A 57671-nucleotide genomic window follows, 5' to 3' on the forward strand; every position below is an offset into this window, starting at 1 on the left:
TCGCTTCGTTGTTCGGCGTGGTGTTGGGGGCGTGCGGGCTTGCAACCTGCCGGATGATCATCGCGATCCGCGTGCGCGGTACGTGCAACGCAGTTGCCGAACGAATCCTGCTGATCGAGGACGGCTCGCGCTGCGCGGACGTGAAATGGGCGTGCCGGGCAGAAGTACGGGCCATGGGGCTGGAGCCTGATGCCGACGATCCGGTCATGCTGACCCGCATCGGTGACCTGATGCACCGGATGGACAGGGTCGTCGTCTGCTGCCCCGAAGATCGCCGCGAACGCTGGGCCGCGGTGCTGACAAGCTTCGACGCGCGCGGAGAGATCATCGATGCGCAAGTCGATAGGCTGGGCGTGATCGGCGCGGGGCGCGTGGGCAATCGCGGAACGCTGGTCGTAGCTGCGCACCCGCTGGCGCCGCACCACCGCATCGTGAAACGCGGGTTCGATATCGTCGCCTCTGTCCTTGGCCTTGTTGCCCTCTCGCCGGTGTTTGCCGTCGTCGCGCTTGCCATCCTGCGCGAAGATCGTGGGCCGGTATTTTTCTGGCAGGACCGGCTGGGGCAGGGGAACCGCACGTTCCGGATGCTGAAGTTCCGGTCGATGCGGGCGGACCAGTGCGATGCGGCGGCAAACCGCCTGACCAGCCGCGACGATCCGCGCGTGACGCGGGTGGGCCAGTTCATCCGCGCGACCTCGATCGATGAACTGCCGCAGTTGATCAACGTGCTCACCGGACAGATGAGCATCGTCGGCCCGCGCCCCCATGCGCCGATGGCGAAGGCGGGGACCAAGCTCTACTGGCAGGTCGATCGCCGGTACTGGGAACGCCACGCGCTGAAACCGGGGCTGACCGGCCTTGCCCAGGTGCGCGGGCATCGCGGTGCCACCGATCACGAAGATCACTTGCGCGCGCGGCTTCAGGCAGACCTTGAATATCGCAACGGCTGGTCGATCTGGCGCGATTTTCGCATCGTGCTGGCGACAATTCGCGTGTTGATCCACCCCAAGGCCTATTGATCGCCCACCTGCTCTCGCCATCCCGCGATGGTGTAGTTAGACCTCGTTGCGATGGCAGATGAGGCAATAGGAGCGATGCAAGCGGCGGCCGATCTGGTGCAGGCGATCCTGCGCGCCAGTGGCTCGGACGCCGAATGGTCCGCGCCCGCTGCCGACCATCCTGCAATCGCGTGGCGGCGTAGCGGATTGCAGGCAATCACCGGAATGGCGGATGGTCCGGCGCTCGTCTGCCCGGTCGCCGTGACGACTTTCGCCGACTATGCGCTCGACGCCTTGCGCGTGACCTCGGATGCAACGTCCCTGCCGCATTCCGGCGCGGTCTTGATGGGGGAGCGTGCCCGATTGCTCGACCTGCCAAGACGAGGCGAAACTTCGCCCAACGGCAGCTGCCACCTGATCGAAGCGCGCGATGGCCGGATAGCGATCAACCTACCGAGAGAGGACGACCTGGACCTTGCCGGGGCCATGGTCGGAGAAGAGATTTCCGACATTGCCGGTCTGGCCGATCAGGTGCGGCAAATGTCTTGCGCGGATCTGGTGGAACGGGGCCGCACGCTCGGCCTTGCCATCGCCGTCGACACCATGCCGAAGGCTGCGCAAGATCCCATATTCATCCGACGTGATGGATCGCCTTTGCCGGCAATACCAAGGCCACTGGTCGTAGATTTTTCATCGCTCTGGGCCGGTCCGCTCGCCGGTTCGCTGCTCGCCGCATGCGGAGCGGACGTGATCAAGGTCGAAAGCCGGTCCCGCCCCGATGGTGCGCGGTTTGGCGACGCGCGGTTCTTCGATCTGCTCAACGCGGGCAAGCGGTGCGCTGCGTTCGATTTCGCATCGGAGCCGGATCGCGCCCTGCTGCGCCGCCTCGTATCGCGGGCCGACATCGTGATCGAAGCGTCCCGACCGCGTGCCCTGCGCGCGCTGGGCCTTGATGCCGAGGCAGAAGTGGCGCGCGGGGCCACGTGGCTTTCGATTACCGGCCATGGCCGAGATGGCGCAGCGGGCGACGCTATCGCTTTCGGCGACGATGCCGGGATCGCAGGCGGCCTCGGATCGGCGATGCGGGAAGTCTTTGGCCAAAGCCTGTTCGCAGGCGATGCGATCGCCGACCCGCTTTCCGGCATTGCCGGTGCGCTCGCGGCGTGGAGTGCGCACAGGGCAGGCGGGGGCGCACTGATCGACCTTTCGATGTCGGGTCTCGTCGCTGCACTCACCGCTCGCTGCCGGGTGGGGCAGGCAGAGGGACAGGCCTGGCAGCAGATGGCGCTGGCCGATACCTCTCCCCTATACCCCATGCGGCAGGCAAGCGGCCGCGCTGCGGCGTTGGGGGCGGACCACGAAGCGATTATCGCCGAACTCGCAGACTCCTGAATACCCGCGCTGGACAGAATCGCGGTTGCTTCCTATCGCGCGCCCATGGCCAACGCAGACACTGAAGCGCCTCACGGCGACACCATCCTCATCGTCGATTTCGGCAGCCAGGTTACCCAGCTGATCGCACGCCGCGTGCGCGAGGCCGGGGTCTATTCCGAGATCGCGCCATTCACGATGGCGGAAGAGGCGTTTGCCCGCCTGAAGCCGACCGGCATCATCCTGTCGGGTTCGCCCGCCAGCGTGCCCGAAGACGGAAGCCCGCGCGCGCCGCAGTGCCTTTTCGACAGCGGCCTGCCGATCCTTGGCATCTGCTATGGCCAGCAGGTCATGACGCACCAGCTTGGCGGCGAAGTGCGCCCGGGGCACGAAACGGGCGAAGGCGGTGAATTCGGCCGCGCGTTCCTGACCGTGACGAAGGATTGCGCGCTGTTCGACGGCCTCTGGGCCGAGGGTGAGCGTCACCAGGTCTGGATGAGCCACGGTGACAAGGTCACGCAGTTCGCACCCGGTTTCGAGATTGTTGCCACCAGTGACGGCGCGCCTTTCGCGGTGATCGCGGACGAGAGCCGCAAGTACTACGGCACGCAGTTCCACCCCGAAGTGGTCCACACGCCCGACGGCGGCAAGCTGATCGCCAACTTCGTGCGCCACGTCTGCGGCTGTGCGGGCGACTGGACGATGGCCCAGTTCCGCGACACAAAGATCGCCGAAATCCGTGAGCAGGTGGGTGACGGCAAGGTGATTTGCGGCCTGTCCGGCGGCGTCGACAGTGCGGTGGCCGCCGTCCTCATCCACGAGGCGATCGGCGACCAGCTGACCTGCGTTTTCGTCGACCACGGTCTTATGCGCATGAACGAGGCGCAGCAGGTCGTGACCCTGTTCCGCGACCACTACAACATCCCGCTCGTCCACGTTGACGCGGAAGAGATGTTCCTTGGCGGGCTTGCGGGTCAGACCGACCCTGAAAAGAAGCGCAAGTTCATCGGCGGGGCCTTCATCGACCTGTTCGAGGCAGAGGCGAAGAAGATCGGCGGCGCGGATTTCCTTGCCCAGGGCACGCTCTATCCCGACGTGATCGAGAGCGTCTCGTTCACCGGCGGGCCTTCGGTCACGATCAAGAGCCACCACAACGTCGGCGGCCTGCCCGAACGCATGAACATGAAGCTGGTCGAACCGCTTCGCGAACTGTTCAAGGACGAAGTCCGCGAACTGGGCCGCGAACTGGGTCTGCCCGACATCTTCGTCGGTCGTCATCCCTTCCCGGGGCCGGGCCTTGCGATCCGCATGCCGGGCGAAGTCACCAAGGAAAAGTGCGACATCCTGCGCAAGGCCGACGCGATCTACCTTGAGGAAATTCGCAATGCGGGCCTCTACGATGCGATCTGGCAGGCTTTTGCCGTCCTGCTGCCGGTCCGCACCGTCGGCGTGATGGGCGATGCGCGCACTTACGACAGCGTCTGCGGCCTGCGCGCCGTGACCAGCACCGACGGGATGACGGCGGACGTCTATCCCTTCGACGGGGCCTTCCTGTCGAACGTTGCGACGCGCATCGTCAACGAAGTGCAGGGCATCAACCGCGTGGTCTACGACTATACGTCGAAGCCGCCGGGGACGATTGAGTGGGAGTAACCGAGACCCAATTCCGTCCGGGGGACGGAATTGGCCGGTTGCTCGCGAGCGCAAGCGAAGCGTGGGCACCGTACCCACCTCACGCGACCTTTTGACAATGGCCATCGAGCTTTCCTCCGCTAGTCTCGGCGGCGGATAGAGGAGAGCCGATGCCAGAACCCGAACGCGCGATGCGGCCTTCCGTGCTGCTCTTGCTGGCAGTGCTGGCCATCGCCGCTTTTGCAGGCAATTCGCTGCTGGCGCGCGCGGCGATCGGGGACGGTTCGATCGATGCGGGCAGCTATACGCTGGTCCGGCTGGCGAGCGGGGCGGCGATCCTGCTGCCGGTCTTCGTGAAGCGGGGTTTGCCGCGCATTTCGGACTTGCCCGGTGCCTTTTCGCTCTTCGTTTACGCTGCCGGATTTTCCTTTGCCTATATCGCGCTTCCAGCAGGGACGGGGGCGCTGGTGCTGTTCGCCTGCGTGCAGGCCACGATCATGATCATCGGCATGGCGCGCGGCGAAAGACCGGGCTTGGCGGGCATCGCGGGTCTGGTCCTCGCGCTTGCCGGTGTCGCCTGGCTGATCGCGCCGGCAGCATCGGTGCCCGAGGATGCCTTTGCGGCCGTGCTGATGGCGGTCGCGGGCGTGGCTTGGGGTATCTACACGCTGCTGGGCCGCGGGGCAGGGGATCCGGCGCGGCGGACGGCGGCGAACTTCCTGATTGCGACGCCGATGGCCGTGGCGCTTGTCGCCGTGCTTGGCCCGCACGACCTGTCCGGCGCGACGACAGGCGGTATCTGGCTCGCCATCGCGGCAGGCGCGATCACATCGGGGCTGGGCTATGTCGCATGGTACGCGGTCGCCCCGCGCATGGGCCTTGCCACCGTCGCCACGGTGCAGCTTGCCACTCCTGTCGCTGCCGCGCTGATCGCGGCGGTCACGCTGGCTGAACCGCTCACGCTGCGGCTTGCCATTGCGGGCGCGATGATCATCGGCGGGATCGTGCTTACCCTGCGCAAGTGATGCGCGCTTGCAGCATCGCCGCATTGCGATAGGCTGCGGCTTTCGTCGCACCAGTGAAGGGTCGTCATGAAAGCCATCACCGTAAAGCTCGCGCTGGCGCTGTCCTGCGCCGCGATTGTCGGAGCCTGCACCGACACCACCGGGACAGAGGCGGTGGAGAGCCAGCAGATCGCCTGGCGCGAAGGCGACGTGAACGACGCGCTGGTCGAGGCGCAGGAAAGCGGCAAGCCGGTCCTGCTCTACTGGGGCGCGGAATGGTGCCCGCCCTGCGCGGAGATGAAGCAGACCCTGTTCAAGGACCCCGCCTTCATCGCCAAGACGCGCGATTTCGTGCCGGTCTATCTCGACGGCGATACGCAAGGCGCGCAGAAATGGGGCGACCGCTTTAGCATCAGCGGATACCCGACCGTCATCGCGCTGAGCCCCGACGGCAACGAGATCACCCGCATTTCAAGCGCCACGATGGCGTCCGAACTGCCCGACCTGCTGACGCTGGCGGCGGGCCGTACGCGCACGATCGATGCGGTTCTGGCTGATGCGAAATCCGATCCCAAGTCGCTGTCGGACGAGGACTGGACTATCCTTGGCGGCTTTGCCTGGGGCAATGATCCCGCTCGCTTCAAGGAGCGCGGGTCCGAGGCTGACCTATTGGAAACGCTGGCCGCGAACGCGCCCGATGACGTGCTGAAGCGCCGTTTTGGCCTGCTGGCGCTGACCCGCAAGGCGGATAAGGACGGCGATGGCTACAAGCTGACCGCGGCGCAGGAAAAGACGCTTGAGGCGGTGCTGCCCGGCATCCTCGCCAGCCGGGACGAGACGATCGAGAACCGGTATGAACTTGCCTACATGGGCGGGCCGCTGGTCTCTGCCTTGCCTGAAGGCGACACGCGCGATGCCATGGCGGGCAATCTGGAGAAGGCGCTGGAGGCGACCTATGCCGACAAGTCGCTGACCCTGCTCGACCGCACATACGCGACTTATGGCGAAGTCCTGCTTGCCAAGGGCACGACGGGCCTGACCGACGAATTGAAGGCCAAGGTCCGCAAACGCATGGCCGCCATCGACAAGGCAGCAGGCGATCCGATCGCGCGCAAGTCGGTGATCAGCTACACCGCCATGGTGCTGGACGAAATCGGCGACCGCGATGCAGCGACCAAGGTGCTGCTGGCCGAGATCGAGAAATCCGCATCCCCCTATTACTACATGTCGATCATGGCAGGCCGCGCGGCAGAGGACGAGCACCCCGAAAAGGCGGTCGAATGGGCGCGCAAGGCTTACGAAGCTGCCGAAGGCCCCGCCACCCGCGTGCAGTGGGCGGTGTCCTACGCGATGGCAGTGATGAGCCAGACGCCCGAGGACGAAGCCGCGGTCGAGGCGAGCGCCGATGCGGTGCTCGCCGAACTCGCCGCAAGTCCCGACGGGTATTACCAGCGCACGCAAAGCGCGGCAGATCGCTGGGGCAAGGCCTTGATTAGATGGAGCGAGGAATACGACGGCAGCGCGGTGCTCGACGATGTCGAGGCGCAGATGGCCGACGTCTGTTCTAGGCAGGGCGACAAGTCCGAGGCTTGTGGCGGATGGCTGAAAAGCGCCTGACCCCTAAGGCCCGCCTGATCTGAAAACTAAATGGCCGGACGGCGTCGTCCGCACTAACGACACCGCCCGGCCGGATACGCGCGCCACGCACCTCGAAGGCGCAAGGGCCAGTGAGGCGGGCGCGCGTCCCGAGGTCTTAACCCGTCAGTTGGTGCGGCAAAGGAGCATGCCGCGACCGCCGGGCGAAACCTGCATGATGGATTCGTTGGTCGGCACACCCGACACGGTGCAGGTGAAGCCTTCCTTCACGCGCATCGACGCGGGCTTTTGTTCGGCCGGAACATTGAAGTGGCACATCGAGAAAGCGCCGTTCTTGTTGTGAACCCGCTGAACCTTGCTGGCCGACTTGAGGTACGGCGTCGTGATCTCGCCATTCGGTCCCGGCACGAAACCGGTGCAGTCGCCGTTGGCGACGTTTGCCGAATTCACGGCCTTGCCGCTGACTTCCGGCTTGTCGGCCATGGCAGCGGTCGGAAGTGCGAGCGTCGCGGCAGCGGCGGCTGCGACGATCTTGAGAGTGGCTTTCATGTCCCTTGTCTCCTTGTATTCGGTCCCTTGAATACCGGGCAGTCGCCAGGGTGCGGTCAAAGCGTTCCACTTCCGGTCGGAAGGACGGACGGGCCCGTTGATGGCTTTGGCGCGCCGAGCACGTCCGGCCTTCCGCTTTCGAGTCTACGCGTCCAAGCCTATGCAGGCGTGTCCGTTTGCGGTTGAGACGGGGTTACCGAAGATGGTTGATATTCCCCTTCCCATGGGGTGATTCCCGTCCGGGAACACAACCTTCTTCTGCGCTTTCATAGGGTTGAGAGCGCGTTGTTTATTTTTGCCGCCAAATGGGCGACAATCGCCACGTCGGCCTTGTCGCAGCTATCGATACGGGAATCGGTAAACGCGGCATCAGGGACAATTCCTGGCCGACGCGCGCAGTTCCGAATTCGGGAGAGCCGGACGAATGCCGAAGAAAGACGACATTACCGCAACGCCGTTCAGCGACGCTGGCCTGCCCCTGCTCGCCAGCTGGATCGAGTTCTGGATGATGCCGGTGACGATGGGTGCCCGCATGCTCGGCATGTCCGCGCCCGTGGCCGAGGACGAACCGGAGATCGATCGCAAGTGCGAACATAACCAGCTTCCGGTGCCCAATGCGCACCAGAAGGACATGGACCACGACCTCTTCGCCTGATCCTTAAGACCGGTCAGCGCCAACGAGAAAGGGCGGCCCCGCGAAGGGCCGCCCTTTCTGTTTCAAACTATGCAGTTTGCGATCAGCCGAGGTTTTCCCAGATCGTCGCAATGCCCTGGCCGCCGCCGATGCACATCGTGGCAAGGCCGTACTTGCCGCCCGTGCGCTGCAGTTCGTAGGCCAGCTTGGTAACCAGGATCGCGCCGGTGCCGCCGATCGGGTGGCCAAGCGAGATGCCCGATCCGTTCGGGTTCACCTTGGCGGGGTCGAGGCCGAGCTGCTTCGAAACGGCGCAGGCCTGTGCGGCGAAAGCTTCGTTCGATTCGATGACGTCCAGCGCGTCCTTCGACAGGCCCGACTTCTCGATCGCGATCTGGCTGGCCGGAACCGGGCCGATTCCCATGTAGGCCGGATCGACGCCCGCGTGGCCGTAGGAGACGAGACGCGCCATCGGCGTCCAGCCGTTCTTCTTCACGGCTTCCTCGCTGGCGAGGATGACCGCGCCCGCGCCGTCGTTGATGCCCGATGCGTTACCGGCGGTAACCGTGCCGCCGTCCTTCTTGAAGGCGGGGCGCAGACCGGCGAGCTTTTCGGCGGTGGTGCCGGCCTTCACGTGTTCGTCGGTGTCGAACATCACCATTTCGCGCTTCACCTTCACTTCGACCGGTTCGATCTGGTCCTTGAAGTAACCGGCTTCGATTGCGGCAGAGGCGCGGCGCTGCGATTCAGCGGCGAATTCGTCCTGCTGTTCGCGAGTGATCTGGTACTTCTCGGCCACGTTCTCGGCCGTGATACCCATGTGATAGCGGTGGAACGGATCGTGCAGCGCGCCGAGCATGCCGTCCATCATCGGGCTGTCGCCCATCTTCAGGCCCCAGCGGACGCCCATCGCGAAGTAAGGCGCGCGGGTCATGACTTCGGCGCCGCCACCGACGGTGACGTCATGATCGCCCAGCATGATGTGCTGGGCTGCCGAAACGATCGCCTGCATGCCCGAACCGCACAGGCGGTTGACGGTCAGCGCCGGGGCGCCGTGCGGGATGCCGGCTTCGACCGCTGCGATGCGGCTGACATAGGCGTCGCGCGGTTCACAGGGGACGACGTTGCCGATGATCGTGTGCTGGACCAGTTCCGGGTCGACGCCGCCGCGGGCAAGCGCGCCCTTGATGGCAACCGCGCCAAGCGAGCCGGGGGTCGCGTCCTTGAGCGCGCCGCCGAACGTGCCGATCGCGGTACGAGCCGCCGAGACGAGATAGACTGCATTCATCGGATCAGGTCCTTTCCGTCGTGGGACGCAGGCTCTGGTTTCAACCCTCTTGAAAACGGCCTGCTGCCCCGGTGCCGGAGAGTCCCGGCGTTTGGTGTGCAGGTGCGAAATAGGCACGAATCCGCCACGCGTCCAGCCCGTCGAAAGTCTAGGGTGCCCGACCATCGCCGGAACGCATGTGCGCCTGCAACGCTTGTGACATGGCGATGACGATGGCAATGCGGCTGCGAGGGGTAGCCAGCGCCCGGCCACCCGCCTTTGGAGAGAGCATGACCGACGCAGCTGCCGACCTTGATTACGACGTTGTCATCGTGGGTTCGGGCGCGGCGGGACTTTCCGCAGCGCTGGTGCTGGCCGAAAAGTGCCGCGTGCTCGTGCTGGCCAAGGGCGCGCTTGATTCAGGGTCTACCGCATGGGCGCAAGGCGGCATCGCCGCAGTGCTGGATGCTGGCGACACGTTCGATGATCACATCCGCGACACGATGATCGCGGGCGCGGGTCTGAACCGGCGCGAGACGGTGGAATACGTGATCGAACACGCGCCGGAAGCGATCCAGCGGCTGGTCGATCTGGGCGTGCCCTTCAATACCGAGGAAGGCAGCCTTCACCTGACGCGCGAAGGCGGCCATTCGCACCGCCGCATCGTCCACGTAAACGACGCGACCGGCTGGGCGGTGCAGGAAGCGCTGCTGCGCGCAGCCGATGCCAATCCCAATATCACGATGCGTCCGAACATGGTCGCCATCGACCTCATCCGCGACCGCAACCTCGTCGACCCGCAGGGCGGGCAGCAGGTCTGGGGCGTCTATGCGCTCGACACTGGCATCGGCAAGGTCGAGGCGCTGACGGGCAGGGCGACGATCCTTGCCACCGGCGGGGCAGGGCGCACCTATCTGTTCTCAACCGCACCGCGCGGCGCGACAGGCGACGGCATCGCCATGGCCTGGCGCGCGGGTTGCCGCGTGTCGAACATGGAATTCATGCAGTTCCACCCGACCTGTCTCTACAACCTCGAGGTCAAGAACTTCCTCATCACAGAGGCCGTGCGCGGCGAAGGCGGCATCCTGAAGCTTCCGCCCGAAGCAGGGGCAGAGGCGGGCAAGCGTTTCATGCCTGAATTCGACGAAAGGCTGGAACTCGCGCCCCGCGACATCGTCGCCCGCGCGATCGACCACGAGATCAAGCGCCTCGGCCTCGATTACGTGCACCTCGACATCAGCCACCGCGAGCCCGAGTTCGTGCGCGAGCATTTCCCCAATATCTACGAACGCCTGCTCGGCCTCGGCATCGACATGACGAAAGAGCCGATCCCCGTCGTGCCTGCGCAGCACTATACCTGCGGCGGCGTGCGCGTGGACCTCAAGGGCCGGACCGATCTGCCAGCGCTCTACGCCATCGGCGAATGCAGCGAGAGCGGGCTGCACGGGGCGAACCGTCTTGCGTCCAACTCCCTGCTCGAATGCTTCGTGTTCGGCGAAGCGTCGGCGCGCGACATCTGCGAACGCTTCGACGAACTCGCCCCGCCGCCCGCAGTGCGCCAGTGGGACGAAAGCCGCGTGACGACGGCGGACGAGGAAGTCGTCATCAAGCAGAACTGGACCGAGATCCGCCGCTTCATGTGGAACTATGTCGGTATCGTTCGCACCGACAAGCGCATGGAACGCGCCGCTAACCGCATCCGCCTGCTGAACGAGGAAGTGGACGAATATTACGGCAACTTCCGCGTTTCGAAGGACCTGATCGAACTGCGCAACCTTTTGAAGACGGCGGACCTGATCGTGCGCAGCGCGCGCCGCCGCAAGGAAAGCCGCGGCCTGCATTACAACGTCGATTACCCGCAGACGGACGAAGTTGCGCGCGACACGATCCTCGTTCCCTGATCCTTTGGATAGGGCTGGGTTTGTGTAATTTGCATAATTGGCGCGATGACCGTGCGGGCGTCGAAAGCTGCTGGTGCAGGCTAAACCCTTGCGTTCAAGGAACTCTTGGCCGTTTTTAACAGACCCTTAGTCATTGGCTTCCTGCACTTAACCAAGTGAACTCTGCAAACCATTAAGCCGTTCTTCGTAACTTTTGCTGCGTCGCACCAGCAAAGGGTCCGAATAGGCATGCGCTTCTACAACGCCACACGTTTCATATTCCCGCACAGTTTTTCGCTTCGCGTCTTCACCGTCTGCTTCGCATCGGTCCACGTGCCGATCCTCGTCTTCGCAGGGGTCGAGGCCGCGCTGGGCGAGTGGCAATGGTCGATCTTTCTCCCGCTTCTGGTCGCGACGGTGGCAGGTTCAGCCCTCGGCATCTTCGCGCTTGCCGGCCTGATGGCGCCCTTGCAGCGCGCGACGCGCGATCTGGAACGGCTAGAGCGCGGCCAGCTGGTCGAAAACGTGCCAGTCGGCGGTCCCGACCTTGCGGGCAAGCTGCTCCACGCCGTCACCCGCGCATCGCGCGAAACGGTATCGCGCATGGACGAACTGCGCACAGAGGCGGGCACCGACATGCTGACGGGCCTGCTCAACCGGCGCGGCTTTGAAGAAACGGTTGCCGCGGTCATGCGTGCAGGCGGCGGCGGTACGGTGGCCGTGCTGGACGGCGACAGGTTCAAACGCGTCAACGACGAGCTTGGCCATGCCGAGGGCGACCGCGTGCTGTGCGGGCTTGCCCGGCGCATGGTCGGCAACATGCGTGCCGGTGATGTCGCGGGCCGCTGGGGCGGGGACGAATTCGTGATGTTCTTCCCCGGCCTTGGCGAACGCGCAGCGGGCGAGATCATCACCCGCATCTCGCGCGCGGTGGACGAGGCACCCGATGCTGTCGTCGACGGTCAGCCGGTGGGCTTTTCGTGGGGCGTTGCCAGCATGGAACGCCGCAACAACGACACGCTGGAAGGTACGATGGAAGTCGCCGATGCGCGGCTCTACGATTGCAAGGCGGAGCGCCGCGCCGCCTGAGCGATCAGGTCAGCAGGACGCGTCCCAGCAGGATCAACGCCATGCCGCCAAGGATGGAGGCCAGGCATCCGGGCCTGGAAAACTCCGACCGGCCGCGGCTGGTGATGAGCCCTGCCAGCAGCGAACCGCCGATGCCCAGCGCGATCGTGGCGAAAAAGCCGAGATCGACTTCGCCGGGATAGAAGAAGCGGGCAAGGATGCCGACGATAAGGCCCGATACGATGGCGCCGATGATGTTGAGCATGGGTGTCCTTTAATGCCGAATCGGTGATGGAACCGGCCTAGCCCGAAAAGGTTTCGCCGTGCGACCGCGATTGCGCCGAAGGCATCGCGGATATGGCTTGTCAGCCTTTTATTAGGGGTTGCCCCCTACCATATGTGGTGGGTGCGCCCCGGGATTATCAAACTGGGGAAAAGTTTTTTTAACCGCGCCTGCCCCCTTGCGCCATCCGCGGGTCAAGCTTGGTCCACGCGTCGCTGCCATGCGGCGCGCCATGCTGCACTGCGCAGTGGATAAATTGCGCTTGCTTGGCCTGCGCGTTGAGGCACTATCCCTAGCGGTCGGTTCGACGGGAGGACCGCAAGACCTAGGGATTGGCGCTGTTCGCATGATGAACGGCAAAGGGCTCTTGAAGGTGTTGCGGCATGGGGCCGAAGACGACCGGCGGGGCTCGATCAGGTAGCAGGTTTGCCGGAAACATCCGGGCCTTACGCCGGTCGTCCCGGTTCATGCCGAAGGCACTTCGTCAGGCGAAGGTGCGCGGCACTGAAGCGGGAAGGTCGGCCGTGGTGCAACACGTCGCCTGACTGGCAAGACAGGTCGGGGCGGCAAAACGGGGCGGTATCGAAATGGATTTCAGGAACGGGGACGATGGTCGCGTGAGTGCCGGTGACGTGAGCGGCGATGATACGACGAGCGACATGTTCGAGACCCCTCCCAAGGAGACAACGCCCGTGGAGGCAGACGTGCAGGACAAGATGAACAAGACGGACACGATCGAGGACGCGCCGGTGGCAGAAGCCGCCGCAGAAGCGCTGGGCAACGCAGTTGCCGAAGCGGTGAAGACCGCTGCTGCGCCCAAGCTGTCCTCGAAGGACATCATGCCGCGCCGCTTCACGATCGTGACCGATGCAGAGCGTGACGCGAACCTGACCGAATTCGGCAAGGAAACGCTGCAGGACCGCTACCTGCTCCCGAACGAGACCTATCAGGATCTCTTCGCCCGCGTGGCCGATGCCTATGCGGACGACCAGGAACACGCGCAGCGCCTTTACGACTACATCTCGAAGCTGTGGTTCATGCCGGCAACGCCCGTTCTGTCGAATGGCGGCACCGGTCGCGGGTTGCCGATCTCGTGCTACCTCAACTCGGTCGAGGACAGCCTCGAAGGCATCGTCGGCACCTGGAACGAGAACGTGTGGCTCGCCTCGCGCGGCGGCGGCATCGGCACCTATTGGGGCCAGGTCCGCGGCATCGGCGAAACCGTCGGCCTCAACGGCAAGACCAGCGGCATCATCCCGTTCGTGCGCGTCATGGACTCGCTCACCCTCGCGATTTCGCAGGGCTCGCTGCGCCGTGGTTCGGCTGCCTGCTACATCGACGTCTCGCACCCCGAGATCGAGGAATTCCTCGAAATCCGTAAACCCTCGGGCGACTTCAACCGCAAGGCGCTGAACCTGCACCACGGCGTACTGCTTACGGACGCGTTCATGGAAGCCGTGCGCGACGGCGGCGACTTCGACCTCGTCAGCCCGCGTGACGGTACGGTCCGCAAGACCGTCAACGCCCGCGCGCTGTTCCAGAAGCTAGTCGAAACCCGCCTTGCCACGGGTGAGCCCTACATCGTGTTCAACGACACGGTGAACCGCATGATGCCCAAGCATCACCGCGAACTGGGCCTCAAGGTTTCGACCTCGAACCTTTGCTCGGAAATCACGCTGCCCACGGGCCGCGACCACCTCGGCAACGATCGCACCGCGGTCTGCTGCCTGTCCTCGCTCAACTTGGAAACCTGGGACGAGTGGAAGGGCGACAAGCAGTTCATCGAAGACGTCATGCGCATGCTCGACAACGTGCTGCAGGACTACATCGATCGTGCGCCTGACGAGATGGCCCGCGCCAAGTATTCCGCCGCGCGCGAACGCAGCGTCGGCATGGGCGTCATGGGCTTCCACTCGCTGCTGCAGTCGAAGAACATCTCGTTCGAAAGCGCGATGGCCAAGGCCATGAACCTGCAGATCTTCAAGCACATCTCGGCCAAGGCGAACGAGGCTTCGATGATGCTGGCGAAGGAACGCGGACCGTGCCCCGACGCCGAGGATACCGGCGCGATGGAACGCTTCAGCTGCAAGATGGCGATCGCGCCGACCGCGTCGATCTCGATCATCTGCGGCGGCACCAGCGCCTGCATCGAACCGATCCCGGCCAACATCTACACGCACAAGACGCTGTCGGGTAACTTCGTCGTGAAGAACCCGTATCTCGAAAAGCTGCTGCGCGAGAAGTCGAAGGATTCCACCAACGTGTGGAACTCGATCCTCGAACACGGCGGTTCGGTCCAGCACCTCGACTTCCTCAGCCCCGAGGAAAAGGCGACCTACAAGACCAGCTTCGAAATCGACCAGCGCTGGCTGCTCGAATTCGCGGCCGATCGCACGCCCTTCATCGACCAGGCGCAGAGCCTCAACCTCTACATCCCGGCCGATGTCGACAAGTGGGACCTCATGATGCTGCACTTCCGCGCATGGGAAATGGGCATCAAGTCGCTCTACTACCTGCGTTCGAAGTCGGTGCAGCGCGCCGGTTTCGCCGGCGGGGTTGAGGCCGACAACACCAAGGACGCGGCCCAGTTCAATCTCGCCGCGGGTGAAGAGACCGACTACGAGGAATGCCTCGCCTGTCAGTAAACGCGGCACCGCGCGACGCGCGGAAAGCTGCCGGCAAAAGAAATGGCAGGACGCCCCCGGGTGTCCTGCCATTCTTGCATCTGGGCCAGACCATTTCGGCCGGCATGACAGGCGACTTGCATTTGCAGTCGGGCGCAGAAATTTTTCGCGCCCGGCGGCCTGGTGTCTAAGTTTCTCTTAAGTAGCCATATAATCAACCACGTGTCACATAATGGGACAGTCATGATGTCCACGCGTTTATGACAGCCCTCTATTGCCATTGACCAAAAGTTAACGGCGGACTTACGCTATCTATCGGCTCTTACGAGTCGTTTCGCTGAATCATTTACTTTGCGCACCTCTTGTTTGGGGCAAGATTTCGCGCGCCTGTTCTGATGCTGACATAGGAAACGCCAGAATTATATCAGATTCAAAGGCTTGCTGACTTCTGGGCCCTAGGCTCAGGACCCATTGATTGGCGCGCAGCGATATGATTCAGGCTCCGCAAGGAGACTGTGCATGAGCGATCTGTATTGGCTGACGGACGAGCAGATGGCGCGTCTGTCGCCGTATTTTCCCAAGAGCCACGGCAAGCCCCGGGTGGATGATCGGCGGGTGCTGAGCGGGATTATTTTCGTCAATCGCAACGGGTTGCGCTGGCGGGATGCGCCGCGAGAATATGGGCCGCACAAGACGTTGTATAACCGTTGGAAGCGCTGGGGGGAGATGGGCGTTTTTGGGCGGATGATGGAAGGTCTGTCCACCCAGAGGGCCGAGCCGCAGACTGTCATGATCGACGCAACCTACCTCAAGGCCCACCGCACGGCTTCCAGCCTTGGGGTAAAAAAGGGGATCTCGGGCGCCTGATCGGACGGACCAAGGGCGGCATGAACACCAAGCTTCACGCCGTCACTGATGCCAATGGCCGCCCTTTGAGCTTCTTCATCACGGCCGGCCAGGTCAGCGATTACACCGGCGCAGCGGCCTTGCTCGACGAATTGCCCAAGGCCAAGTGGATGCTGGCTGATCGGGGCTATGACGCCGACTGGTTCCGGGACGCCCTCGAGCAGAAAGGCATCAAGCCCTGCATTCCCGGCCGCAAATCGCGCTCCATGCCCGTCAAATATGACAAGCGCCGATACAAGCGGCGCAACCGCATCGAGATCATGTTCGGACGCCTCAAGGATTGGCGCCGCGTGGCAACGCGATACGATCGCTGCCCCACCGTCTTCTTCTCCGCACTCGCTCTGGCCGCCACCGTGCTCTTCTGGCTGTGATCAGTGAGTCCTGAGCCTAGTGCCCCCACAAGGTGTGTCCGATTGACGAGAGGGGAACGTCATGACGATCACGATCACCAAGAAGGTCACCGACGACGAGCTGAAGCTCGACGAAAGCGGTGGTATCCAGTTCCAGAACCCGGCGGATGATGATCCGGACCCGCAGGCCGCGGGTACGCCGGACGACGACGACGACGACGATGTCGCGCTCGCGTGGGTCGATCCCGACGATACCAATAACGCCGATGGATCTTTCGATCTCGCGACAAGCGCGCTCGACGATACTTTTCTCGGCTATCTCAACACGCTCGTCGACGGGACTTTCCTGAGCGATGACCAGCTTGCCTATGCCGCCTCTGTCGGCGGGACCAGCGATGCCGATTATCTCAGCATCACCACGTCGGCAGGGGAGAACATCAGCAGCGTATTCTTCTCCGCCCCCGATGGCGGAGCGCTCGCCGGTGCGCAGGTCTTCCACGACTATGGCGCCGAGTTTCCCGAGGATCCCCTCCAGACCATCGATGGCCAAGATGTCTTCCTCTGGACGGTCGGCGATGGTTCGATTGTCCTCGCGACGACCAGCGGTGCCAGCGTATCGGCGGGTTCGCTCGTCGCGGCGTTCTACCTGGAATCCGATCTTTCAGACAGCGAGGCGACGCAGTTCGACGTGAAAGTCGAAAGCGTGGTCTTCGTGCCCTTCGACCATCCCGACGGCACCGACCCCGACGATGCGATCGATTTTTCCGAAATCCTGAACGTCAGCGCATCGGGCACGCTGGGCTTTGAATTCGACACGCTGGAATCGGGCAATTTCCTCTGGGTCGCGGTGGGCGATACCGATGCGGCCCTGCTCGTCACCGGGCAGGATCTCGACGTCAACACGGACGAGGGATCGTCCAAGTACGGCGACATCATCAAGGGCGGATCCGATCCGTCGGATACGGTGAATACCAGCCAGGGCGGCATCAATGCCACGATAGGCATCCTGTCTCAGCACTTCACCGACGCCAAGGAAAAGGGCGTCGAAAAGGATGGCCCGGTCGGCGTTTTCACGCTGGTAAAGGGGTTTGAACCGCTAGACGGCGCGACTGACGGGCAGGCGACGGGGATCAACATCCTCGACATCGATTATGACGACGTCGACCCTTACGTCGACGCGCCCAGCGCTTCGGTCTTTATTTCGCAGACCGAAGGCGGCGGTGAGGCAAGCCTGAGGATTGAGCTCTTCTCGGTCGACGAAGGCCCCGCGCCCGAAGAAGGGTTCGGCTATATCGGGGACACCGACAGCGATCAGGAAACGACCGATGATGATCCTGTCGCCGTCGTCCGGATCGAGGTGACGCGCGGCGACACGACTTATGTCTGGTTCGACGGCGACGACAGCGACGCCTCAACGGGTGAGGGCGGTGATACGCTGGGCGGCATCACGGTCGATTTCCTCGATTCCGACCATCCCACCGACATCAACGATTTCGTCGTTTCGGGCGTGATGACGGGCGACGTGATCCGCTTCTTCTCGACCGAGGGTGAGACGTTCAACCGCTTCACCATCCAGGCCAAGGCCGGATCGAGCGCGTTCGACATCGGGCGGATCGAGATCGACGAAGGCGTGATCAAGACGACGGCGGTGGGGCAAGACTTCCTTGTCGATGACGACGGCCCGACCGCGACTGCATCGGGCACGCCGGAAGAGCTGGTTCTGGACGAAACGGTTGCCGATCCCGACCCCGATGGCGCGAACGATGCGCCGGCAGGCACGACCACCGTGACATCAACCGGCATTGCGGCCTTGTTCGGCGGTGACTTCGGCAGCGACGGTGAAGGCTCGACTGCGTTCTCGCTGGACCTGTCCAATCAGGACATCGGCTCCGGCCTGTTCGTGATCGACGATACGGTTGCAAACGGGAAGGGCGAGCAAATCCTGCTCTACCAGACCGCTGACGACACGGTGATCGGCTATGTCGGCACGGATGGTCCGGGGGCTGATACGCCGGATTACGAGACGATCTTCACGATCACCATCGACACCAATTCGGCAAGCGGCACCTTCGGCGAAGTGACGTTCGCGTTCGGCACAGATTACGCCAACATCTGGCATCCCGACTATGCCGATGGCGATGCCGACGATGCCGAGACGCTGACGGTCGGCGCGGGCGAATACCTGCGCGTCGTGCAGGAACTAACCGATGCCGATGGCGACAAGGATTCCAGCTACCGCGATCTGGGCACCGGCGTGTTCGGCGTCGAGGATGACGGTCCGCTGGCCGATGCGGCAGGCGCGCCGCCTGCTCTGACGGTGGACGAGACCGATGCGGCTCCCGATCCTGACGGGCCGAACGATGCGGCTGCCGGAACGACTTCGGACAGCGCCAGCTTCACCAGCCTGTTTGGCGGCTCGGTCTTCGGCAGCGATGGCGCGGGTTCGACCAGCTATGGTCTTGAACTGAGCGCCGACGGCATCGGATCGGGTGTCTATGCGCTCGACGCGACGCAGAGCGACGGGAAGGGCGATGAAATCCTGCTCTACCGTCAGGACGCGACGACGATCATCGGTTATCTCGATCCGGTCGGAAACGACGAGGCTGGCGACTACGTGACCTACTTCACGATCACGGTCGACAATGATGCCAGCGACGATGCTGATGTCGGCGCGACGACCGCGTTCGGGGACGTTACCTTCACGCAGGTCCTCAACGTCTGGCATCCGCTGACGGCGGACGGAAAGGCGGATGACGCGGTCCACATCGATGTAGGCGATGGCAACGAGCTGAACCTCGTCCAGACCGTCACCGACGCTGACCTCGACAATGACAGTGCGTCCTTCGACCTTGGTCATGAAATCCTCGGCGATGGGCAGGAGGCGGGGCAGGGCTATTACGTCTTCTCGATCGAGGATGACGGGCCCAAGGCCGGCACGCCGAGTGCACCAAGCCCGATCTATCTCGACGAGACGACCACCGTCACTGACCCGGGCGGCACGAACCAGGCAGACGCAGGCATCTCATCGGCCAAGAGCAACTTCGGTACGTTGTTCTCTGCCGCCGCCTATGGGTCTGACGGTGCGGGAAGCACGGTTCTCTCGCTGGAGATCAGTGCGAACGGCATCGGGTCGGGCCTGTTCTCGCTCGACGCGGATGAGACCGACGGCAAGGGTGATGAAATCCTGCTCTACCGGCAGGATGCGACGACGATCGTCGGCTATGTCGATCCGGTCGGGGACGACGACGTTGCCGACTACGTGACCTACTTCACGATCACGGTCGACACTGATGCCAGTGATGATGCCGATGTCGGTGCGACTACGGCATTCGGCGACGTCACTTTTACGCAAGTCAGCGATGTCTGGCACGGCAATACGGGCGACGACGACGACCTCGTCTCGCTCTACGTCGATGGAGCTGAAGAAAGCTTCTCGCTGCGCCAGACGGTGACCGACGCGGATGGCGACAGCGACACGTCCGACATGGACCTGTCGGCCAATATCTTCTTCATTGAAGATGACGGCCCGCAGATCGATGAGACCACGATCGCCGACAACCTGTTCGTCGGCAACATGATCGGCGACAGCGTCAGCGACGATTTCACTTTCAGCAACGTGGCCGATGCGCCGTGGGCCTGGGTGATCACCGATGCGCCGGGCGACTTCGACGATACCTCGCCCTATCCCGCTGATGTCTTCACATGGCGCTATGCCGATGTCGACGAAGACGGCGAGGTCGGCCAGCACGAGATCATCGGCACTTACGATGGCGACGACCTCTATTCGCTGATCATCACCGACGATGGCAGCGGCACGGCGACTTACGAGCTTGAGATGATCGGTGCGCTGGATGGCGGTTCGCGGGAGCTGGATTCGGCGAACATCAAGGCCGGCGGTCCCGACACGAACTTCATCGATGTCGGTATCATCGGCGCCGAGGCGAGCGACTTCGTCCGCATCTCGGGCTATTTCGACGACGATGGGATCGACACTGGTGACGATCCGGTTCCGGCCGCCGTGAATGAGAGCAATCTCAACGTCGGGGTGAAGAACGGCAATCTCGACAGCGGTGAAATCCTTGGCTTCTCCCTGTTCGAGAATGGCGAGAGCGAGCCGCCGACCGACATTTCGGGCATCATCATCGGGACCAAGACCGCACAGGGCTTCAACTATGCGTGGAAGGCCTATGGCGTCGACGAAGAGGGCGATCCCGTGACGTATGACGGCAGCGGAAGCGTCGGCAAGAACGAGCCCATCATCATTGACGTTGGCGCGCTCGTCCACACGATCGAGCTATACAACCTTGATGGCGACGCGGTGAAGATCGGGTTGGACGATATCGAAATCCTGACCGATCCGCCCGATTTCCTGCTGAATTTCGAAGGCGTGCTGCACGACGCGGATGGCGATGCCTATGGGTTCGACTTCACGGTCGGCATCGACGGCAACGACAGCGGGGCGCTGGTCGATCCGATCATGGTCGACCCCTTGCCGGAGACGACAGCCTTCGAACTGATGCACGTCGACCCCATCGCCTGAACGCGGATCAGCCCGCGCTGGTGAGCATCACCGCCAGCGCATCCGCGATCGACCGGTGGCCCAGTGCATTGGGGTGCCACGGCGCACCGTCCGACCGGTCTTTCGTGGTCGCGTTCGACCAAGAAGCCGGGTCGCAGGCTGTGTGGTCCGCCGACATCTCGTCCGCGGGCAGCAGCAGCGATTCCGTGGCCTGCGCTGCACGCCGCGTGACTTCGGCAAGACGAAGGCCGATTTCGCGCGTGAGATCGGCGTCGGCTTCGGAGATCGCGACTGCCGGGCAAAGCTCGTCGGGTACGAGCGCGACGTACTGGACGAAGATGACGCGGGCCTCGGGCGCTTTTTCTTTCACGCGCCGGGCAAGGTTTTCCAGCGCAGCCTGCACTTCGGCATAGCCCTCTTCGGAAGGGGCCTGCGGCGACACGCAGGTAATCTCGCGCTCGCCCGCCTTGATGACCCTGCCGTTCTCGCAGCTCGCCATGAAGAGGTTGCCGATGTAGTTGAGATCGTTGCCGCCCACGGTGATCGTGACCAGCCGGGTCGCGCTGTCGACCGCGTCGATCTGAGCGGGAAGCTCGTCCCAAGGGGCCAGAAGGTGTTCGGTCTTCGCGCCGCCGCAGCCCTGGTCATTCAGCGCGAGATCCAGCTTTTCGGCCAGCAGCGAGGCGTAGTTGTTGACGGTTCGCCCGCAGCGTTCGGGCGTGCCGGGTTTCGTCGGCCCGATCCCCGCGCCGGCGGCAAATGACGATCCCATTGCTACATACTTCGCGCCTTCGGGAACTGCCCCATCGCCCATGGAACCTGCAGTCGCACAGCCGCCCAGAATAGCCAGAGAGGCAAGGGCCATGGCCACCTTTGACGGACGGTTCATCGACTTCAATCTGCTCTCCTGTGCGCCTTCGTGATGTGCCGATCGGTATGGCGGCCGCGCTTCGACGATGCGATCCGGTGTCTTGGGGCCAAGCCTAAGCTTAAGCCTCCTTCCGCACTCTGCGGACAACATCGTTTCGCCTTCTGGAAACGGTTTGTCGCATATGGCGGAACCGGAAAGCCGGTCCGGCAGTTGGGAGGAAACCGTCGCCCGGCGGGCAGAGTTTGGGGCGGCGCAGGAATCTTTATTTGGCCAACCCCCTCGCCAGATTAACAAATGTGTATATGAGGGTGCGGGTTGGTAAGGGGCTGAAACTCCAACGTCGGGGGACACAATCAGGCATGCTTGCCGATCCGATAATCGAGTTCATGCAGAACAGCGGCATCTCGCTGAGCGTTGCCGATGCGCGTGCCGAAGACGTGCCCCTGATCGCGGTGAACGCCGCGTTCGAAAACCTGACGGGTTACAGCAACGCGGAGATCGTCGGGCGCAATTGCCGCTTCCTTCAGCCCGAAGGCGGGGCAGGGCCAGTGCGCGAACGCATGCGCGCTTTCCTTGTCGACGACAGCGTGAAGGAAGACCGTTTCCTGATCCCCAACGTGCGCAAGGACGGTACGCCGTTCCTCAACCTTCTTTACATGACCAAGATCCGCCGCGACGGCCGCGATACCTTCATCATCGGATCGCAGTTCGATTTCACGAAGCACGACCGGCGCGGGCACGACGGCTATGACGAAACGCTTCGCAAGGATATCCGCGAACTCGGCTCGCTGACGGGCGAGATGGGGATGGTGACGCTGGGCACCTTCCGCTCGCTTGCCAACAGCGCCGCGCTGATCGCGGAAGCGAAGCTCGATTGATGGCGGTTGCAGCAGGCCACCCCAAGACCGGTCGTTTCATGATGGGTCGCCTCCGGCACGAGATGCGTGACCGGGAGAAGCAGCTGCTCGAGGACCTGGTCGAGGATACCGAGATCTTCACTTCGCCGACCAAGCTGATCAGTCGCGGCGACATCGCGCAGAAATCGACGATGCTGATCGACGGTTTCATCGCGCGCTCGATCACGCGGGGCGGCAAACGGCACATCATCGGCATTCACGTGCCCGGCGATTTCGTCGACCTGCACGGTTTCGCGCTGAAGCGGCTCGATCACGACATCGTCACTGTCGGGCATACGGTCGTCGGCCACACGCCCCACAAGAAGCTGGTCGAGGTCATGCGGACCGAACCGCACCTGACCCGCCTCCTGTGGTTCGCCACCCTGCTCGATGCCGCGATGCACCGCGAATGGATCCTGAAGCTTGAACAATTGAACGCCGACGGGCGGCTGGCGCACCTGATCGTTGAACTCTGGCACCGGCTCGATTTCGTGGGTCTGGCGGAACCGGCAAGCTGCGCGATGCCGCTGACGCAGGTCGAACTGGCCGATGCCTGCGGGACGACCGCGATCCACATGAACCGCACCGTACGCGCCATGCGCGAGGCGGGGCTGATCGACTTCTCGCGCGGGCGGGTGATGATCTCCGACATGGAGCGTCTGAAGCAGATGGCGCAGTTCGATGGCGCCTATCTCTACGGCAACGGCGACCTCTATCTGGCCGATGCGTTCGAGGCCGAAATCGCTTGAGCGGCGGCTTGCAGACTTGCCTTGGCGTTAATCTCGCCATCATTCGAACAAGCCGATTGTAACGTTATCAATGAATGACTATCGTCCCGCCCCGATGGCAACGCGGACTCCACGGGACGCAGAGGCCGACACGCAATTCCCCGTCATCGGTGTCGGGGCATCCGCGGGCGGTCTGGAGGCGCTAAGGGAAATGTTGGGTGGCTCGAAAGGGCTGCCGGGCATGGCCTTTGTGGTCGTGCAGCATCTCGACCCCAATCACGAATCGCTGATGGCCCAGTTGATCGAGCGGTACACCGACATGCCGGTGCGCCAGATCGTCGGCGGGGAAACGCTCGAACCCGACAACATCTACGTCATCCCGCCCGGCTCCGGCCTGTCGGTAGAGGACGGGGTCCTGCGGCTGACCGAGTTCAAGGACCCGCGCGGGATGCGCCGGCCCATCGACGATTTCTTCGAAGCGCTGGCCGAGGACATGGGCGACCGCGCGGCCTGCGTCATCCTGTCGGGCACGGGCGCCGACGGCAGCCGCGGCCTGCGCGCGATCAAGGAACACCACGGCGTCGCCGTCGCGCAGGAGCCCGAGGGGGCGCGCTATGACGGAATGCCGCTGTCGGCGGTGGGTACCGGCCTTGTCGATTTCGTGCGGGAATCGAACCAGATCATCACCTGCCTGCGCGAATTCTTCGACCGCAGCCTCGACAACATCGACCCGAAAGAGGCGGCAGAGGCCGTCGCCTACAACATCGACGATCTGTGCGGCGCGCTGCGCGACCAGATCGGGCACGATTTTTCGGGCTATAAACGCTCCACCATGGGCCGCCGCATCGAACGGCGCATGCAGGTTTTGGGCATCGAGGATCTTTCGGCCTATATCGAACGCCTGCACAGCGATGTGGATGAATGCCAGGCGCTGTTCCGCGACCTGCTGATCAACGTCACCCGCTTTTTCCGCGATCCCGAGGCGTTCGAGGTCTTGCACCAGACGGTGGTCAAACCGCTCGTCCGCATGGCCGATCAGCGCCATGGCATCCGCATTTGGGTGCCGGGCTGTTCCAGCGGTGAGGAAGCCTATTCGCTCGCCATGCTGTTCGCAGAGGAACTGCGCGAACAGGATCGTAATGTGACGGTACAGGTCATCGCCAGCGACATCGACGACCAGATGCTGCGCATCGCGCGCGAAGGCATCTATCCGATCGCCGCGCTGGCCGACATTCCCGAACCGATGCGCAGTCTCTACACCGTCGGGCACGGCGATACTTTCGGGATCAATTCCTCGATCCGTGACATGGTGCGGTTCAGCCTGCATTCGGTGATCAAGGACCCGCCGTTTTCGCGGATCGACCTGATTTCTTGCCGTAACCTGCTGATCTATTTCGACGATAGGCTGCAGCAGGCGGTCCTGCCGCTGTTCCACTATTCGTTGCGTCCGGATGGCTGGCTGCTGCTTGGCCCGTCGGAAACGATCGGGCGCTATGACGACCTGTTCTCTCCCGTCGATGCCAAGCACCGGCTGTTCTCGCGCACGGGAATGCATCCCAGCTATCCGCTGGAGCTTCCCGGCACCACGCGCCGCCCGTCACGCACGTCGATGGAGCGGCAGTCGTACCAGTACGAACGCAGCTGGCTTGAGGGAGAGGCGCTGCGCAAGCTGACCGAGACCTATACCTCGCCCTCCCTGCTGGTGGATGGGGAATCGACCATCCTCAACACATGGGGTCAGGTCGGGCGCTATCTCGATTTCCCCGTCGACCGTGACCGCCGTCTTCACGCAACTTCCTTGGCGAAGCCGGGTCTGCGCGAGATTATCGGCGCGCTCGTCCGTCAGTCGAAGGAAAGCAAGCAGCGCCACGTCGCGCGCGATGTGCAGGTCAAAACCGATTTCGGCGATCAGCCGGTACAGGTTATCTGCGATCCGGTGCGCGACGGCACGTTCCTTGTCGTCATCCGTGAAACCGGCCCCTTCGTGCCGCTGGGCGAGGGCGATCTGGTCGAACTGGGCGAAACCGACGATCAGATCGAATTCCTCGAAGACGAACTTCGCATCACGCGCCATCGCCTCCGCTCAACAGTGGAAGAGCTGGAGACCGCGAATGAGGAGCTGAAGAGCTCCAACGAAGAAATGATGTCGATGAACGAGGAGCTCCAGTCCACGAACGAGGAGCTGACCACGGTCAACGACGAGCTTCGCAACAAGGTCGACCAACTGATCGTCGCCAATTCGGATCTCGAGAATTTCTTCGATTCCACGCAACTTGCCGTGATCGTGCTCGACGACGAACTGCGCATCCGCAGCTATACTGACGAGGCCTGCTCGCTCTTCCCGTTCCAGCATGGCGATCGCGGTCGCAAGCTGTCGGAAGTGACGACGTTCCTTGCAGACAGCAATTACATGGACCTTGCCCGCCGCGTTGCCGGCACGGGTGAAAAAGCCGACGCGCGTGCGCACAATCCGGAAAACGGTCGCGATTACGCCCTGCGCGTCTTGCCTTACGTAAAGCAGGACGGAACCACCGACGGTGCCACGCTGGTGTTCAATGACATCACTGCTGCGCTTGCGATGGAACGCGAACTGGCCGAGCAGCGCGAGCGGCTTGAACTGGCCCTGCGCGTCGCACGTATCGGTATCTGGGAATACGATCCCACCACCGGCCAGACCGAACTGGACGAGGTGGAGCGCGACCTGCTCGACGTCGACGACGAAGAAGCGCAGACGATGGATCTCATCCTCAAGCGCGTCCATCCGAACGACCGCGACGAGGTAAACTCGGCCCTGCGCAACGCGATGGACGGCAAGCGCGACTTCGACCAGACTTTCCGGGTCGTCACCCGCAAGGGCGAGGACCGCTGGCTGCACGGACTTGCGCGCCGGATCGAGCTGAACGGGGAATATCGTTTCGTCGGCGTGACTTACGACATTTCGTCGGAACGCCAGGCGCTGGCCGAACGCGACCTGCTGCTGCGGGAAATGAACCACCGCATCAAGAACCTGTTCGCGGTTGTCGGCGCGATGATCGGCATCTCGCACCGCGAGAGCGAGACAGTGGAAGAGTTCGCGACCGATCTCAAACGCCGCATCGACGCCATGGGCCGCGCCCACGCGCTGACGCAGCAGCGCCGCGTGGACGAGCCGGTTGGCTTGCGCGAACTGATCGATGTCGTGCTGACGCCTGCGCGCTCCGGCCAGGACATTCGCATCCTTGGCGAAGACGCCGAAATCCCGACGGGCAAGATCACGTCGCTGGCTCTGATCTTCCATGAATGGGCGACAAACGCGACGAAATATGGCGCGTTGTCGGATGAAGGCGGGGCCCTGTTGATCGATATCGGGCGGGAAGATGACAAGGTTGTCGTCTCGTGGACCGAGAAGATGGACGGGATCACGGACAAGGGGCCAAGCGCCGGTTTCGGTACGCGTCTGGTCGAAGCCTCGGTGCGCCAGCTCGACGCGAAGCTGGATGGCGGGCAGGGCGATGGAGAATTTCATCGCCGGCTCAAGCTCAATGGCCTCGCGCAAGGCGCACACGCAGAAAACCCGGCGTAGAGGGGGTCTCCGCCGGGCCTTCGCGCCGCACCGTCAGGATGGTGCGGGCTTTTTACTGGTTTCCTGTCATGCGACGCCTTCGGGGATGGTCGCCGCCGCCTTCAGGTAGATGCGGTTGTCATCGATGCGGTCGATGTCGTCGAGCGACAGGAAGTGGTGCATGTTGTCGCTTGAATCGGACTTCGTCAGCTTGATGCGTTCGTCCTCGACTTCGTCGACCGTACCGATGTGCTGGCCGTTGATGTCGGTGACTTCCATGTGCTCCTTGATGCGCAGATTCTCGAACATAAGATCTCCTATCTGTTTGTATTTGTTATATTAACGGACAGATCGTCGATCGGGTCCACGCCTCGGCGCGCATGTGCAACGGCTTGTGGCGGGGTGGTCGTGGGGGGTGCCTGACTGGATGTTCGATCGGCTACGCTAAGGGGCGAACCGCTTACTTGACCGAGAGGTAGACGCCGCTCGGTTCAACCATCGAGACATCGTTCACGGTGTAGCCCTTCGAGCCGACAGTGAAGTCGTTGTCGTTCACGGTCTCGATGGCGCCCAGCGACTGACCGGCCGCGTCGAACACGGCCATTCCGCTTTTCACTCCGAGTTTCTCAAGCATGTCATTCATCCTTCTTCCTGGTCTCGTGCGTTTGCGATTACGCACGGTTGAAGATGACAGCCGGGATTGAACGATGCGCAAAAAAGGGTGGTTATTCCGATTCCGAAAATCATGGTTGCGGCGACGGTAACCACGCAAACCGATACAATCTGCGACAGTGCGATGGTTTATTGCGAATTCACCATGAAATAGGTGCCTGTCCCGATTCGAGAATTTTCATCAAAGGGACTCAAAATGCGTAAGTGGCACCGCTGGTTATCGGTCTTTTTCGGCGTATTCCTGCTCTGGATCGCGGTCACCGGCGTGTTGAGCCAGGTCGCGGTGCTGTGGCCGGCCAGCAATGTCGACCCCGCCGCGGCCGCCGCTGCACAGACGCCGCCGGCGGGCTTCGAGTGCCCCGAAGGTTGGCGCTGCATGCCCCCGCGCGTAGATGCGACCGGCATTCGCGGCATGGTCGGCCTGTTCCACCACCTGCATTCTGGCGAAACGTTCGGCCCCATCGGCACGGCCATCTCGGTCCTGTCTGGCCTTGCGATGATCTTCTTCAGCTTCTCGGGGATCTGGCTCTACGTCCAGATGTGGCGCAACCGTAAGAGCCGCCGCCTCAACCCGCGCTGGTTCTGGAAGTAATCGGGGTTCTGGAAGTAGCCCCAAATGAAAACCCCCTCGCCGCGGGTGCGGGGAGGGGGTGTTTCGCGAAGGCCGGTCAGCCTTCCGTTGGGTGGGGGCCCAATATGAGGTCAGGCCCTCAGGCCTCTTCCTCGAACAGTTCGGCGGCATTCGCGCCGGTTGCCGAGAGTCGCACCGTGTCGCCTTCCACCTCGGCGACGAGGCCGATCGGCAGGTAGTGGTGATGGCCGTGGTGGGTTTCCTGTTCGAAGCCCGCGCTGGTGCTGTCCTTGGTCAGCTTGATACGCTCGCCCTCGATACCGTCGACCTTGCCGACGGGCGCGCCGTCGGCGCCGATGACTGTCATGTGTTCCTTGATCTGGCTGGCAATGCTCATGTCATGCACTCCTTCCTAATAAGTGGATGGGTGACCGGCCGAGGGCAAAGGGGAACATACCCCCGGCCGGCTTGCAACATAAACGCACGGTCTGTGCGCCCCGTTCCGCCGGAAATGCCTGATTTCCGCCGCATTCCGCCTTTTCAGCGACCTTTCACGACGAGCGGCGCAATCACTGCGGCAGGCCGTTAACCATGCGCGACTCGGGCGCCATCTGGAAGGCGTAGGCGCAAGTCCCCATATCCAGAATGCGGGTGAAAACGCGTCGTGGATAACCGCCACCCCGCTGGGGAAAAGACGCTACCGGTACGTAACGGACCGGCGATGCCATGCTATATCTTGTGGCTCACCGTCAGAAATGACTCGCACCCTTACGGAGAAAACCGCCCATGTCGCTGCTCGAAGCCCGCAAGACCTACAAGCCGTTCGAGTACCCCTGGGCGTACGAGTTCTGGAAGCGCCAGCAGCAGGTCCACTGGATGCCCGAGGAAGTTCCTTTGGGCGAGGATTGTCGCGACTGGGCGCAGAAGCTGTCGGACCATGAACGCAACCTGCTGACGCAGATCTTCCGCTTCTTCACGCAGGCCGACGTCGAGGTGCAGGACTGCTACCACGAAAAGTACGGCCGCGTGTTCAAGCCGACCGAAGTGAAGATGATGCTGGCCTCGTTCTCCAACATGGAGACGATCCACATCGCCGCCTATTCGCATCTCCTCGATACGATCGGCATGCCGGAGAGCGAGTACGGCATGTTCCTCGAATATTCGGAGATGAAGGACAAGCACGACTACCTTCAGCAGTTCGGCGTCGACAACGACGAGGATATCGCACGCACGCTCGCCATGTTCGGCGGCTTTACCGAAGGGCTTCAGCTTTTCGCCAGCTTCGCGATGCTGATGAACTTCCCGCGCTTCAACAAGATGAAGGGCATGGGCCAGATCGTGTCGTGGTCGGTGCGCGACGAATCGCTGCACTGCGAAGGCATCACCCGCTTGTTCCACGCCTTCTGCGCCGAACGCGGCTGCCTGACCAAGGCGGTGAAGGAAGACATCATCGACACGTGCCAGAAAACGGTGCGCCTCGAAGACGCCTTCATCGACCTTGCCTTCGAACAGGGCCCTGTTCCGGGGATGAGCGCGAAGGAAATCAAGCGCTACATCCGCTACATCGCCGACTGGCGCCTGTCGCAGCTTGGCCTGCCCGAAATCTACATGATCGAGGAACACCCGCTGCCGTGGCTGACGCCGCTGTTGAACGGGGTGGAGCACGCGAACTTCTTCGAAACCCGCGCGACCGAGTATTCGAAGGGCGCGACCAAGGGCAATTGGCAGGACGTGTGGTCGAACTTCGACAGCCGCCGCAAGGCCGCCAAGGGCGAAGAAGCCAACGACGCCGAGGAAGACGGTCCGGGCCTGTTCGGGGATACCGAAGCGGCGGAGTGAGGTCAGTGGATTTAGTTTCAGCAGCTGGTGGCGTCTTTGTAGGGGCTAACGAGCTGCTGAAAGAAATCTATACCGATCTGGCTAAGCCGGGAGTGCTGCAGGTTGGAAAAGCGCTCGAGACCGTGCTTAGTCTCGTCAATCTGCCCTTGATACCGCTTCGTTTGATGAATGAAACGGCTCGGGTGTACGAGCAGCGTAAATTTGATGAGATCGCCGAACGATTTTCGAAGATACCTGCTGAAGATGTGATTGACGTTAGGCCAGAGATTGGCGTGCCAATCATTGAGGCTCTTTCTGCCACGGACGACGCCAATCTCCGTTCAATGTTTATCGAACTCTTGGCAAAGGCAGCCAATCGAAACGATGTTCAATTAGCGCATCCTAGTTTCTCTCGTATCATAGGGCAGCTATCTCCAGACGAAGCGGTAATGTTGAACTCATGGAAGGGGCGGGCTTACTTCCCACTCCTCACTCTTTCACAGAGTAAGGGTAAGGGGCAAAAAGAGCTTTCCAGCGGCGTAATTCACCTGCCGGATTCTGTGATTTTTCCAGATAACGCTCCGTTATATCTGGCAAATTTACAGTCTCAAGGTTTGATCAAATACGGAACGGAGCGATACATTCCTGAAGACGGCCAATATGATCAGTTATTGGCTGATCTACGTGCCACCTATCCGGACTTGAAAGATGGTTCGATGGCGGCGCAATTGCCTTGGGCAGGTCTCAAAATAGGTAATAAGACTCCGAGAGAGAACGCCGGCATCGCTGATGGCGACATGTTTTATCAAAAGGGAATGATCGAGCTGACCGCTCTCGGTCGTGGTTTTCAGAAGGCCTGTATCGTTTAAGGACGCGTAACGCGCCTCCCGTTCGTAATGTGCTACCCCTACCGTGACCCAAATCACGCGGCCCGACTCGGCACCCCGTGATATACCTCCGTCAGCAACACGGGGGATTGCCATGCTTACCATCACTGCCGCCGCCCTGCTTCTGATCGCGCCCGGGCCGCAGATCTCTGCCGATTCCGATACGCCGTCGCGCATCAAGGCCGATATTGCCGCATCGATGCGGCCGGTTTCCGTCTTTGCCGAGGGCGAGACGCGCCGCCGGCCCTATAACCGGCAGGAGGCGATGACGCTTCCGGTGCTGGCGGAAAAGAAGGTCCAGCTCGTCCGTCCGCTGACCCAGCCCAAGGCGGACGATGTGCAGCAGGCCAGCTATCTGACCAACACGATCTTCACCAATATCCGGTGAACCACGCTCGGCCCCGATGGGCCGGATGCGGCGCGCGCTAGTGGGGAAGCGCGCGCCGTTTTGCTTGACCTGAAAACCGTTTTCCTACTCGGGCCCGATCTGTCACGCGTGGCGATCGGCTCTTTTATCGTGTTCATCATGGTTGTCATTTGCGCGCAGGGTGTAACCCTGTCGCGCAAAGCCATAACCCGCGCATTTGCGCGGTGTTCGGCGTGAATGCAGTAGGTGACAGGGTGTAACCTTTGTCACCCGCGGCAATCTGGCAGGACTAGTCCCTGACGGGAAAATTCTCGATCGGGCGCAGGACCTTGAAATCCTCGGTCAGGGGATCGTGGTCCAGCGGGGTCCACTCGATCGCTTCCGGCTCGACATGGGTGTCGGGCAGGCGGTCCAGCAAGTGGCGCACCAGCGTCAGCCGCCCGCGCTTCTGGTCGTTGAAGTCCACCACCGTCCACGGTGCCCACGCCGTGTGCGTCTCGGCAAAGATCGTCTCTCGCGCGGCGGTATAGTCGGCATAGAGATCGCGGGCCGCAATGTCGGTGGGCGACAGTTTCCAGCGCTTCAGCGGATCGTCCAGCCGTTCCTTGAAGCGTTCCTCCTGCGCCTCCTGGCTGGCGGTGAGCCAGTACTTGAAGAGGCGGATGCCGTCATCGACCAGCATCTTTTCGAAGATCGGCGCGGCGCGCAGGAAGTGTTGTGCCTCCTCCTCGCTCGCCCAGCCCATGACCTTTTCGACACCGGCGCGGTTGTACCAGCTGCGGTCGAACAGCACGATCTCGCCCGCAGACGGCAGGTGGGCGACATAGCGCTGGAAATACCACTGCGTCTTTTCGTCCTCGCTGGGTTTGGGCAGGGCGGCGATGCGGCACTGGCGCGGGTTAAGGACCCCGTGGATCGCCTTGATTGCGCCGCCCTTGCCGGCGGTGTCGCGCCCTTCGAAGACGACGACGATCCTCTCGCCCTTCGCCTTCGCCCAACGCGCCATGCCGACGAGTTCGAGCGCCAGATCATCCAGCGCGTCCTCGTAGTCCTTCTTCTTCACGGAACGGTTCGCCCTATTGCGCCGTTACGACAGGCGAAATGGTCGCAATCGCATTCCCGCCGCAGCCCACGACGACGCTGGAATATTCCGGCAGGGCAGGCTTGATCTCAAGCCGCAGCGGTTGCCACCCGGCGGCCTGGTCCGACGGTTCGACGGAAAGCGAAACGCGCTGTCCCGGCGGCATCATGCGGTCGGTCGGCCCTGCGGCCAGCGTCGCGGTGGCCTTTTCGGGCAGAAGCGCCTCTCCCACCACGATCAGGGTCGGTGTCGCATCGGGGCCGGGCATGGCGTTCACCCACGCTTCCCACCCGCGCGTTTCGGTCGGGCAGACGGGAACGGCCATCGGCTCCCCGTCCTCTGCCGTGACGCATCCGGTCATCATCATGCCCCCCATCAAAACGATCAAACCCTTGCGCATCGTCGGCCTCCAAAGTTGCGGTAAGGGCAAAGGTAAGGACTTGCAGGTAAAATGACAGCCATGAAAAGTGCGACGATCATCAGGTTCCCGCTGGAACGCGTGCTGGCGCGGAGGCGAGAGGAGAGGATGTGGACTTTCCTGCCGCTGACGGCTCCGGCCCTGACGGCAGGGATCGCGGCTCTGGCTCTGGCCGTCAATTAAGGGGCCGCAAATGGGGCGAAAGCGCGGTTTGCGCCACGCCGCCTCTTGCGAAATGCCGCTTTCACGGCCAAGGCACGCGGCATGGAAACCGTGACCCAAGAACAGCTGCAGACCGCCGCCGCAACCTCCAAGGCCTGGCCCTTCCAGGAAGCCCAGCGGCTGGCCAAACGCTTCCCCGGCGGAAAGCGGGATGCCGATGGCAATCTCGTGCCGGTGCTGTTCGAAACCGGCTACGGCCCCTCGGGCCTGCCGCACATCGGGACGTTCCAGGAAGTCCTGCGCACCACGCTCGTCCGCCGCGCCTACGAAGTGCTGACCGGCGGGCACCCGACGCGATTGGTGGCGTTTTCGGACGATATGGATGGCCTTCGCAAGGTGCCGGACAACGTGCCGAACAAGGAGATGCTGACTGAACATCTCGGCTTCCCCCTGTCGCGCATTCCCGATCCCTTCGGCTCGAACGACAGCTTTGCGGGCCGCAACAACGCGATGCTGCGCGACTTCCTCGACCGCTTCGGGTTCGACTACGAATTCATCGCCGCCAGCGACCGTTACAATTCGGGCGAGTTCGATGATGCCCTGAAGAACGTCTTGCGCAACTACGACGCGATCATGGGCGTCATGCTGCCGACCCTGCGCGAAGAACGCCGCGCGACCTACTCGCCGATCCTGCCGATCAGCCCGACGACGGGCGTTGTCTTGCAGGTTCCGGTCAGCGTGGTCGATGCCGACAAGGGTCTCGTCAGCTTCAAGGACAGCGACGGGACGATCGTCACGCACTCGATCCTTGGCGGGCAGGCAAAGCTGCAGTGGAAGGTCGACTGGGCCATGCGCTGGGTCGCGCTGGGCGTCGATTACGAGATGTGCGGCAAGGACCTCACCGACAGCGTCACGCAGTCCGGCAAGATCGCCAAGATCCTCGGCGGGCGTAAGCCCGAGGGCATGATCTACGAACTATTCCTCGACGCGAACGGAGAGAAGATTTCGAAGTCCAAGGGCAACGGCCTGACGATCGAGGAATGGCTGACCTACGGCAGCGAGGAGAGCCTCGGCTTCTACCTCTTCCGCGAACCGAAGAGCGCTAAGCAGCTTCACGTCGGCATCATCCCGAAGGCGGTCGACGAATACTGGCAGTTCCGCGAGAAGATCCCCACGCAGCCGGTCGAGCAGCAGCTGGGCAATGCCGCGTGGCACCTGCTGGGCGCCAACGGCGGGCATGACGGCGCTCAGGTTCCCGGCGCGGGCGACAGCCTGCCGGTGACGTTCGGCCTTCTGCTGAACCTCGTCTCCGTGCTGGGCGCGGAAGCGACGCGTGAGCAGGTGTGGAATTACCTCGGCAACTACATCCACGACGCCGATCCGGCGGCTCATCCTGATCTCGACGTCTTGGTCGACAGGGCGCTGGCCTACAACCGCGATTTCGTCGCGCCGAACCTGGTGAAGCGCCCTCCTGCGGCGAACGAGATGAAGGCGCTCAATGCGCTGGATCGCGCGCTTGGCGGCTTCGATGACGATACTCCTGCCGAGGACCTGCAGACCGCGGTTTACGAAATCGGCAAGCGCGAGGAGTTCGAGTTCGAGAACCTGCGCGACTGGTTCCGAGCGCTGTATGAAACGCTGCTGGGGTCGAGCCAAGGGCCGCGCATGGGCAGCTTCATCGCGCTTTACGGCATCGAAAATACCCGCCGCCTCATCGCCAAGGCCATGATGCGTACGCAGCCGGAGCAGGCGTGACGCTGGCCGCCATCAGGCAAGGTATGCGCCCCTGATGGCGGGCCATGCGCCCGATGCCGCCATGTTCGAGCGGCTGGCGGTCGCGGCGCTGAACCGACTGCCCGAGCCATTTGCACAGCATCTTGCCGACATCGTCATCCGCGTGGAGGAATTTGCCGATCGCGAAACCCTCGACGCGCTGGGGATGGAGAGCGAGTGGGACCTGTCGGGGCTCTATCACGGCAACCCGCTGACTGAGCAGTCGGTCTGGCATTCCGGATCGATGCCGCCGCAAGTCACGCTTTACCGTCAGCCGTTGCTCGCAGAATGGTGCGAAACGGGCGTCACTCTGGAGGCGCTTGTCACCCATGTCGTGGTGCACGAAATCGGGCACCATTTCGGCCTTTCGGACGAAGACATGCACGCATTGGAAGATCAGGTTCGATAAGCCGTTTGCGACTGTCGTTCGGCAGCGTGCTACAAGGCTTGCGTGGACAGGGGGTGGATCAATAAGGGGCGCCCAATGATCGACCGCGTCTTTGCCATCAGGGGCCTTCTGCTCGCCGTTCTCGTGCTCATGGCGGGAAACGGGTTCATGCCCACTCTGCTTGCGATGCGCATGGAAGGCGCAGGCGCGGCGGCGCCTGTCGTCGGCCTTATGGCCAGTGCCTATTTCTTTGGACTGGTCGTCGGCTCGCTTACGCTGACCAATGTCATCAAGCAGGTTGGGCACATCCGCACGTTTGCGACCGTGGTGACGGTTCTTTCGTCGAGCACGCTGTTCTACTCGCTTTACCAGAACGCGGTATTGTGGAGCGTGCTGCGCCTGCTGGACGGGGTTTGCGTTGCAGGTGTCTTCATCTGCCTCGAAAGCTGGCTCAACCATCGTGCCGACGCGCAAAGCCGGGGCACGATCCTCGCGGCCTATATGATCGCGCTCTATTCGGGGCAGGCGGTGGGGCAATTCCTGCTGGGGCTCGACACCGGCCTGATGCTGCCATTCGTGGTGTCGTCGATGCTGGTTTCGCTGTCTTCGGTGCCGGTCCTGCTGACCAGGATCGACAGTCCGCCATTGCCGGACGACGGCGATCACCTTTCGCTCCCCGCGCTGTTTCGGACCTCTCCGCTGGGCACTGTGGGCGTCACGCTGACCGGCGTGATGATGGGGGCGTTCTATGGCCTTGGCGCGCTCTATGCGCGGCGCAGCGGGTTTGACTTGTCGGACGTCGCGCTGTTCGTATCGGTCGTGATTGCAGGCGGCGTCGCCTTGCAATGGCCACTGGGGCACCTGTCTGACCGGATGGACCGACGCCTCGTCATCGTCATGGTACTGGGCGGGATCTTGGTGGCCTCGCTGGTGCTGGCCCTGCTCACCGATCATTTCGTGATTTTCGGCATGGGCGCTCTGTTCGGCGGATTCGTATTTTCGCTCTATCCGCTCTGCGTCGCCCATGCGAACGACCGCCTGACCGCGGCAGAACAGTTGAGCGCCAGCAGCGTGCTGATCCTGCTCTATTCGGGCGGCGCGGCAGGCGGGCCCTTGCTGGGATCGGCCGCGATGGCGGCGTTCGGGCCACGCGGCCTGTTTCTGTTCATGGCCGCGCTGGGGACGATCGGCGTCGGCTTTGCACTGTGGCGCATGTACCGCTCCGACGCGGTGGCCGGCGAAGACCAGCAGCCCTACCAGATCCTGCCACGCACGACGCCCGCCGCAGCCGCGCTGGAGCCAGCATCACAAAGCTCAGACGAGGTCGCCTAGCGCGTCCTTCAGATCGCCAAGCCATGGTTCGAACGGCTTCCAGGCGTCCTGCCCGCTGCGGTTGATCGGCCGCCGAACCTGTTCCGAACTGGCAGTGCGAACGGCGCGGTCGGTGCGGTGGAAGTCGAGGCAGGCGTCCTCGAACGGCAGACCGAGATAGTCGAGCATCCGGCGGACCTGACCTTCCAGATCGTCGAGCACGTCTTCGTGCTGCACGCGCAAGACGCGGCCGGGCAGAACCCGGTCCCAGTGGTCCATCAACGCGACGTAATCGGCGTAGTAACGGCCGATCTCGGTCAATCCGTAAGTGAACTCCTGCCCTTCGGCGAACAGCTGCTTGAATCCGGAAAAGCAGCAATCCATCGGCGCGCGGCGCGCATCGATGATTTTCGCGTTAGGCAGGATGAGGTGGATCAGCCCGATATGGCGAAAGTTGTTCGGCATCTTGTCAATGAAGAACGGCGCGTCCTGCCGGTGGATGCGCGTACTTTCGATATAGCCGCGGCCCATCTTCTCAAGCTGCTCGGCGCTCAGGTCGTGCAGGACTTGCGGATAGAGGTTCTCCTCCGCCTTACGCCCGCGCAGCCGGTGGGCGAGTGCGAGGATGTCGGGCAGTTCGAGCGTACCGTCGACCATCGAATGCGAGGCCAGGATCTGTTCGAGCAGCGTCGAGCCCGCACGCGGTAGCCCGACGATGAAGATCGGGTCGGGCGCATCGTGGCCGTGGCCGGCGTGTTTCTCAAACAGGGCGGGGGTGCAGACCTCGGCCTGTTTGTGCAGTTCCTCGCTCATCCGGTCGGCACTGTAGCCGCTCTGCCGGTGTTTCAGCCGGTTACCTTCCTCGTAAAGCCGGAAAGCCTCGGCATGGTCCTTGCGGTCTTCCTCGGCCTTGGCGAGCGCGAAGAGGATGTGAACCCGGTCCATGAAGGCGAGGTCGGGGCGGGCGACCTGTTCGCGCATCGTGGCGATTTCGTCGTCGGTGAAGCGATAGGTCTTGAGGTTCGCCAGCGCATACCACGTGTCGCCATGCGCGGGGCTGGCGGCCAGCGCCGCGCGGTAGGAGGCGACGGCCTCGTCCTGCCGCCCGCACGTCTTCAGGGCATGGCCGCGAGAGGTCAGCGTGGCGGGGTCGGAGGGTAGCTTCTCCAGCACTGCGTCAAACAATTCGAAGGCGCGGTCGAAGTCGCCGGTCTGCATGGATTCGATGGCAAGATGCGACTGGAACAGCGGGTTTGCCGGATCGCGCTGGTACAGCTTCTCCGCCTCTTCACGCGCCCGCGCGTATTTCTGCCGCGCGCGCAGGACCTGCACGTAATCCAGCTGCAACGCCGCGTCCTCGGGTGCGAAGGCGACCGCGCTTTCCAGCAGAAATTCCGCATCGTCGAGGATACCCAGCCTGCGCCCGATTTCGGCCAGCAGGCGCATACCTTCCACATCACGCGGGTTGCGGCGCAGGTAATGGCGGCAAAGTTCCTCGGCGCGCAGCGGGCGGCCTTCGTGCAAGTGGTTGCTTGCCGCGATCAGTTCGCGCGGCATCGTGCGCAGCTTGTCCGCCTGGGCCTGCGCGCCCGCAGCCTCTCCGCGACGTCCGGCAAGTAAAAGCAGCTCGGCCTGCGCTCGCCAGCTTGCCTCCAGCGCGGGGTTGTAGCGGCAGGCGCGGGCATAGGCGGCAAGCGCGCGATCGTCCTCGCCTCGGGCGCGGGCGAGGTGGCCCTGTTCCTGCCATGCGCGGCCATATTCGGGGCTGAGCGCGATCAGGCTGGTAAGGTACGCCTCTGCATCCACAAAACGCTTGGCATAGCGCGCGGCAACGGCGGCGAGGTAGAGCGCCTCGGTATTCTCGGGCTCTGCCTGCAAGGCGGCCTGCGCGGCCAGCAGCCCTGCGTCGAAGCGTCCGTCTTTCAACGCGGCCTGCGCATCGCGCAGCGCGGTATCGATGTCGGGCATATCCGTCGTCATGCCAATCGCCTTGCCAGAAACGGGAAGCGGCGGGCAAGGCCAAGGCCCGCCCGCCGCTTCTTTGGCGCGTTACGCGTCGATCAGTAGTTGAACGATACGCGCATACCCACGGTGAGCGGGCGGTTCGTCGTGATACGGGCGCGATCGTAGTAGAAGCTGCCCGCGATTTCAGCGCGTTCGTCGGTCAGGTTCTCACCGAAGATCTCTGCCGACCACATGTCCGCAGTTACACCCGCCGACATGGCAAAGGTGGTGTAGCTGTCGAGCTTCAGCTTGTTGATCTCGATGATGTCCGTGTACTTCGACGCCGAGTGGATCATCTGCGGCATGACATGGGCCGTCAGGTCGTCCGACAGGTCCCATTCGTAACGCACGCGCAGGTTGCCCTGGAACTCGGGAGCATAGGCGAGCGGTTCGCCCTTGATCACGTCGTTCGTCGGGGTGAGCACGTCGGTGATCTCGGTGTCGAGGAACGAGACTGCACCGGCGACCGTCAGGCCCGGCACCGCGTAGGGTGCGAAGGTGAAGTCGCTTTCCAGACCCCAGATCTCTGCATCTGCCGCGTTGTCCGAGAAGAACAGGTTGGTGATGCTGGGATCGAAGATCGTGGTCTGCAGACGGGCGATGTCGACATAGAACGCGCTGCCGTTGAAACGGAACTGGCGATCGAACAGCTCGGTCTTCCAACCGATTTCGTAGTTCTTCACCTCGTCGGTATCGAGCTCGAACGGCACGGTGAAGCCCGCCCCGTTGCTGGCACCGCCCGGACGGTTCAGCAGGCCCGGACGATAGCCTTCCGAATAGGTGGCGTAGAACATCACGTCGTCGGCAGGGGTCAGCGTGACCGTACCCTTGACGATCGTGCCGCTGGCCTTCGCCTTGTCGGGCGCGGCAAGGGCGTTGAACACCTGCGTTGCCTGGGCCTGCGAAAGACCGGCCGCCATGATGTCGTCGATGCTGTCGCCGGCGTTGAACGTCTGGCGCAGGTCCGCGCTGCACGAACCGATGAAGGTGTACTGGCCGTCACCGTCGTAAAGGTCCGAGATGTTGGTGCCGAATGCGTCCGCATCGGTGCCGCCCGCGTTACAGAACGACGAGTTGGCCGAGCCTTCGAAGTCGACTTCGACGTCGTAGTAACGTGCACCCAGCGTGACGGTCAGCAGGTCTTCGACAACGTCGAAGCTGGCTTCACCGAACAGACCGAACTGTTCGTCGGTACGCTTCACGTCGTTGCGGAAGATCGTGCCGTAGGGGAACGGGCCCGCATCGGAGTTGTAGACGCCCGGGAACGGGTAGTTGTCGGCAAAGCCGCCGAACGGCTGGGCCAGTTCGCTGCCCGGATAGACGAAGTCGTTGCGTTCCTTCAGTTCGAGGTCCTGGTAGAAGACGCCGACAGTTGCGCGCAGGCGGTTGTCTTCCGGCGTGTTCACGCGGAATTCGTGGCTCATCACCTTGGTTTCGCCCTGCGAGGTGACGAACAGGTTCGGGGCCTGGCACGTACCGCTGGGCGCAGCATCACCCGGATAACTGACCGAACCGTCGCAAATGTAGTACGGCAGGTACTGACCGGCGAAGAGGTAGTCGGTGTAGTCGATCCGCTGCTGCGTTTCGCGATCGGTGTAGGCACCGGTGTAGATCACGTCGAGCATCGCGAGACGCCCTTCGAGCGTCCATGCCGTGTTCGAGAAATCGTCTTCCAGACGGTCATCCTCGAAACGCTGGATTTCCAGATCATCGAGGCCGTCGAGTTCCGGATCGGCGAAGAACACGCCGTCGGATTCGATCGACTGGCGCATGTGGCTGACGGTCAGCGTCCAGTCGTTGTTGAATTCATAGAGCGCGCCGACGCGGAAGCCGGTGTACTGCGTGTCGTTGAAATCTTCCTCGACCAGACCGGCGTTGTCGGCGGCAAGGAAGTTCACGCCCGAAAGATCAGACGTGCTCTGGAAACCGGCGCGAAGGTCGCTGACCGGAACGCCATTGGCGCGCACCGTGCCTGCGGGACGGAAGCGGGCACTTTCCTCAAGCGTCTGGGTGCCGGCCACGTTGTCAACGTAACCGCCCTGATCGTCCATGAAAGCAACCGCACGCAGAGCTAGCCGGTCGGTGACCGGGAAGTTCAGCATGACCTCTGCCTTGTAGCTGGTCTCGCCGCCCTTGGTGAACGAGGTCTCGCCCTTGGCCTTGGCGGCAAAGCCCGAAAGGCTCGGCTTGTTGGTGATCAGGCGAACGACACCTGCCTGCGACGATGCACCGAACAGAGTGCCCTGCGGCCCGCCCAGCACTTCGATACGGGCAAGGTCGGCGGCGTAAACGTCGAGGTTACGGCCCGGCTGCGCCAGCGGCTGTTCGTCGAGGTACATCGCGACGTTGGGGGCAAGACCTGCAACGCCAGCGGTGGTCAGGTTCGGCGTGGTGGAAGCAAGACCACGAATGTAGATCGTGCTCTGCCCCGGGCCGCTGCCGCCCGCGGTAACGCTGGGCAGCTGGTCGAGGTAGTCCGCGAACGTGTCGACGCCGAGGTTGTCCAGTTCGTCCTCGCCAAGGGCGTTGACCGAAACGGCCACGTCCTGAAGGCTTTCGGTGCGCTTCGTCGCGGTCACCACGATTACGTTGAGGCCACCCTGACGCTCTGCGGTCTGGTTTGCAGTGTTCTGGGTCTGCGCGTCCTGCGCATGGGCGGGTATGGCGATCGCCATGGCCAGCGCGCCGAGGGAGGCGCCGCGGCTGAACTTCGTCATCTGGTATTCCCCTGCTGGTTCCTGTTTGTCGCAATAGGCGAACCGGGCCGGTCCGCGCGGGGGCGAGAACGTCAACGCGGTGAAGCGCGATCTGCAACAAAACGCAGAGTATGCCTTACGATGAAGGCGGGAGTCCTTAGCCCTTGCGAGCCGTCTAGATACGCTTTCAAACGTTTGCCACCGGCAGGGGAACAAATCCGGCCAATAAACATATTGGCGTTGCATAAACACAACACGCCGCATATTCGACAGGCGAGAAGCGCGAATGTCAGGCGGTGCCATGTCGCAACAGTAGTGATACTTTCGTATCACTGGCGATCTGTGTGTCATGGCAATTCTTTTGTATGATATTTGTAAGTAAATATCGAATTTTTACCTTTGGGAGCATTGCCTAGTGGCAAGTCAACCGGGCGGATCGGGCAGTTCCGACAACTTCAAGCCGACAGTCTTCTTCGGCGCGATCGGACTTATTGGCATTTTGATACTGTTCGCGGTGCTGAACGCCGGGGCTGCTGGCGCAGGATTTGGCGCGGTCCAGTCCTATGTAACCCACAGTTTTGGCTGGTTTCTCGTCCTGACCGTCAACATCCTGCTGGTCGCGGCTGTCTGGCTTGCAGTTTCCCGTGCGGGCGATGTGCGGCTGGGCGGCAAGGGGGCCAAGCCGCATTACAGCATGCTCACCTGGTTCTCGATGCTGTTCAGCGCGGGGATGGGCATCGGCCTGCTGTTCTACGGCGTGGCAGAGCCTGTCATGCACTTTTCCAACCCGCCGGTTTCGGCCTTTTCTAACCCGGACGCGGCCCTGCCGCGGGGCCTTGCTGGCAATGCGCAGCACGCGATGGGCCTGACATTCCTGCACTGGGGCCTGCACGCTTGGGCGATCTATGCGATCATCGGGCTGTCGCTGGCGTACATCGCCTATAACCGGAACCTCACCCTTTCGATCGGTTCGTTCCTGCAGGAGGCTTTTCCGCGCGTTCCGGGCTGGTTGGTCGACGTCATCGACGTTCTGGCCATCACCGCCACCGTCTGCGGCGTTGCCGCGTCGCTCGGTTTCGGTTCGGCGCAGATCAATGCGGGTCTGAACCTGCTGGTCGGCCTTCCCGAAGGCGGCATGATCCAGGCGATCCTGATTGCAGTCATCACGGGACTGGCCACGCTTTCCGTTGCACTCGGCCTCGACAAGGGCATCCGCAGACTTTCCGAAATGAACATGTCGCTGGCCGTCCTGTTGGCGGCTTTCGTGTTCATCGCCGGGCCGACGGTATTCCTGCTCGACGCCTTCGTGCAGAACATCGGCTACTATTTTCAGCGCTTCATTTACCTGTCGACGTGGACGGAAACCTACACGCCGGGCGATTGGCAGAGCGGGTGGACGATCTTCTACTACGCGTGGTGGATCAGCTGGTCGCCCTTCGTGGGCATCTTCATCGCGCGCATTTCCTATGGCCGCACGATCCGCGAATTCATCAGCGGCGTGCTGCTGGTGCCGACCTTGTTCACGTTCCTTTGGATGACGATCTTCGGCGACAGCGCCTTGCACATCGAACTGTTCGGCGCAGGCGGCTTGTCCGAAGCGGTGAACGAATCGATGCCGGATGCCTTGTTCGCGTTTCTTGCGAACTATCCGCTGGCGCAGATCGCATCGGGTGCGGCGATCATCATCGTCGCGACCTTCTTCGTGACCTCGGCAGACTCCGGCGCGCTTGTCACCGCGATGATCGCATCGGGCGGTCACCAGCACGCAGGGTTCGTACCCCGCGTGACGTGGGCCATCGCGATTGGTGTGCTGGCCGGCGCGCTGCTCTGGTCGGGCGGCACTGACGCCTTGCAGACGGCCGCCATCGTGACGGGAATGCCCTTTGCGCTGGTGCTGCTGGCAATGGTGGCGGGCCTGCTGCGGATGGTCCGCCGCGAGATCCCGCCACAGGATTAAAGCGAGGAACCCCCGTCCAGGACGAATTCCGCACCAGTGGCGAACGAGCTTTCGTCGCTGGCGAGGTAAAGGCATAGCGCCGCCACCTCGTCCGGGCGGCCAATGCGGCCGATCGGATGGCTCGCCACCCATTGGGCGTAGAGCTTGTCGGGATCTTCCGACTGCTCAAGCACCTTGTCCAAAATGGGCGTGCGGATGACGCCCGGATGCACCGAGTTGCAGCGCATCTGGTATCCCGAATGCGCGTAGTGCAGCGCGATCGACTTGGTCATGTGCGTCACGCCGGCCTTCGCCGCATTATAGGCGACGAGGTAGTCGGCAGCCTTCATGCTCGCCATCGAGGCGATGTTGATGACCGATCCGCCATGTTTCTTCATCAGCGGCACGACGTGCTTGCAGCCGAGGAATACGCCCGCAAGGTCGACGTCCAGCTCATGCTTGAACGCATCCAGCGAGCAGGTTTCGACATTGCCGATCGTGGTGATGCCGGCGCAATTTACCAGCACGTCGCACCGCCCGTGGACGACCTCCATCGCGGCAAAGGCATCCACCCAGCGGTCTTCCTTCGTCACGTCGAGGGAGAGGAAGCTGGCGGCAGACCCCAGCTCTTCTACCAGGGCGCGTCCGGCCTCCTCGTCGATGTCGGCGGCCACGACGCTCGCCCCCTCGGCGACGAAGCGCCTGACGATGGCGTCGCCAAGGCCGGAGGCCGCGCCGGTAACCAGCGCGACCTTGCCTTCGATACGCCCGCTCATTCGCTGTCGGCGTCTTCCTTGACGCCATAAGCGAGGAACATATTGCCCGGCATCTTGCCCGAAAAACCGTATCCCGAAGTGATGAACAGCATGCCCTTGTGCGGCATCGGGGCCGAACCGCCCGAGAACGATCCGCCGCGGCCCTTTTCACCGTTCACGCCGGTATATTCGATTGTCGTGTCGATATCCCAAAGCACCTTGCCGTCCGCGGCGCTGTAGGCGCGAACGTGGCCGTCATTGGCCCCTGCAAAGACGAGATCGGGCGTGGCCGAGATCGCGCCTGAATAGCCGGGATAGCACGCCGTGCGACCTTCGCAGACATCTTCCGATGGGGTCTGCCAGACATATTCGCCGGTCGCGATATCCAGCGCATACATGCCCGGACGCGGATCCATGTCGTATTCCTGCCCATCGGGAACATCGGACACCGGCACGAAGAGAACGCCATCAACCGCGGCCAAGCCGAAGTGGATGCCGCCCACGATCCCGCCGCGGCCGACTTGCGTCTTCCAGACCATCTTCCCGGTATCGGGATCGACACCGAAGGCCGCTCCCGATTTCTGGCCCAGCAGGATCATGTCCTTGCCGTCCTTCGTCTTGGCGAGCACCGGGTTCACGCCGAAGTCGTAGTCGGGGCCGTCCTCTTCAGGGCAGTTGCCCTGATCGGCTTCCTCGCACGAGCCGTTCCAGGCATCGTTTTCGAACGCTTGGAAGTGCCAGTCGATATTGCCGGTTTCCATGTCGATCGCGACAAGCGAGTCGCTCATGTCAGTGGCAGGGCCGGTGTAGTTGTCGCCCGTCGCGACGTAGATGCGGCCACGTTCGACATCGATTGTCGGCGCCGACCAGATGGGCACGCCCGACGGGCCGATAAGATCATTGCCCCTGATGCCGGGCGCCCCTTCCTTCGGCTCTTCGATCAGATAGGTGCGCCACTTTTCCTCACCCGTCGCGGCATCAACCGCGATCAGCGATCCGCGGAACGTGCAGCAAGGATAGCCGGGAGTCGCAGCCGCGCCTTCCTCAAGCGAGGAGACCGGGATGTAGAGCACGCCGTCATGATAGGCCTGCGCACCGGTCAACGTGGTAGAAGAGTGATCGTCGGCGGAAATCTTCCAGACCTGCTTTCCGGTAAACGCCTCGACCGCATAGGCATTGCCCGTCACGTCGCCGAAGAATGCGAGCGGATTGGCGTCCGGATCGTCCTTGTCCCAGCTTTGCACCGTGATGCCTGTGCGCACTTCCGCATCGCTTTCGAAGGCCCAGCGCTGGCAGCCCGTTTCCTCGTCCAGCGCACGGACCTGGTTGTCCTGCCCGCCGAAGATCACCGCGCCGCCGACGAAAGCGGGCTGCGAACGAACGCGCGTCGCATTCGGGATGGCAAGCGCCCACTTCAACTCCAGATCGCCAACGTTGGTCGCATCGATCCCGGCCATGTCGGCGGGTACGAAATGCGTGTTGCCCGCGTCGACGCCCCAGAAGGGGTAGCTGGTCGGCGCCCCCAGATCGAAGCTGGCCTTTGCGCCCTCGCACTGCGGGACAGGCGTTGCTTGCGATGCGCCCATCGGGCGACCCGCGAGATATTCGGAAACGATCGTCTTCTCGCTATCGTCCAGCGCCGATGCCATCGGGGCCATCACGCCTGTCGTCAGCACCTTGTAGATCGCCTCTGGCGTCATCTGCTGGACGATGAGCTTGGCAGGCGCACGCGCAACACCGGAATCATGGCAAGCGGCGCAGTTTTCGGTCCAGATCTTGTCGCCCTGCTCGTTCGTTTCGGCAGGCAGCGAGCTAAGATCGCGGTAATTATCGGCGGCGACGCCCCGTTCTTCGCGAGGTGCGGCTTCCAGTCCGCTCCCGCCGAATGCAATCGCCGAAACAAGGGCGGCCGTACTTATGCCAAGCGCCCCTATGCGAAGCTTCTGCCTCGCAAGCCCAATACCCATCCCGTTTTCTCCCAGACAATTCACTAGTGGTCGTCTTGGATGCAGGAATGGACGGGCAGGGCAGGGCGGGTAAAGCTGTCCTTACTGCCAGAAATGCAAAAGAAAGGGGGCGGTTCAAAGCCGCCCCCGTCAACATTGCAATCTGACGCTGTCCTAGCCGGCTGGCCGCACGACAGACATTGCCACTACGGTGCGATCTTCTCCTGCAAGGCGTTGCAGGTGGCTGTCATGCACCTTCTCTGCAATCCTTTCATAGGCACGGTCGGTTTCGGCGAAAATGAAATCCGCCTGATAAAGCTGCCCCTCGCGGACATTCATCGGCAGCGGATGCATCGTCTTCAGATTGCGGACCGAACGCAGTGCAGCGCGGTCGATCCAGCCAGAGCGGGACTTGCGGACAAGCGCGATATCGGTCGGCTTCCCATCTTCATCGCAAGTGAACTGCACTTGCGCATAATCGCTGGGTATGGCGCGAGGCGAGGGCAAGCGCGTGCGTTCGAAAGTTGCGCTCAGGTCTTCGGAGATCTGGCTAATCCAGGCGGACATGCCGGGCTGAGCGGCGACGACGATTTCTTCGTCCTGCGCCATTGCAGACGGTGTCCAGACCATCATGGCACCTGCCATGATGCATGCGGTTGTTTTCGTGACGTAGTTCATCGGACCATCCTTTCATTGGATGGCCGGCCAACGGGCCAGTTGATTTATGCTGCGACCCTTGTTGTTCTTTCAAATGGACGAGTGGTCGGCCTGAAGCTGGCTTGTTCCCCCCAACTTCATGGCTGGACGATCTGCCCTTAGATGGCGGGTGTCAAAGGTTACATGGACAACTTTATTAAGTTGCAACTTGGGGTTTGGATGTGTCCCGTCTTCATTCTGATGAAAACTGGAAAAGCGATATTATTGCCCGGGCGTTGACATCTTTGTCAGCATCACCAAGCCAGATGGCCTGACGATGCACCTTTAGTACTTTCCTGCCGCCCCCTGTGGCCAAACGCGATTCGGTCCCCTAACTCGATGCGCATGGCTACAGGAACACTCATCTCCCTCACTCTCTATTTCGTGCTGATGCTGGGCATCGGCCTGTTCGCGTGGAAGAAGTCGACCGACAGTTCGGAAGGCTATCTGCTTGGCGGGCGTAACCTGCCTCCTGCCGTCGCGGCTCTGTCCGCGGGCGCGTCCGACATGTCGGGCTGGCTGCTGCTGGGCCTTCCCGGCGCGCTATATGCCAGCGGCCTTGTCGAGGCGTGGATCGGCATCGGTCTGTTCGTCGGCGCGCTGGCGAACTGGATCATCGTCGCGCCCCGACTCCGACAGCAGACGGTCGACTATGGCAATGCGCTGACGATCCCCGAATTCCTCGCCAACCGCTTTCCCGACCGCGCCATCGCGCTGCGCGTCGTTTCCGCCATCATCATCGTGCTGTTCTTCACGGTCTATACCGCGGCAGGCCTTGTCGGCGGCGGCAAGCTGTTCGTGTCGAGCTTTGCGGGCCTGTTCGGCGATACCGGCATGAGCGATTACATGACCGGCATCTGGCTGACCGCAGGTGTCGTGCTGGCCTATACGATGGTCGGCGGCTTCCTTGCCGTGTCGCTGACCGACTTCGTGCAGGGCTGCATCATGGTCGTCGCGCTCGTCCTCATGCCGGTCGTGGTGCTCACCAGCGACGGCGGCAGCGCCACAGTTGCCGAGGCCGTGCGCCAGGTCGATCCTGAATTCCTCTCGCTGTTCTCGGGCCTGACGGTCGTCGGCTTCCTGTCGGCAGTGACGTGGGGGCTCGGCTACTTCGGGCAGCCGCACATCATCGTACGCTTCATGGCGGTGAAGGAAGGCGGCGTGAAGACGGCGCGCAACATCGGCATGAGCTGGATGTTCGTGTCGCTGATCGGCGCGCTGGGCGTCGGCATCCTTGGCCGCGCGCATGTCGAGATCAACAACCTCGTCCTCGACGATCCGGAAACGATCTTCATCCTTCTGGCCGACACGCTGTTCCACCCGCTGATCACCGGCTTCCTGCTCGCCGCGCTTCTGGCCGCGATCATGAGCACGATCAGCTCGCAGCTTCTCGTCGCCTCGTCCTCGCTGACGGAGGATTTCTACCGCCTGTTCCTGCGCAAGACCGCGTCGGAGCGTGAGACGGTGAACGTGTCGCGTGTCTGCGTCCTGCTGGTGGCGCTTGCGGCCATCGGCATCGCGGCGGACCCGGAAAGCGAAGTCCTTGGCCTTGTGTCCAATGCATGGGCAGGGTTCGGTGCCGCCTTCGGGCCGCTGATCATCCTTGCACTGACGTGGGACAAGATGACGGGCACGGGCGCGGTTGCCGGTCTCGTCTCGGGCGCGCTGGTCGTGATCGCGTGGATCGCGCTTGGCCTCAACGCCAGCTTCCTTGGCGGGCCCGGTGTCTACGAGATCATCCCGGGCTTCATCGTATCGTGGCTGGCGATCGTCCTCGTCAGCCGCGCGACGGCTCCCAAGGAAGTTGCCCAGACAGCCTGATCAGGCGAGACGGGCGTTCGTCCCGTCAAGCTCGACGCGAAGGAAGGGCGCAAAGGTCCCGCCGAAATGCGCGCGGCCCTGCGGCTTTTCCTTCGCGTCGGGATCGCCGATTCCGCAGTAGTCGGCAAAGCTCATCACCCGCATGTCGGGCAGGACCCACCAGCTATAGGCCTGGAACGGTTCGTCCTGCGGATTGGCAAAGACCAGACCGTCGGAATTGAGCAGGGTCCACGGCCCCTCTATCCGATCGGCGACGGCCCCATACAGGCCGGTCGGCGCATTGACGCAACGATCGAAGACGGCTGCCTGCGTGGACCAGAACAAGTAGAGGCGGCCGTCCTCTTCCACGATGTGCGGACGTTCCAGCTCGTTGTTGAGGCCACTGGCATCGACCAGCGGGGGCAGGGGGCGATAGGTGCCAGATCCATCGGCCTCGGCCAGCCCGATCACGCCGTTGAAAGGCCCTGGCGATGCCTTTGCCGATCCTGTGAACAAGAGCATTTCGCGCCCGTCGGTCGTCGTCCACGCAAAGGGATCGCGAAACGCCTTTATCGTGCCGATCCCGCCGCCCGGGCGGTCCGCGCACATGTATGCGCCGGAGCCGGGGGGGAGCAGCTCTTTCAGCGGCTCCCACCCTGCGAATATCGCATCGCAGTTCGCCAACGCGCTGTACGTGCGTAGCAAGCGCTGGCGATTGGGTGATCCGTCCTTCCCGCGCTGGCCGGCTGCCGTGAAATAGAGCGCGACGCGCCCTGCTTCGATCCGCGCGCAGCCCGACCACTCGCGGGAACCGGGCGAGAAGCCCTCGGGAAGGGCGGGGCCCAGATGGCGAAATGACCCGCCCACGTGATGAAAGCAGTGGATGCGTGCCAGCCCGTGGCGCAATTCCGGATCGTCGTTGACGGGCGCGGCCAGCGCAAACCACAATTCGCCGCCGCGCCAAGCAACCGGCGCGCCCGATATGTCCGCCAGCGGCCATGCATCCCAGACGTCGAGATCAGCGCTGATCCGGACTAAGTCATGCACCCCGATCGCAGCGATCCGATCGAATTCGCGCCAGTTCAAAGTCGCGAAATCGTCTGCCGTCCAGCGCAGCGTGCAGATGTCCAGATCTAGGGTGTCCGCAAAGTGCATAAAAAGCGAATAATCAGCATGCAATCGTTTGTAAAACGCTAAACAGCGCTGATCTTGTACGTTTTTGCGTTATTTCCGGGTCATAGCGCCTCTGCACACGCAGGCTTTGCGCCGCGTCGCGCTTCGGCCATAGAGGTCAGATGGAACCGGTCGGAGAAGCAGCAGACGAAACAGCGGCGCAACGTGCGCTTACCCCGCGTCAGCGCGAACGCCGCGCCCGGATCCTGTCGACGACCTACTCGCTTCTGGCTGAACACGGCTACGACGGCGTTTCGATGAAGATGATCGCGAAGTCGGCGAAGGTCGCCGAACGCACGCTGTTCAACATTTATTCGTCCAAGGATCTTCTTATCGCGACGAGCGCGCGAGAGCGGTCGGACGGCATCATGTTGAGCATTGCCGACAATGCGGATGGGGGTGAGCTTGGTTACTTCTACTCGCTCGCCGACACGCTTGCTTATGAAACGCTGGCAGCCCCGGCGCTTGCCCGCGGGTTGGCAACAGTGCTGGTACGCTATCCGGACCTCGTCGGGCTGGGCGAAATCTACGAACGGCATGTCGGCGAAGTGCTAAAGGAATTTGCTGAGCGTGGCCGTATAGGGCCGGAAGTCGTGTCGATCATCTGCAACCTCTTTGCGATGCGGATCGTCAGCCTCATCACGCTTTGGTCGGGCGGCATGATTGGCGACGATGCCCTTAACCCGCAGATGCGGCTTGCCGTTTGCCAGGTGCTGGCGCCACACCTTGACGGTGATCTACAGGCCGAGGTCCTGGCAGAGGCGCGGGCTGCCGTGGCGCGGATCAGGACTCTCAAGACCTATCCATAATTGCAGTGCACTGTAATTTAAGTCTGTGAGACCTTTGCCATGCCCTCGAAGAAGGGCACCGCAAGGCGCCAGACAAAGACATGCCTTGCTGGTCACGGGAAAGGATCAGTCATGTCACTCACGACAGCAAAATTGCGCGTCCTTCCCGGACCGATCCCCAGTTTCAGCTTCCCTCGCATGGCCGTTTTCCTCCGAGCCATGCACGTTTGAACCTGGGCCGGCAGGCACCCACCCGCCTGCCGGCTCCGTTTTTACAGGATCACGGGAGAGACGCATGACCGACATCGAAAAGCTTCTTGCCAAGGACGCGATCCGCGATCTGGCGGCCCGATATATGCGCGGGCAGGACCGGCTCGACGCCGATCTGCAGATGGGCACGTTCTGGCCAGATTCGACGACCGATTATGGCATCTTCGTCGGCAGCGGCCCCGATTTCGTGCGCTTTGCGCAGGCGCTGCTGGTCGAACACATCGCCAACCAGCACCTTATCGGCCAGCACCTGATCTGGTTCGATGAAGACGATGCCGACATGGCCTATGGCGAGGTCTATTTCTACGCCTTCCACCGTATCATCGAGGATGGCGAGTCGATCGATATGACGATCTGCGGCCGCTACATCGACCGGTACGAACGCCGCGATGGCGAGTGGCGCTTTGCCCATCGTTCGGAAGTCAACGACTGGGCCCGCAAGGAACCTGCCGCCGACGCCTTCCTCAAGACCGATCTCGTCGACGCGCTGATCGGTCGCCACGACATGCAGGACCGCTCCTACGACCGCGAGTGGCTGAAGAACGCCTGAGAAACGGATACCACATGACCCAGAAGACCATCATCGTCACCGGCGCGGCCTCCGAAGCAGGACTGGGCTTTGCCACTGCCCGGATGCTGGCCCGCGAAGGGCACGCAATCTACCTGACCGACCTCGATGCAGACGCGGTCGAGGCGAGGTCGAGCGAGCTGCGCGCCGAAGGGCTGACGGCGACGGGCATGGTGCAGGACGTGACTGATGCTGCCGCCTGGACCGATCTGGTCGAGACGGTGAAGAAGGACACGGGCCGGATCGACGGGCTGGTCAACAACGCCGGCATCGCGGTGCTCCGCTACATGGCCGACCTCGAAGAGGCGAGCTGGGACAAACAGATCGATGTGAACCTGAAAAGCGTTTATCTGGGCTGCCGCGCGGTCCTGCCCGTCATGGAAGCGCAAGAAGCCGGTGCGATCGTCAACCTGTCATCGATCGCCGGTCTTGTCGGCATTGCCGGTACAGCCGCCTACGCAGCCAGCAAGGGTGGCGTCCGGTTGATGAGCAAGTCGATCGCGCTGGAAGTCGCGGCCAAAGGCATTCGCGTGAATACGGTGCACCCGGGCGTGATCTGGACCGACATGCAGAAGGTCGCCATTGCCGACAACCCCGACGGCTATGACGCAATCAACGCTTCTATCCCGATGAAGCACATGGGTGAACCTGACGACATTGCACACACCATCGCGTTCCTGCTGTCCGATGGCGCAAAATACATCACCGGCGCGGAATTCGTCGTCGATGGCGGCCTGACCGCCCAGTAAATGATTAACCCGCGGCGGCTTGCCGCGCCCATGAAACGATAGCGCCGGTCGGCATCGCGCCCGACTGGCGCGCGATTTCTCGGCCTTTCGAAAACAGGATCATCGTCGGGATCGACCGGATACCATAACGGCCCGCGATCATCTGCTCGGCCTCGGTGTCGAGCTTGCCGAGCCGGATCTGCGGTTCAAGCTGCTGGGCCGCGGCGGCGAAGGCTGGCGCCATCTGGCGGCACGGGCCACACCACGAGGCCCAGAAATCCACCAGCAGCGGCAGATCGCCCTTGCCTGCATGGGCATCGAAATTGGCTGAGGTCAGCGTCAGCACCTCGCCCCGGAACAGCATCGACCCGCACTTGCCACACTTCGCCTCTGCCGCAGGTTTGGCATCGGGCACGCGGTTCAGCGTGTTGCACGAAGGGCAGGCGACGATCCTGCTGCCGGGCGTTGCCATTGCGAAAGCTCCTTGTCGGCTCAGTACCAGGCGCGGGCGCGGTACCAGCGGGTAACGACGTACTTCACGCCTTTCACCACCGGCGTTCCGGCGTGCAGCGTTTCCATGTTCACTTTGCCGTCCGCGTTCGCGTTGCTCCACGCGATCAGCGTGCCCTGTTGCGGCGGAACGGCGATATTGGCCTTGGGAAAGTCGGTTGATCCGCCTTCCTCGACATCGTTGAGATAGACCATCAGCGTCCACGCCCGCTGTCCGCCAAGCGCGACCTCGCCGGTCCAGTATGGCTGGCTGGTGTCGAACCAGTCGTGGTGCGCCTTGAACTGCTGGCCCACGGCATAACGCTGACCTTGCATCGTCTCACCCCAGTTTTCCGGCACGCCCATCAGATCGTCCATCCGCCGGTGCAGCATGCGCACGAACGGGTTGTAGGGATCGAGATCGCCCGAATAACTGGTCCGCGCCTGTTTGCCGTAATCGATCTCGAACACGGGAGATGGGCGGGCGGTTTCGTCGACCATCTTCATCAACCGCTCACATTCTTCGGCCGAGAAAAAGTCGGGAATGCCAAACAGTTGCAGCTTGTCGTCGACGAGCACCTGTACGCTGTCGTCCGCTTTCAGCCGGGCCAGCACGGCCTGGTTCATGGTCGCGATTTCGCGCTGGTTCGCGGTATCGGTGCGTCCGGTTTTTGCCATTTGATTGCTTCGATTTTCTGGAACGGTATCAATAGTGCATGAGTAGTCCGTCTCGGACTTCGTCACGAAAGGCTAAGCACAGCGTCATGGCAACAATCAACACCCCGCAGGCCCGCTATTCAATGGGCGCCATCATCCTGCACTGGCTGATCGCGATTGCAATCATCGTGAACTGGCGTCTGGCTGAAACGGCAGAGCATCTGGAGGGCGCGGCAGCCGCGGCCTACATGAACCCGCACAAGGCGCTGGGCATAACCGTCCTGCTGCTAACCGTGATCCGTATCGCGTGGCGCCTGATGAATCCGCCGCCGCCGATGGACCCGAACTATGCCACGTGGGAACGCATGCTGGCCAAAGTGGTGCACGCGATCTTCTACATCCTGCTGATTTCGATCCCGCTGCTGGGCTGGATCGCCAGTTCGTCCTTTGGGCGCGGCGTCGACATGTTCGGCATTTTCGAACTCTTCGCCCTTCCGGTCGCGAACGATCCCGACGCGGGCAAATGGGTGATCGGCATTCACAAGGCGCTCTGGACGCCGATGATGGTGCTTATCATCCTGCACATCCTAGGCGCTCTGAAGCATCACGTCATCGACAAGAACGGCGAACTGGGCCGCATGATTCCCGGCCTGGGCAAGCGCTGATACGAAAACGGCCCCCCGAGCAATGCTCGAGGGGCCGTCCTTCCGGCTAAGGTCTGCGACCCTGACCTTACCAGAAGAAGTCGTAGATCACGTCGACCACTTCGCCGCTGTACATGTTCACCAGCAGCACGTCGTCGTAGTAGCGGACCCAGCGATAGGGGCCGTAGACTTCGGGCAGGCGATAGCGCCACGGATCATCGATCCAGTACCGCGAACTGTAGAACAGCGACCCGATCGTGAAGCCGATCGTCAGGCGGCGATAGCGGTAGTCGCGATAGGGCGAGTAATACCGGCCAACCCGATAGAGGCTGCGATTGTGGCTGCGATAGCGGTGCCAGTCGTAGCGGTTGTTGTTGCGCCAGCGGCGGTCCCAGTTGCGATGGTTCCGGTCCGAATAGCGGTCGCGGCTGCGGTAGTCGCGATCACGATCGCGATAATTCCGGTCACGATCACGGTAGTTCCGGTCGCGGTAGTTGCGGTCACGGTCCCGATAACGGTCGCTGGTTTCGGCCGAACGGGTGCGATCGCGCCAGTTGTTGTCGCGGTCGCGATTCCGGTCGCGGCTGGTGTAGTCGCGGTTGCGATCACGATCGGCGTAGGAACGGTTGCGGTCGCTGCCACGTGCACGTTCGTTCTGCTCGCGCTCGGCCTGACGAATACGATCGCGGTGCGCGTCGCCCCGATTGGGCGTGGGGTTCGAACGGATCTTTGCCGTTTCGCTGCGCCGCTCAGACTGGTTCCACTGACGGCCTGAACGTTCTTCCGAACGGCTCGACTGCCTGGTGCTGCTGGCGCGGCGGTTGTTTTCGGCACGGGTGTCGCGCGTTTCCTGACGCCCCGTCGAACGCAGGCGCTGGTTCTCACGGTTTCCCGATCGTTCGGTGCGGTTGCGCACGCGGCGGTCTTCGCGATCGCGAAGATTCGCGCTCATGTCGACGCCAGCGGATGCCCCGGTGCGCGGGGCGATATCAGCTGCCTGCGCGATCGGTGCACCGGCCAGCATGGTGGTGGCAAGGATCGCTCCCGTCACCGCATTGAAGGCTTTGGCCCTGGTCATTGATACTCTCCACATGGATCGGCGCTAGGCGCACGTCTCGGTCGCTGGAGATGTATCTATACGTGTCCGTCTGTCGCGGTCCTGAACCGGCTTGCAGACCGCCGTTCATGTTATCGCATGGTTACATGAACGGCGGTGCTGGCGTTATCAGCGGGTCAGCTTCTTGTAGGCAAGGCGGGTCGGACGATCCGCAGCATCGCCAAGGCGGCGGCGCTTGTCTTCTTCATAGGCCTCGAAGTTGCCTTCGAACCACTCGACGTGGCTGTCGCCCTCGAATGCGAGGATGTGAGTCGCCAGACGGTCGAGGAAGAAGCGGTCGTGCGAGATGACCACGGCGCAACCAGCGAAGTTTTCGATCGCGTCTTCGAGCGCGCCCAGCGTTTCGACGTCGAGGTCGTTGGTCGGTTCGTCGAGCAGGAGGACGTTGCCACCCTCCTTCAGCATCTTGGCCATGTGAACGCGGTTGCGTTCACCGCCCGACAGCTTGCCGACGTTTTTCTGCTGGTCCTGGCCCTTGAAGTTGAACGCACCGACATAGGCGCGCGTCGACATGTCCTGACCATTGACCTTCATGTAGTCGAGGCCGTCGGAGATTTCTTCCCAGACGTTGTGCTTGGGGTTCAGGTGATCGCGGCTCTGGTCGACATAGCCCAGGTGCACGGTCTGGCCGATCTCGATCGAGCCGCTGTCAGGCTCTTCCTTGCCGGTGATGATCTTGAACAGCGTGGACTTACCCGCGCCGTTCGGACCGATCACGCCGACGATGCCGCCCGGCGGCAGCATGAACGAGAGGTTCTCGAACAGGAGCTTGTCGCCATAGGCCTTGGTGATGTTCTTGGCTTCGATGACCTTGCCGCCAAGGCGCTCGGGCACCTGGATGACGATCTGGGCCTTGCCGACCTGGCGCTGGTCCTGGCTGTTCTGCAGTTCCTCGAACTTGCGGATACGGGCCTTTGACTTGGTCTGGCGCGCGGCAGGGGTTTGACGGATCCACTCAAGCTCGCGCGACAGGGCCTTCTGCTTGCCCGATTCCTCGCGGCTTTCCTGTTCGAGACGCTTGGCCTTCTTTTCCAGGTAGGTCGAGTAGTTGCCTTCGTACGGGTAGTACGACCCGCGGTCGAGTTCGAGGATCCAGCCCACGACGTTATCAAGGAAGTAGCGATCGTGGGTGATCATCAGGACGGCGCCGGCATATTCCTTGAGGTGGTTTTCAAGCCACTGCACGGATTCGGCGTCGAGGTGGTTGGTCGGTTCGTCGAGCAGCAGGATCGACGGCTTCTGGATGAGCAGACGGGTCAGCGCCACGCGGCGCTTTTCACCGCCCGAAAGGTCGGTGACGGGCCAGTCGCCCGGCGGGCAGCGCAGCGCTTCCATCGCGACTTCCAGCTGGTTGTCCAGCGTCCAGCCGTCGACCGCGTCGATCTTGTCCTGAAGCTCGCTCATCTCCGCGCCCAGCGCGTCGAAGTCGGCGTCTTCCTCGGCCATTTCCATGCCGATCTGGTTGAAGCGGTCGACCATGTCGGCGATGTCGCGCGCACCGTCCTTGACGTTTTCAAGCACGGTCTTGCTCTCGTCGAGCTCGGGCTCCTGCTCCAAATAGCCGACGGTGATGTTCTCGCCTGCCCAGGCTTCGCCCGTGAAGTCGGTGTCGACACCGGCCATGATCTTGATCAGCGTCGACTTACCCGCGCCGTTCGGACCCACGATGCCGATCTTGGCACCCTGGTAGAACTGCAGGTTGATGTTGGAGAGCACCGGCTTCTGCGCGCCGGGGAAGGTCTTCGTCATGTTCTTCATGACGTATGCGTACTGGGCGGCCATCTGTCGTCCTCTTTGGGCGAAATCTGAAACTGAAGGGATTTGCCCGCGCAGATAGGCGTAATGGCGCCTTCGGGCAAGGGGCGAGGAGGCGGTGACGCCATGCCGGAATGCGATTGCGAATGGTGGCTGCAAGGCGCAGGATCGAAGGCGTTTCCGGGTCGCGCCGAACGAACGGGAGTAAGGCGGTGAAGGGAAGAGTCCTGATAACGGGATTGCTGCTCGCGATGCTGGCGGCCTGCGCCACGACCGGGCAGGATATCGGTCGGACCTACGATTGCGGGGAAGGGCTCATCCTGAAAGTGACGCTCACCGGTTCGAGCGCCATCGTGCATGCCGGATCGTCACCTTCGGTTACGCTGCGCCCGGTCCATTCTACGACGGTTTCAGTCTATGAGAGCAAGGCCGGTCACCGCCTGTCTATGACGGACGGTATGGCGACGTGGCAGGCGCCAAAGCTGGAAGGTGCGCGCCATTGCCGGATTATGGGTGGGCACCATCATTAGAACGAAGGTGGGCTCTAGAACGAAAACGGGCGGACGACACGCATCGCCCGCCCGTCAACGCAAATTGGGTTGAATCAGCCCGATACGAAGACGCCGCACGCAATACGCGCACCGGCGTTGCCCGAAGGCTGGCTTTCCTTGTCGTCGGCATCTGCATGGACGACGAAGGCCGAACCGTCGGTGTCGAACAGGCCTGCCCAAGTGCCGGAAGAGGTGTTCGACAGCGTTCCGGTACCATCGTCGGCGATTTCCAGATTGCCGATGTCACCCGCATGCGGGTTCGGCGGCGAGCTGTTGGGACCGTGGTTGGTGTTGTCGGGATTCCAGTGACCGCCCGCGCTGGTGAAGTCGGTGGCCGAGCAGTCACCCGTTTCGTGGATATGCGCCCCGTGCATTCCGGCCGGCATGTCCATTGCGGAAACTTCGACCATCAGTGCGCCGTCTTCGCCGGTGACCGTGACGTTGCCGACGACATTGCCCTCGGTGTCCTTCAGTTCTGCCATCGCGGTCTGCGCTTCTGCGGTTTCGGCAGGCTCTGCCGCCATGGTCGCTTCGCCTGCAGGCTCACCCGAATCGCCACAGGCGGCGAGGGCGAACGGCGCGGCTAGCGCGAGGATCGAGACTTTGGCTTGGAAAGCTTTCACGTTTCACTCCTTGAATATCGCGAGGGCCCGCACACAGCGCGCGCCTCCCGGGTTTAGCGATTGGCTGGCAAAGATGTTCCAGAACATGTTCAGGAAAGCGGAAGGGTTGTTGCACGATCGACCAGTTCGGGCGCCATGACCAGCGGTTCGACCTCGCGACCGTCGATCGCCTCGCGCAGTTTGGCGACCATCGCCTTTGCGCCGCCTTCGATATCCTGGCGCATGGAGGTCAGCGCCGGCGATGTTTGCGAAGCCAGCGGGAGATCGTCGAAGCCGATGATCTGAACGTCTCCTGGTACGGAGCGGCCCA

Annotated in this window: 50 protein-coding genes (2 of these 50 cut by a window edge); 29 read left to right on the plus strand and 21 right to left on the minus strand. The window is 62.6% G+C overall.

Annotation, left to right across the window (positions count from 1 at the left end):
• The 5 genes from KIH45_RS13700 to KIH45_RS13720 form a co-directional block, all read left to right on the plus strand.
• A protein-coding gene (locus tag KIH45_RS13700) for a sugar transferase (protein WP_213176601.1) crosses the window boundary here: on the plus strand, positions 1-1019 show its 3' portion. The gene continues 367 nt to the left of window position 1, outside the view; the window shows 1019 of its 1386 coding nt (coding positions 368-1386); its start codon lies off the left edge, out of view; its stop codon occupies positions 1017-1019.
• A gap of 75 nt (positions 1020-1094) precedes the next feature.
• Complete coding sequence (locus KIH45_RS13705; protein WP_213176602.1) at positions 1095-2390, plus strand: CoA transferase; 1296 nt, start codon at positions 1095-1097, stop codon at positions 2388-2390.
• Between the two features lie 45 nt (positions 2391-2435).
• Positions 2436-4022 carry a glutamine-hydrolyzing GMP synthase gene (gene guaA, locus KIH45_RS13710; protein ID WP_213176603.1) on the plus strand — a complete coding sequence of 529 codons (1587 nt, stop codon included), beginning with the start codon at positions 2436-2438 and terminating at the stop codon, positions 4020-4022.
• A gap of 149 nt (positions 4023-4171) precedes the next feature.
• Positions 4172-5026, plus strand: a complete 855-nt coding sequence (locus KIH45_RS13715; protein ID WP_213176604.1) for a DMT family transporter — start codon at positions 4172-4174, stop codon at positions 5024-5026.
• 66 nt (positions 5027-5092) lie between these two features.
• Entirely contained in the window at positions 5093-6622 is a 1530-nt protein-coding gene (locus tag KIH45_RS13720) for a thioredoxin family protein (RefSeq protein WP_213176605.1), read from the plus strand.
• 144 nt (positions 6623-6766) lie between these two features.
• On the opposite strand, the gene KIH45_RS13725 is transcribed toward KIH45_RS13720, so the two are convergent.
• The gene (locus KIH45_RS13725) at positions 6767-7150 is read right to left on the minus strand and encodes a hypothetical protein (protein WP_213176606.1); all 384 of its coding nucleotides are present in this window, start codon (positions 7148-7150) and stop codon (positions 6767-6769) included.
• A gap of 424 nt (positions 7151-7574) precedes the next feature.
• Between KIH45_RS13725 and KIH45_RS13730 the strand changes: the two genes are divergently transcribed.
• The gene (locus KIH45_RS13730) at positions 7575-7805 is read left to right on the plus strand and encodes a hypothetical protein (protein ID WP_213176607.1); all 231 of its coding nucleotides are present in this window, start codon (positions 7575-7577) and stop codon (positions 7803-7805) included.
• Positions 7806-7887: 82 nt separating this feature from the next.
• On the opposite strand, the gene KIH45_RS13735 is transcribed toward KIH45_RS13730, so the two are convergent.
• Positions 7888-9072 carry an acetyl-CoA C-acyltransferase family protein gene (locus tag KIH45_RS13735; RefSeq protein WP_213176608.1) on the minus strand — a complete coding sequence of 395 codons (1185 nt, stop codon included), beginning with the start codon at positions 9070-9072 and terminating at the stop codon, positions 7888-7890.
• Between the two features lie 269 nt (positions 9073-9341).
• On the opposite strand from KIH45_RS13735, the gene nadB reads away from it, so the two are divergent.
• A complete protein-coding gene (nadB, locus tag KIH45_RS13740) occupies positions 9342-10952 on the plus strand; it encodes an L-aspartate oxidase (protein ID WP_213176609.1) in 1611 nt (536 codons plus the stop codon).
• A gap of 228 nt (positions 10953-11180) precedes the next feature.
• The gene (locus KIH45_RS13745; RefSeq protein ID WP_213176610.1) at positions 11181-12020 is read left to right on the plus strand and encodes a GGDEF domain-containing protein; all 840 of its coding nucleotides are present in this window, start codon (positions 11181-11183) and stop codon (positions 12018-12020) included.
• A 4-nt stretch (positions 12021-12024) separates the two neighbouring features.
• Here KIH45_RS13745 and KIH45_RS13750 read toward each other — a convergent pair whose 3' ends face one another.
• Positions 12025-12264 carry a GlsB/YeaQ/YmgE family stress response membrane protein gene (locus KIH45_RS13750; protein WP_066763990.1) on the minus strand — a complete coding sequence of 80 codons (240 nt, stop codon included), beginning with the start codon at positions 12262-12264 and terminating at the stop codon, positions 12025-12027.
• A 605-nt stretch (positions 12265-12869) separates the two neighbouring features.
• Here KIH45_RS13750 and KIH45_RS13755 point away from each other — a divergent pair.
• From KIH45_RS13755 to KIH45_RS13765, 3 genes are all read left to right on the plus strand, one after another.
• Positions 12870-14927 (plus strand): ribonucleoside-diphosphate reductase subunit alpha, encoded by a 2058-nt coding sequence (locus KIH45_RS13755; protein WP_213176611.1) that lies wholly within the window; start codon positions 12870-12872, stop codon positions 14925-14927.
• 498 nt (positions 14928-15425) lie between these two features.
• Positions 15426-16183 (plus strand): IS5 family transposase gene (locus KIH45_RS13760; protein ID WP_213176612.1). Its coding sequence is split into 2 segments (ribosomal slippage): positions 15426-15759 and positions 15759-16183, totalling 759 coding nucleotides; the frame shifts between segments, so codons are not numbered across the junction.
• 61 nt (positions 16184-16244) lie between these two features.
• Positions 16245-20702 carry a DUF5801 repeats-in-toxin domain-containing protein gene (locus tag KIH45_RS13765; RefSeq protein WP_213176613.1) on the plus strand — a complete coding sequence of 1486 codons (4458 nt, stop codon included), beginning with the start codon at positions 16245-16247 and terminating at the stop codon, positions 20700-20702.
• 7 nt (positions 20703-20709) lie between these two features.
• Here the strand turns inward: KIH45_RS13765 and KIH45_RS13770 are convergent, their stop codons facing one another.
• Positions 20710-21570 carry an SGNH/GDSL hydrolase family protein gene (locus tag KIH45_RS13770; protein ID WP_225899946.1) on the minus strand — a complete coding sequence of 287 codons (861 nt, stop codon included), beginning with the start codon at positions 21568-21570 and terminating at the stop codon, positions 20710-20712.
• 341 nt (positions 21571-21911) lie between these two features.
• On the opposite strand from KIH45_RS13770, the gene KIH45_RS13775 reads away from it, so the two are divergent.
• The 3 genes from KIH45_RS13775 (at position 21912) to KIH45_RS13785 (ending at position 26738) form a co-directional block, all read left to right on the plus strand.
• Entirely contained in the window at positions 21912-22430 is a 519-nt protein-coding gene (locus tag KIH45_RS13775) for a PAS domain-containing protein (protein ID WP_213176615.1), read from the plus strand.
• A gap of 38 nt (positions 22431-22468) precedes the next feature.
• On the plus strand, positions 22469-23197 hold the full coding sequence (locus KIH45_RS13780) for a Crp/Fnr family transcriptional regulator (protein ID WP_225899922.1): 729 nt from the start codon (positions 22469-22471) through the stop codon (positions 23195-23197).
• A 70-nt stretch (positions 23198-23267) separates the two neighbouring features.
• The gene (locus KIH45_RS13785; protein WP_213176617.1) at positions 23268-26738 is read left to right on the plus strand and encodes a CheR family methyltransferase; all 3471 of its coding nucleotides are present in this window, start codon (positions 23268-23270) and stop codon (positions 26736-26738) included.
• Positions 26739-26804: 66 nt separating this feature from the next.
• On the opposite strand, the gene KIH45_RS13790 is transcribed toward KIH45_RS13785, so the two are convergent.
• Positions 26805-27026, minus strand: coding sequence for a DUF2171 domain-containing protein (locus KIH45_RS13790; RefSeq protein WP_213176618.1), 222 nt, complete (start codon positions 27024-27026; stop codon positions 26805-26807).
• A gap of 151 nt (positions 27027-27177) precedes the next feature.
• Entirely contained in the window at positions 27178-27351 is a 174-nt protein-coding gene (locus KIH45_RS13795; protein WP_213176619.1) for a hypothetical protein, read from the minus strand.
• Positions 27352-27585: 234 nt separating this feature from the next.
• On the opposite strand from KIH45_RS13795, the gene KIH45_RS13800 reads away from it, so the two are divergent.
• On the plus strand, positions 27586-27981 hold the full coding sequence (locus tag KIH45_RS13800; protein WP_213176620.1) for a PepSY domain-containing protein: 396 nt from the start codon (positions 27586-27588) through the stop codon (positions 27979-27981).
• A gap of 118 nt (positions 27982-28099) precedes the next feature.
• Here KIH45_RS13800 and KIH45_RS13805 read toward each other — a convergent pair whose 3' ends face one another.
• Positions 28100-28357 carry a DUF2171 domain-containing protein gene (locus tag KIH45_RS13805; RefSeq protein ID WP_213176621.1) on the minus strand — a complete coding sequence of 86 codons (258 nt, stop codon included), beginning with the start codon at positions 28355-28357 and terminating at the stop codon, positions 28100-28102.
• Between the two features lie 389 nt (positions 28358-28746).
• Here KIH45_RS13805 and KIH45_RS13810 point away from each other — a divergent pair, with 389 nt between their 5' ends.
• The 3 genes from KIH45_RS13810 to KIH45_RS13820 all read left to right on the plus strand — a co-directional run bounded on the left by KIH45_RS13810 (position 28747) and on the right by KIH45_RS13820 (position 31053).
• Positions 28747-29799 carry a ribonucleotide-diphosphate reductase subunit beta gene (locus KIH45_RS13810; protein ID WP_213176622.1) on the plus strand — a complete coding sequence of 351 codons (1053 nt, stop codon included), beginning with the start codon at positions 28747-28749 and terminating at the stop codon, positions 29797-29799.
• A 5-nt stretch (positions 29800-29804) separates the two neighbouring features.
• Positions 29805-30647 (plus strand): DUF4393 domain-containing protein, encoded by an 843-nt coding sequence (locus KIH45_RS13815; protein WP_213176623.1) that lies wholly within the window; start codon positions 29805-29807, stop codon positions 30645-30647.
• A 112-nt stretch (positions 30648-30759) separates the two neighbouring features.
• Positions 30760-31053 carry a hypothetical protein gene (locus KIH45_RS13820; RefSeq protein WP_213176624.1) on the plus strand — a complete coding sequence of 98 codons (294 nt, stop codon included), beginning with the start codon at positions 30760-30762 and terminating at the stop codon, positions 31051-31053.
• A 268-nt stretch (positions 31054-31321) separates the two neighbouring features.
• Here the strand turns inward: KIH45_RS13820 and ppk2 are convergent, their stop codons facing one another.
• Together ppk2 and KIH45_RS13830 are read right to left on the minus strand one after the other, a co-directional pair.
• A complete protein-coding gene (ppk2, locus tag KIH45_RS13825; protein WP_213176625.1) occupies positions 31322-32095 on the minus strand; it encodes a polyphosphate kinase 2 in 774 nt (257 codons plus the stop codon).
• A gap of 13 nt (positions 32096-32108) precedes the next feature.
• Entirely contained in the window at positions 32109-32513 is a 405-nt protein-coding gene (locus KIH45_RS13830; protein WP_213176626.1) for a hypothetical protein, read from the minus strand.
• 51 nt (positions 32514-32564) lie between these two features.
• Here KIH45_RS13830 and KIH45_RS13835 point away from each other — a divergent pair, with 51 nt between their 5' ends.
• From KIH45_RS13835 to KIH45_RS13850, 4 genes are all read left to right on the plus strand, one after another.
• Positions 32565-32714, plus strand: coding sequence for a hypothetical protein (locus KIH45_RS13835; RefSeq protein ID WP_213176627.1), 150 nt, complete (start codon positions 32565-32567; stop codon positions 32712-32714).
• A gap of 81 nt (positions 32715-32795) precedes the next feature.
• Positions 32796-34448 (plus strand): lysine--tRNA ligase, encoded by a 1653-nt coding sequence (locus KIH45_RS13840; protein WP_225899923.1) that lies wholly within the window; start codon positions 32796-32798, stop codon positions 34446-34448.
• A 34-nt stretch (positions 34449-34482) separates the two neighbouring features.
• Entirely contained in the window at positions 34483-34875 is a 393-nt protein-coding gene (locus KIH45_RS13845; RefSeq protein ID WP_213176628.1) for a metallopeptidase family protein, read from the plus strand.
• A gap of 75 nt (positions 34876-34950) precedes the next feature.
• Positions 34951-36186, plus strand: a complete 1236-nt coding sequence (locus KIH45_RS13850) for an MFS transporter (RefSeq protein ID WP_213176629.1) — start codon at positions 34951-34953, stop codon at positions 36184-36186.
• Here KIH45_RS13850 and KIH45_RS13855 read toward each other — a convergent pair.
• Together KIH45_RS13855 and KIH45_RS13860 are read right to left on the minus strand one after the other, a co-directional pair.
• On the minus strand, positions 36169-38145 hold the full coding sequence (locus KIH45_RS13855) for a tetratricopeptide repeat-containing sulfotransferase family protein (protein WP_225899924.1): 1977 nt from the start codon (positions 38143-38145) through the stop codon (positions 36169-36171). The two genes, KIH45_RS13850 and KIH45_RS13855, sit on opposite strands and share 18 nt — an antisense overlap.
• 80 nt (positions 38146-38225) lie before the next feature.
• Positions 38226-40886: a TonB-dependent receptor gene (locus KIH45_RS13860; RefSeq protein WP_213176630.1), complete on the minus strand. Its 2661-nt coding sequence runs from the start codon at positions 40884-40886 to the stop codon at positions 38226-38228.
• 394 nt (positions 40887-41280) lie between these two features.
• Between KIH45_RS13860 and KIH45_RS13865 the strand changes: the two genes are divergently transcribed.
• The gene (locus tag KIH45_RS13865) at positions 41281-42822 is read left to right on the plus strand and encodes a BCCT family transporter (RefSeq protein WP_213176631.1); all 1542 of its coding nucleotides are present in this window, start codon (positions 41281-41283) and stop codon (positions 42820-42822) included.
• On the opposite strand, the gene KIH45_RS13870 is transcribed toward KIH45_RS13865, so the two are convergent.
• The 3 genes from KIH45_RS13870 to KIH45_RS13880 form a co-directional block, all read right to left on the minus strand.
• Positions 42819-43577 (minus strand): glucose 1-dehydrogenase, encoded by a 759-nt coding sequence (locus KIH45_RS13870; protein WP_213176632.1) that lies wholly within the window; start codon positions 43575-43577, stop codon positions 42819-42821. The two genes, KIH45_RS13865 and KIH45_RS13870, sit on opposite strands and share 4 nt — an antisense overlap.
• Complete coding sequence (locus KIH45_RS13875) at positions 43574-45523, minus strand: outer membrane protein assembly factor BamB family protein (protein WP_213176633.1); 1950 nt, start codon at positions 45521-45523, stop codon at positions 43574-43576. Before KIH45_RS13875 ends, KIH45_RS13870 begins: the two co-directional genes overlap by 4 nt.
• Before the next feature lie 153 nt (positions 45524-45676).
• A complete protein-coding gene (locus KIH45_RS13880; RefSeq protein ID WP_213176634.1) occupies positions 45677-46180 on the minus strand; it encodes an energy transducer TonB in 504 nt (167 codons plus the stop codon).
• Between the two features lie 363 nt (positions 46181-46543).
• Between KIH45_RS13880 and putP the strand changes: the two genes are divergently transcribed.
• Positions 46544-48019: a sodium/proline symporter PutP gene (gene putP, locus KIH45_RS13885; protein ID WP_213176635.1), complete on the plus strand. Its 1476-nt coding sequence runs from the start codon at positions 46544-46546 to the stop codon at positions 48017-48019.
• Here putP and KIH45_RS13890 read toward each other — a convergent pair whose 3' ends face one another.
• Positions 48020-49153 carry a glycoside hydrolase family 68 protein gene (locus KIH45_RS13890; protein ID WP_213176636.1) on the minus strand — a complete coding sequence of 378 codons (1134 nt, stop codon included), beginning with the start codon at positions 49151-49153 and terminating at the stop codon, positions 48020-48022. It lies immediately after the preceding gene.
• Positions 49154-49293: 140 nt separating this feature from the next.
• On the opposite strand from KIH45_RS13890, the gene KIH45_RS13895 reads away from it, so the two are divergent.
• The 3 genes from KIH45_RS13895 (at position 49294) to KIH45_RS13905 (ending at position 51546) form a co-directional block, all read left to right on the plus strand.
• On the plus strand, positions 49294-49980 hold the full coding sequence (locus KIH45_RS13895; RefSeq protein ID WP_213176637.1) for a TetR/AcrR family transcriptional regulator: 687 nt from the start codon (positions 49294-49296) through the stop codon (positions 49978-49980).
• A gap of 274 nt (positions 49981-50254) precedes the next feature.
• Positions 50255-50779 carry a nuclear transport factor 2 family protein gene (locus KIH45_RS13900; RefSeq protein ID WP_213176638.1) on the plus strand — a complete coding sequence of 175 codons (525 nt, stop codon included), beginning with the start codon at positions 50255-50257 and terminating at the stop codon, positions 50777-50779.
• A 14-nt stretch (positions 50780-50793) separates the two neighbouring features.
• Positions 50794-51546 carry an SDR family NAD(P)-dependent oxidoreductase gene (locus tag KIH45_RS13905; protein ID WP_213176639.1) on the plus strand — a complete coding sequence of 251 codons (753 nt, stop codon included), beginning with the start codon at positions 50794-50796 and terminating at the stop codon, positions 51544-51546.
• A 4-nt stretch (positions 51547-51550) separates the two neighbouring features.
• Here KIH45_RS13905 and trxC read toward each other — a convergent pair whose 3' ends face one another.
• Positions 51551-51997, minus strand: a complete 447-nt coding sequence (gene trxC, locus KIH45_RS13910) for a thioredoxin TrxC (protein WP_213176640.1) — start codon at positions 51995-51997, stop codon at positions 51551-51553.
• 20 nt (positions 51998-52017) lie between these two features.
• On the minus strand, positions 52018-52692 hold the full coding sequence (locus KIH45_RS13915) for a prolyl hydroxylase family protein (protein WP_213176641.1): 675 nt from the start codon (positions 52690-52692) through the stop codon (positions 52018-52020).
• An 86-nt stretch (positions 52693-52778) separates the two neighbouring features.
• Between KIH45_RS13915 and KIH45_RS13920 the strand changes: the two genes are divergently transcribed.
• The gene (locus KIH45_RS13920) at positions 52779-53336 is read left to right on the plus strand and encodes a cytochrome b (RefSeq protein WP_213176642.1); all 558 of its coding nucleotides are present in this window, start codon (positions 52779-52781) and stop codon (positions 53334-53336) included.
• A 67-nt stretch (positions 53337-53403) separates the two neighbouring features.
• Here the strand turns inward: KIH45_RS13920 and KIH45_RS13925 are convergent, their stop codons facing one another.
• Together KIH45_RS13925 and ettA are read right to left on the minus strand one after the other, a co-directional pair.
• A complete protein-coding gene (locus KIH45_RS13925; RefSeq protein ID WP_225899925.1) occupies positions 53404-54393 on the minus strand; it encodes an RcnB family protein in 990 nt (329 codons plus the stop codon).
• A gap of 147 nt (positions 54394-54540) precedes the next feature.
• A complete protein-coding gene (gene ettA / locus KIH45_RS13930) occupies positions 54541-56214 on the minus strand; it encodes an energy-dependent translational throttle protein EttA (RefSeq protein WP_213176643.1) in 1674 nt (557 codons plus the stop codon).
• A gap of 185 nt (positions 56215-56399) precedes the next feature.
• On the opposite strand from ettA, the gene KIH45_RS13935 reads away from it, so the two are divergent.
• A complete protein-coding gene (locus KIH45_RS13935) occupies positions 56400-56717 on the plus strand; it encodes a hypothetical protein (protein ID WP_213176644.1) in 318 nt (105 codons plus the stop codon).
• A 74-nt stretch (positions 56718-56791) separates the two neighbouring features.
• Here the strand turns inward: KIH45_RS13935 and KIH45_RS13940 are convergent, their stop codons facing one another.
• Together KIH45_RS13940 and KIH45_RS13945 are read right to left on the minus strand one after the other, a co-directional pair.
• On the minus strand, positions 56792-57361 hold the full coding sequence (locus KIH45_RS13940) for a superoxide dismutase family protein (protein ID WP_213176645.1): 570 nt from the start codon (positions 57359-57361) through the stop codon (positions 56792-56794).
• An 89-nt stretch (positions 57362-57450) separates the two neighbouring features.
• Positions 57451-57671, minus strand: the final stretch of a protein-coding gene (locus KIH45_RS13945; protein ID WP_213176646.1) for a LacI family DNA-binding transcriptional regulator. 829 nt of this gene lie beyond the right edge of the window; 221 of the gene's 1050 nt are visible here — the last part of the coding sequence; its start codon lies beyond the right edge, outside the window; its stop codon occupies positions 57451-57453.

It is taken from the genome of Croceicoccus gelatinilyticus (genome assembly GCF_018398395.1).
Lineage (GTDB): Bacteria > Pseudomonadota > Alphaproteobacteria > Sphingomonadales > Sphingomonadaceae > Croceicoccus > Croceicoccus gelatinilyticus.

Coding starts and splice junctions, on each gene's coding strand:
- KIH45_RS13705 (WP_213176602.1), top strand. CDS start 1,095: ATGCAAGCGGCGGCCGATCTGGTGCAGGCGATCCTGCGCGCCAGTGGC.
- guaA (WP_213176603.1), top strand. CDS start 2,436: ATGGCCAACGCAGACACTGAAGCGCCTCACGGCGACACCATCCTCATC.
- KIH45_RS13715 (WP_213176604.1), top strand. CDS start 4,172: ATGCCAGAACCCGAACGCGCGATGCGGCCTTCCGTGCTGCTCTTGCTG.
- KIH45_RS13720 (WP_213176605.1), top strand. CDS start 5,093: ATGAAAGCCATCACCGTAAAGCTCGCGCTGGCGCTGTCCTGCGCCGCG.
- KIH45_RS13725 (WP_213176606.1), bottom strand. CDS start 7,150: ATGAAAGCCACTCTCAAGATCGTCGCAGCCGCCGCTGCCGCGACGCTC.
- KIH45_RS13730 (WP_213176607.1), top strand. CDS start 7,575: ATGCCGAAGAAAGACGACATTACCGCAACGCCGTTCAGCGACGCTGGC.
- KIH45_RS13735 (WP_213176608.1), bottom strand. CDS start 9,072: ATGAATGCAGTCTATCTCGTCTCGGCGGCTCGTACCGCGATCGGCACG.
- nadB (WP_213176609.1), top strand. CDS start 9,342: ATGACCGACGCAGCTGCCGACCTTGATTACGACGTTGTCATCGTGGGT.
- KIH45_RS13745 (WP_213176610.1), top strand. CDS start 11,181: ATGCGCTTCTACAACGCCACACGTTTCATATTCCCGCACAGTTTTTCG.
- KIH45_RS13750 (WP_066763990.1), bottom strand. CDS start 12,264: ATGCTCAACATCATCGGCGCCATCGTATCGGGCCTTATCGTCGGCATC.
- KIH45_RS13755 (WP_213176611.1), top strand. CDS start 12,870: ATGGATTTCAGGAACGGGGACGATGGTCGCGTGAGTGCCGGTGACGTG.
- KIH45_RS13765 (WP_213176613.1), top strand. CDS start 16,245: ATGACGATCACGATCACCAAGAAGGTCACCGACGACGAGCTGAAGCTC.
- KIH45_RS13770 (WP_225899946.1), bottom strand. CDS start 21,570: ATGAACCGTCCGTCAAAGGTGGCCATGGCCCTTGCCTCTCTGGCTATT.
- KIH45_RS13775 (WP_213176615.1), top strand. CDS start 21,912: ATGCTTGCCGATCCGATAATCGAGTTCATGCAGAACAGCGGCATCTCG.
- KIH45_RS13780 (WP_225899922.1), top strand. CDS start 22,469: ATGATGGGTCGCCTCCGGCACGAGATGCGTGACCGGGAGAAGCAGCTG.
- KIH45_RS13785 (WP_213176617.1), top strand. CDS start 23,268: ATGAATGACTATCGTCCCGCCCCGATGGCAACGCGGACTCCACGGGAC.
- KIH45_RS13790 (WP_213176618.1), bottom strand. CDS start 27,026: ATGTTCGAGAATCTGCGCATCAAGGAGCACATGGAAGTCACCGACATC.
- KIH45_RS13795 (WP_213176619.1), bottom strand. CDS start 27,351: ATGCTTGAGAAACTCGGAGTGAAAAGCGGAATGGCCGTGTTCGACGCG.
- KIH45_RS13800 (WP_213176620.1), top strand. CDS start 27,586: ATGCGTAAGTGGCACCGCTGGTTATCGGTCTTTTTCGGCGTATTCCTG.
- KIH45_RS13805 (WP_213176621.1), bottom strand. CDS start 28,357: ATGAGCATTGCCAGCCAGATCAAGGAACACATGACAGTCATCGGCGCC.
- KIH45_RS13810 (WP_213176622.1), top strand. CDS start 28,747: ATGTCGCTGCTCGAAGCCCGCAAGACCTACAAGCCGTTCGAGTACCCC.
- KIH45_RS13820 (WP_213176624.1), top strand. CDS start 30,760: ATGCTTACCATCACTGCCGCCGCCCTGCTTCTGATCGCGCCCGGGCCG.
- KIH45_RS13830 (WP_213176626.1), bottom strand. CDS start 32,513: ATGCGCAAGGGTTTGATCGTTTTGATGGGGGGCATGATGATGACCGGA.
- KIH45_RS13835 (WP_213176627.1), top strand. CDS start 32,565: ATGACAGCCATGAAAAGTGCGACGATCATCAGGTTCCCGCTGGAACGC.
- KIH45_RS13840 (WP_225899923.1), top strand. CDS start 32,796: ATGGAAACCGTGACCCAAGAACAGCTGCAGACCGCCGCCGCAACCTCC.
- KIH45_RS13845 (WP_213176628.1), top strand. CDS start 34,483: ATGGCGGGCCATGCGCCCGATGCCGCCATGTTCGAGCGGCTGGCGGTC.
- KIH45_RS13850 (WP_213176629.1), top strand. CDS start 34,951: ATGATCGACCGCGTCTTTGCCATCAGGGGCCTTCTGCTCGCCGTTCTC.
- KIH45_RS13855 (WP_225899924.1), bottom strand. CDS start 38,145: ATGACGACGGATATGCCCGACATCGATACCGCGCTGCGCGATGCGCAG.
- KIH45_RS13860 (WP_213176630.1), bottom strand. CDS start 40,886: ATGACGAAGTTCAGCCGCGGCGCCTCCCTCGGCGCGCTGGCCATGGCG.
- KIH45_RS13870 (WP_213176632.1), bottom strand. CDS start 43,577: ATGAGCGGGCGTATCGAAGGCAAGGTCGCGCTGGTTACCGGCGCGGCC.
- KIH45_RS13875 (WP_213176633.1), bottom strand. CDS start 45,523: ATGGGTATTGGGCTTGCGAGGCAGAAGCTTCGCATAGGGGCGCTTGGC.
- KIH45_RS13880 (WP_213176634.1), bottom strand. CDS start 46,180: ATGAACTACGTCACGAAAACAACCGCATGCATCATGGCAGGTGCCATG.
- putP (WP_213176635.1), top strand. CDS start 46,544: ATGGCTACAGGAACACTCATCTCCCTCACTCTCTATTTCGTGCTGATG.
- KIH45_RS13890 (WP_213176636.1), bottom strand. CDS start 49,153: ATGCACTTTGCGGACACCCTAGATCTGGACATCTGCACGCTGCGCTGG.
- KIH45_RS13895 (WP_213176637.1), top strand. CDS start 49,294: ATGGAACCGGTCGGAGAAGCAGCAGACGAAACAGCGGCGCAACGTGCG.
- KIH45_RS13900 (WP_213176638.1), top strand. CDS start 50,255: ATGACCGACATCGAAAAGCTTCTTGCCAAGGACGCGATCCGCGATCTG.
- KIH45_RS13905 (WP_213176639.1), top strand. CDS start 50,794: ATGACCCAGAAGACCATCATCGTCACCGGCGCGGCCTCCGAAGCAGGA.
- trxC (WP_213176640.1), bottom strand. CDS start 51,997: ATGGCAACGCCCGGCAGCAGGATCGTCGCCTGCCCTTCGTGCAACACG.
- KIH45_RS13915 (WP_213176641.1), bottom strand. CDS start 52,692: ATGGCAAAAACCGGACGCACCGATACCGCGAACCAGCGCGAAATCGCG.
- KIH45_RS13920 (WP_213176642.1), top strand. CDS start 52,779: ATGGCAACAATCAACACCCCGCAGGCCCGCTATTCAATGGGCGCCATC.
- KIH45_RS13925 (WP_225899925.1), bottom strand. CDS start 54,393: ATGACCAGGGCCAAAGCCTTCAATGCGGTGACGGGAGCGATCCTTGCC.
- ettA (WP_213176643.1), bottom strand. CDS start 56,214: ATGGCCGCCCAGTACGCATACGTCATGAAGAACATGACGAAGACCTTC.